The organism is Pseudescherichia sp., assembly GCF_032052675.1.
Lineage (GTDB): Bacteria > Pseudomonadota > Gammaproteobacteria > Enterobacterales > Enterobacteriaceae > Pseudescherichia.
Genome location: NZ_DAMBWA010000008.1, coordinates 1 through 51,406 on the forward strand (window position 1 = coordinate 1; position 51,406 = coordinate 51,406).

Below are 51,406 nucleotides of genomic sequence, written 5' to 3' on the forward strand. Positions count from 1 at the left end.
GCCGGGTGGCGCTGTCGCTTACCCAGCCTACAAAGGCAGTTGGGCACCCTGTAGGCCCGGCAAGCGATAGCGCCGCCGGGCAATAGCAGAACGCCGGGTGGCGCTGTCGCTTACCCGGCCTACAAAGGCAGTTGGGCACCCTGTAGGCCGGGCAGAGGATTAGCGAGCCTTGCGGCGCAGCAGTTTGAAGGCGATAAACAGGAACGCGATCCACACCGGCAGCAGAATGGCGGACATCCGCATGCCGTCGATGGTGCACATCAGGCCCAGAATCAGCACTAAAAAGGCGATGCAGATGTAGTTGCTTGCCGGATAGAGCAGCGCTTTAAACTGTGTAATCCGACCCTGGCGACGCATCGCCGCGCGGAACTTCAGGTGCGCAAGACAGATCATGATCCAGTTCAGCAGCAGCGTCGCCACCACCAGCGCCATCAGCAGGCCAAAGGCCTCTTTCGGCAGCAGGTAGTTGATAACGATCACCAGCGAGGTGATGGCCGCCGAGAGAAACAGCGAGTTAACCGGCACGCCGCGGGCATTAACGCGGGTTAAAAACGCCGGAGCATTGCCCTGCACCGAGAGGCCAAACAGCATCCGGCTATTAGAGTAGACGCCGCTGTTAAAGACCGAGAGTGAGGCCACCAGGATAATAAAGTTCAGCGCCGAGGCGACGATGTTGCTGTCCAGCTCGTGGAAAATCATCACGAACGGGCTGCTGTCGGCTTTGACATCCACCCACGGATAGAGCGCCAGCAGCACCACCAGCGAGCCGATGTAGAAGATCAGGATACGGTAGACCACCTGATTGACCGCTTTCGGGATGGTCTTCTGCGGATCGCGCGCCTCAGCGGCGGTAATGCCGATCAGCTCCAGGCCGCCGAAGGAGAACATGATCACCGCCAGGGACATGATCAGCCCATGCCAGCCGGTAGCGAGGAAGCCGCCGTGCTGCCAGAGGTTATCGAAGGTGGCGCGCTCGCCGCCGTGGCCAGAGAAGAGCAGCCACAGGCCAAAGCCGATCATCGCGATAATCGCCAGTACTTTGATCAGCGCAAACCAGAACTCCATCTCGCCGTAGAGGCGGACGTTGACCAGGTTAGCGGCATTAATGACGATAAAGAACACGGCGGCCCAGACCCACGTCGGGACATCCGGCAGCCAGTACTGCATATAGATGCCCGCTGCGGTCAGCTCCGCCATGCCCACCAGCACAAACATCACCCAGTAGTTCCAGCCGGAGAGGAAGCCTGCGAAGGGACCCCAGTATTTCCAGGCAAAGTGGGAGAACGAACCGGAGACCGGCTCCTCGACCACCATCTCACCCAGCTGACGCATAATCAGAAAAGCGATAATCCCGGCAATGCCGTAGCCCAGCAGCACCGCTGGCCCGGCCATCTGAATTGCCGGACCGATGCCCAGAAACAGCCCGGTGCCAATAGCGCCACCCAGCGCGATAAGTTGAATATGACGGTTTTGCAAACCCCGTTGCAGCGTCGGCCCACTCCCCGACGCGCCATCTGCCTGTTGCTGGCCAGATGCGATTGACGCGTTTTTCACGCCCTACCCCTGTCTATTTTAATAAAGGGGCATCTTTTAACACTTAGCGTTACCGGTAGCAAGCAGACGAAAAGGCTGGCGTTGCCGCCAGCCCTCGCGACATCAGCAGAGTAACGCCCGGTGGCGCTTCGCTTACGCGGGCCTACAAACCCACACCGTTTCCAACGTAGGCCGGGCAAGCGCAGCGCCGCCCGGCATTTAAAAAGACTAGAAGTCGTAGCTCATCGATACCTTGAGGGTACGCGGATCGCCGCGGAAGATGTAGGTTCCGAGATCCTCAACGCCAGACCAGTACTTCTCGTTGGTCACGTTATCCACGCCCACGCGCCACACCATCTCGTTAGCATCCTGGTTCAGCTGCATCCGGTAGCGGACGCCCAGATCGAGCGTGGTGTAGTCATCCAGCTTTTTGGTATTCGCAGCGTTGGCATACTGCGAGCCAGAGTGGTTCACGCGCGCCGTTGCCGTCAGGCCCTCTACCGGCTTGATGTCGTACTCCGCACCAAACACCATAAAGACGCTCGGGACACCGATAGCGTCCTTGCCGTCGTTGAGGCCGTTCTGCGTTTTGGTCATCTCAGCGTTAACCCACGTGGCGCTGCCGTTCAGGCGCAGGCCAAGCACCGGCTCGCCAAAGACGTTCAGCTCCACGCCGCGGTTACGCTGCTCACCGTCCAGCTTGTAGGGACCATTCGTACCGTACTGAATAGCAGAGGGCTTTTTGATCTCGAACAGCGCCAGGGTACCGCCGATGCGGCCGTAGTCGATCTTCACCCCGACCTCATTCTGCTTCGAGTGGGCAATACCGGTGCTCTGACCGAAGTTAGAGGCGCTTCTCGGAGCCACGGCGCCCGGCTGCAGCGCTTCGGTATGGTTGGCGTAGAGCGACAGCGCTTCCCACGGCTTATAGACCACGCCGTAGGTTGGCATCCAGCGGCTCTCTTCATAGCGCGAGCCGGCATCCTCTGCTCCGGTGGCGTTGTTGTAGTTGCGCACCACCACCTTCTGGTTACGCGCGCCCACGGTGAAGAGCAGGCTGTCATCCAGCACGCCCAGGGTATCGCTCAGCAGCCAGCCCTGGGTACGGTTCCGACTGGTGGTACGCGGATCGCCATAGTTACCGCCGAAGCTCGTATTGGCTGGCATCGCCACATCGCTCGGATGGTAGATGTTGACGAGCGGGTTGGTAGCAGCGGAGGACATCCGCCATGCGGTTCTGTCGCGCTTGATCAGCGCCGAATAGCCGACGTTGATTTTATGTGAGACAAAGCCGGTATCAACGTTGCCGCGCAGGCCCAGCATACCGCTGTTGGCATCGATATAGCGGTTGGTATCCAGACGGCTCGCCGTGGCGTCACCGTTGGCGTTGATCAGCTTCGGCGTGCTGTAGGTGCCAATTTCATGGGCCTGCTGCGCACCCGTGGCGGCGTAGGCGGTCCAGGCGTCGGTCAGATCATACTCGGCACGAGCCACGCCAAACTGGTTGTCGATGTCGTTATAGCTCCACTTCTGGCTGTAGTTGGTGCTGGGATCCGGTACGTCGGGAATGAAATCTACGCCAGTAATATTGACGCCCATGCCGCTGCCGTGGAAGGTCTTTTTCTGGTAGCCCGCATCCAGAGAGGTGCGCAGGCGATCGCCCCGGTAGTCGAGGCCGATCGAGGCCAGCGTGGTGCGGCGACGATCGTGATCCAGCGGAGCTTCGCCCTCACGATGCAGCAGGTTAATGCGCGTGCCAAACTGGTTGTTATCGCCAAAACGACGCCCCAGATCCAGCGAGCCGCCGACCATCGCCTGGCTGGTGTAGTCGACGCCCACGCGGGTCGTTGGCGTATCTTCCGCATGCTTGGGCTCAAGGTTGATCATCCCACCCACGCCGCTGCCCGCCGCGCCGTTCAGCAGACCGTTGGCGCCTTTAAAGATCTCGACACGCTCGATCATCTGGGTATCCACCACCTGACGCGGCACCACGCCCGGCAGGCCGCTCATGGTCATGTCGTCGCCGTCGAGCTTAAAGCCACGAATGCGATAGGTTTCGGCAGAGTTGCCGTAGCCCTGCACCGGCTGGACGCCTGCATCGTTGCGCACCACGTCGGCAATGGTTTTAGCCTGCAGATCCTCTACCGCTTTCGCAGTGTAGCCGATGACGTTAAAGGGAACGTCCATCGCTTTCTGCTCGCCGAGCATCCCCAGACGGCCACCGTGAGCTACCTGCCCGTCCAGATAGGCGGGAACCGGCACATCGCCGCCGGGGGTAAAATCGCTGGCCGGGGTGGCCTGCACCACAAGGGTATCTTCCTGATGGGTATTACTGGTGTCAGCGGCCGCTGCCTGCGCCGAATGGGCTACCGCGCCGATAGCCAGCGCAAGCAAAGACTTGCGCAAAGTGAGAGCGTTATTTTTTATGTTTCGCATCATTAACTCATATAAGAGCGTGGGTTAAAAAAATGGCCCGTTGCCGGGCCGATTGAATTACTGATTCAGGGCGATGCGGACAACGCTGTCCGGACCGTTGGTAGAGTGATCTTTATTGAAGGCCTGCTTGACGGTGACATAGAGGATCTGGCCGTCCGCAGAGATCAGCAGGCTGTTTGGGTTCGGCGGCAGATCCCAGACGTGCTTCACCGCGTAGGTAGTGCCGTCGAGGCTCAGCAGCTTGCCGGATTCACGCTGGCTGATGTAGATCTCGTTACGTTTCGGGTTAAATTTCACCGACAGGGAGTCACCGACGTCGAGCTGCTTGATCACCTTGCCGGTATGGATATCCAGCACCAGCGTGGTTTTTGCCTTCGAGTTATCGGTCACGAACAGGCGGCCGGTGGCGCTGTCTTCCGCGAAGTTAAGCAGCAGGGACTCTTTTTCTCCCAGCGGCTTCCAGCGCTTTTCCACCCGGTTATTGCGCGGGTTGATCACCAGGATCTCACCGCCGCCGTTGGCAGCATAGATGCGCTGGGTCTGCTCCGAGTAGTGCAGGCCGGTCATCCATTTACCGGTGTTTTTGATACGGGTTTTCAGCTTCATGGTTTTCGCATCCACCACCCAGATCAGCGCCGGATCGGCTACCGCGCCGATGTAGAGCAGGCCGTTATGCAGCAGCACCTGGCGTGCGCCGTACGGGAAGCCCTCTTTATTGCGCTCCGGGAAGATCGCCCGCGCCAGCACCTTGCCGTCGGCGGTGTTGATAGCGCTGATGCCCGCGTCCAGCGAGTTGGTGACGTAAACAGTTTTACCGTCCGGGGCGATATCCATGCCGAAGTTTTTCAGATCGGTATGGGTCGATCCGATCGTTTTTAAGGTTTTAGGATCGAGCTTATAGACCACCCCGCCCTGAACGTCTTTGAACCCTTCCGCGCTCGCTACGTACAGCGCATCGCCCGCCGGGCTTAACGCCAGCTCATAGACGCCCTCCGCCAGATCGCGCTTCACGACGTTACTCTGCTGAGCAGCCGCTGCCTGCGGTTTTTGCGCCTCGGCGGCCGGTTTTGCGCTGGCGGACGGGGTGGTATTGCAGCCGCTCAGCACTATTGCCACGCAGAGAGCCAGGGCAGAGGTTTTCATTTTCATCAGAAGCATCCTTAACCGTTCAAAGTCATTCATCAGGAAGGTAGCGCGCAGGCCAAAAGTGGCCTAACCAAACGCTAAAGAGAATGAGAACTATACTCATTATGAGTATGCGATCAAGAATAATTACCTTGAAAAGTTGATAAAAAACCACGCAGCTTCGCCTCAGAGAAGCTGCGTGGTTTTTAACAGGATTTTAATGCTGCCGTTATCGCTTACAGCCCCAGCGCCTTCAACACCACAGGCTTCGCCGGTTCCCCGGTGCGGGTGGTGACGCCAGCAAGCCAGCTATCCAGCAGTTCCGGGCGTTTTGCCAGCTCAGCACGGGCGGCTTCCTGTGCGCTCTGCTTATCATCCAGCACCCGGGTGATGACGGCGTTCTCCAGCGGGACGTCAAACTTCAACTGGCTGAAGAAGCGGTTGGCGTTCGGGCACTGGGTAGCAAAATCCTTACGCGTAACGGTATTGACCGTCGCGCTGCCGTAGTTAGCACCAAAGTAAGCGTCGCCACCGCTCAGGTAGGCCAGCTTAAAGCGGGTGTTCATGGCATGCGGCTCCCAGCCGAGAAACACGATCCACTCCTTACGCTCCACCGCGCGTGTAACCTGCGCCAGCATCCCGCTCTCGCTCGACTCCACCAGATTCCAGTTTTGCAGGGCGAAATCGTGCTTGTCGATCATCTTCTTCAGATTCTGGTTGGCCGGTGCGCCAGGGGCGATGCCGTAAATTTTATGGTTAAACTTGTCGGCGAACTTTTGCAGATCGGCAAAGTCTTTCACGCCCGCAGCCGCCACGTAGTCCGGTACGGCAAGGGTAAAGCGAGCCGCAGGCAGATTAGCGCCAAGCACCTTGACCGAGCCGTCGGCGGTAAACTTGCTGATAACCGGCTCCTGAGCGGGCATCCAGTTGCCTAAGAAAACGTCTACCTGTCCGGTTTTCAACCCCTGGTAGGCCAGCGCCACCGAGAGATTTTGCACCTTCTGCTGATAGCCCAGCGCGTTCAGCACCACGCCAGAGAGCGCGTTGGTGGCCGCGATGTCCGTCCAGCCCGGATCGGACTGGGTAATAGTGTCACAGCGCGCCTCTTCTGCGGCGATGCTGCTCAAAGGGAGCCAGCCAGCCGCAGCCAGCAGAACGCATTGCGTGAGTGTTTTCATCTTCATTATTATTTTCCTGCTGGTTGGTGAAAAGGACGCGGATAGCGGGCAAAGGCCTCTTGTTCATCCAGCGTTTGATGGTTACGAATATAGCGCTCCGATGCCGCCAGGAAGGGCTGGTAGTCCCACTTGGGAATGGCGTCGCGTCCGGCAATGCGGGTCAGAAAGAGTCGTTTCTGCTGGCTGGCCAGCACCTGCTGATGGAGCGCATCCAGATCCCAGCGGGAGCGTACCTCGCTGGCAAAAGAGTGGGCCTGATCCTGGAAGCGCGCATGGCTCGCCAGGTTGACCCGCTCATAGGGATCCTCATCGAGATTGAAAAGCTGCGGCGCTTCGCTGAAAGAGTGAATGTATTTCCAACTGCCACGGCGGATCATCAGCATCGGGCCAAGCGCGCCCTCGGCAAGGTATTCACTCACCGCGTCGTCAGGCCCCGCTTCGCCCTTCAGGTGCGGCACCACGCTGCTGCCGTCGAGAGGAGAAATCGCCTGCGATTTACGATCTTCGCCGGAAGCCAGCTCCACCAGGGTAGGCAGCACATCGACCAGCGAGACGCTCTGGCTTACCCGGCGCGGTGCGAAACGTTTAGGGTTGTGCACAATAAAGGGAATGCGCACGGCGTTTTCAAAGAAGGTCATCTTGTACCAAAGGTCGCGCTCGCCGAGCATCTCCCCGTGGTCAGCGATGACCATCACCACGGTATTTTCCGCCAGCCCGGTCTCCTCCAGGGTGCGCACCACCTCGCCAAAGCAGTCATCGACGTAGGCCATCGCGCCATAGTAGGCGTGGCGCGCACGGCGGATATGATCGTCGGTAATTAACCCCTCTTCCAGCTGATACATGGCGCGCAGTCGGGCTGAGTGGGCATCGTCCTCCACGTCCCCCCTGCGGGTCTTCGGCATGTCGATATCCGCCTCGTTAAAGCGGTCAAGATAACGCTTTGGAATAGCAAAGGGATCGTGGGGATGGGTCAGAGAGAGCAGCAGCATAAACGGCTGCTCGTCGGGCCGCCGCGCCGCATCGTAGAGCCGCTGGCGCGCCTGGAAGAGCGCATCGTCGTCAAAGTCGAGCTGGTTAGTGCGCACGCACTCCCCTGCTTCCAGCACTGAACTCATATTATGAAACCAGTCCAGGCGGCGCTCCGGATGGTGCCAGTCCGGCGTCCAACCAAAATCTGCCGGGTAGATATCGGTGGTCAGGCGCTCATCGAAACCGTGGAGCTGATCCGGGCCGCAAAAGTGCATCTTGCCGGAGAGCCAGGTGCGATAACCCTGCTCGCGCAGATAGTGGCAAAAAGTGGGCGAATCAGCATGGAATTCGGCTGCGTTATCAAATACCGAATTGCGCGAAATAAACTGCCCGGTCATCAGCGACGCACGCGACGGTGCGCAAAGCGGGCTATTACAGTAGGCAGATTCAAACACCACCCCTTCGCGCGCTAATTTATCGATATTCGGTGTCAGACTAACCTTATTACCATAGGCTCTGAGGGCGCTGGCCGTTAACTGATCGGCCATGAGAATAACGATATTCGGTTTATTCATAAGCATGAAGCGTCCAAAAATAAAATAAAAAAGAAAAACGTGTTAGGTTTATCTCACGCTTATTTATCCCTGTGAAGGGGTTATTTCATTATCGTGACATAAGGTGGGCTAATGACAGGAAAATTACAGCTTCCGCCTCTCCAGGCGCTGGTGGTATTTGAAGCAGCGGCGCGTTTAGGTAATTTTACCGCCGCCGGACATGAGCTGGGACTTTCCCAGCCGGCAGTCAGCCAGCGCATTCAGGCATTGGAAAACGTTGTTAATGCTCCGCTATTTGAGCGGCGTCACCGGGGGGTTCAGCTTACCGAGGCAGGTAACAGCCTGTATCTCATTGTGCGTAATAGCCTGAACGAGATCAGCGAGCAGCTGGAGCGTACCCGACACCAGCGTAGCGTGCTGCGTATCGATACCGATATGGGCTTCGCCAGCTACTGGCTGCTGCCGCGCATGGAGCGGCTTCAGCAGCTTATTCCCGGCGTAGAGGTGCAGATCGCTACCTCGCCCAATGACTATAGCTTTCGTGACAGCAACGCCGATCTGGCCATCTATTTTGGTCACGGAAACTGGGCGGGAACCCAGACCCAGCGGCTCTTTCCCGAAACGGTTTTTCCGGTGTGCAACCAAAAAATTAAGCAGCAGCTTCAAGAGGATAAACGGCCAGAATCCCTGCTGGCGTTTCCGCTGCTAAAGCTGCCAGAGACCCGGCCCCAGCGCTGGATGACGTGGGAGGAGTGGTTCCGCCAGCACCACGTTTACGGCCAGAGCCACACTGCCTCGCGCACCTTTAACGCTTACTCGCTGGTGATCCAGGCGGCACTGGAGGGTCAGGGGATCGCCCTCGGCTGGCAGCCGCTTATCGCGCCGTTCCTGGCAGATAATCGGCTGGTGCAGTGTGGGCCGCAGCTGCGTACCGAGCGCGGTTACTATCTTATTTCTGCCAGCGGCAAACCCACCACGGCCCAACAGGAAAAAGTAAAAGCCTGGCTATTAGATGAGGCATGGAGTTTTCATTTAACGGAAAAAGCTTTGCCAGAAATTATCTAAGCTAATGCTTATTATGTATATCCAAAAAAGCAAAATAGTTTTTCGCCCGCCAGGGGATTACGTTAATGTCATATAGCTTATAAATATTAAGATGAAACTATGTCACAGCCACTATTTCAGCTCAAAGCGGTTAATAAGAACTATTATCCCAGCGGCGGGAAGCGCTTTTTTTCCCGGCGTCCGCAAACGTCCGGCGTTAACGCGCTGAACAATATTAACTTAGAGATTTTTGCCGGTGAGATCTTTGTCATTGTCGGTCTCTCCGGCTCGGGCAAATCAACTCTGCTGCGTACCCTTAACCATCTCATTCCGGCCAGCTCCGGCGAGGTGATATTCCAGGGCCAGACGCTGGCCGCTCTGCCACCAGCAGAGCTGATTGCCCTACGCCGCCAGCATATCGGTATGGTTTTCCAGTCGTTCGCCCTGTTTGAAGAGCGCAGCGTGCTGGACAACGTGGCGTTTGGCCTCGAGGTAGCCGGCGTTGCCCGTCCGCTTCGCCATCAGCAGGCGCGCGCCATGCTGGAGAAGGTTGGCCTGGGTGATGTTGCCGACAGCTATCCCCATCAGCTCTCCGGTGGGATGCAGCAGCGCGTGGGGCTCGCCCGGGCGCTGGTGGTTAACCCCACCGTGCTGCTAATGGATGAAGCCTTCTCCGCTCTGGATCCGATCATCCGCCGGGAGATGCAGTCGCTGTTGCTAACGTTGCAGGCGGAGTCCCGACGCACCATCGTATTTGTGACTCACGATATGGAGGAGGCGCTGCGCCTGGGCACACGCATTGCGATTATGGAGAAAGGCGAGCTGGTACAGGTTGGCAAGCCGGAGGCGCTGATCAACGCCCCCGCTACCGCCTACGTACGTCATTTCTTCTCCGGCGTGGACGTTTCGCGCTGGCAGCTGGCGGAAACCTATGCCGATGTCTGGACGCAGTAAGGAGCAACATGCGCTATCCCTTAGACTTTAGCCGCCAGATTGACGATGCGGTACATACCCTACTGGCCCACGCGGGCGGTTTTTTCGATGGTTTTGCCCGGGTGGTGGATGCTTTTGCCGGTGGGCTGGAGCAGCTGATTGGCGCGCTGAATCCGTGGGGCCTGGTGATCCTGGCCGTGGGATTGAGCGCGTGGCGTATCGGCAAAGGCTTTGCCCTCTTTGCCTTGCTTGCCACCCTCTATATTATCTACAGCGGCTACAGCGATCACGCCGCCGTGACCCTGGCCCTTACCCTCTCTTCTACCTTTTTCAGCCTGCTGATCGGTATCCCGCTTGGGATCTGGAGCGCCAGGCGGGCGCGGGTGGGCAGCGTGGTGCGTACCCTGCTCGACTTTATGCAGACCATGCCAGCGTTTGTCTATCTGATCCCGGCCACTATCCTGTTTGGCCTCGGACGTCCACCGGGCATCTTTGCCACCATTCTCTTCTCCATGCCGCCGGTGGTGCGTTTGACCGACCTTGGTATTCGCCAGGTAAATAGCGCACGCATTGAAGCCGGTATCGCCTTCGGCTGTACGCCGTGGCAGCTACTGTGGAAAGTGCAGCTTCCGGCAGCACAGCCGTCCATTATGGCCGGTGTTAACCAGACCATTATGATGGCGATGTCGATGGTAATTATCGCTTCAATGGTGGGCGCAGGCGGCCTCGGTAACGACATCCTCAGCAGCATCCAGCAGCTTGAAATTGGTCTGGGACTACAGAGTGGCCTGGTGGTCGTATTGATGGCTATCCTGCTGGATCGCCTGTCAGCCAGTTTTGCCCGTCAGCGGCACCGTGAATAAGTCATAGTAACGCCCCCAATAAAGATGGGGTTGCAACTTCAGATGATAAAGATTATCTTTCTCATCACTGAGTAGTTGAGTAAATAGCTCAGGTATTCAGTACGACATTGCTCACATTGCTTCCAGTATTTACTGCCCGCCCTGCGCGGGCTTTTTTTTGCCTGCGAATGGGCGTGCGTTATGGCTAGAGTTTGCCTTTAAGCTGGATAAAATAGCGTTGTAATCTCAGGCAAGTGATTGAAATAAAAGCGTCATATTACGGATTTATTCTAGGATAAATCTTACTTGCTGGGAAAACGCCGGTTATTATGGAAATACCTCTCTCCTCGCGCCAGTTAAACGCAGGCATGTTACGCATCGCGGTACCGCACGTGACTCCCGAATCCAATAATCAGCAGGTCATGGCCCTCTTTAGCGAACATAAAACGCTAATCGGCCTGCCGGTGCTGGAAAATAGCCGTCCTCTCGGCATGATTAACCGGCACATTTTTCTCTCTCAGATGAGTCGTCCCTTCTTTCATGAGCTCTACGATCAAAAGAGCTGTATTGCCTTTATGGATAAAACACCGCTCATTGTCGAAGCCAGCGCAGGGCTGGAGTATCTCGCCGAGCGGGTAATCGAAACTGGCGATAAGGCGGTGACCGAAGGCTTTATCCTGACCGATGAGGGACACTATTTAGGTATCGGGTTGGGTATTGACCTGATCAAAACGGTCTCCGATCTGCAGGCCAAGCAGCATTTCCAGATCATGCAGAGCATTGAGTATGCGCGGGTGATCCAGGAGTCGATGCTGAGCCGCTCGCGGCAGGGCATCGAGGAGAGTCTCAACGAGTGGTGCCTCTACTGGCAGCCGCGAGACTGCGTGGGCGGCGACATCTACGCTTTTCAGCGCGACGAAAACGGCTGGCTGGTGGTGATTGCCGACTGTACCGGCCACGGCGTTCCCGGCGCGTTTATGACCTTTATCTTCGCCTCTGCGCTGGAGAAGGCGCTCACTCTGGCCCCGGCGAATGAGCCGGAACGCCTGCTGGCGATCGTCAATCGCCACATTAAGCAGACCCTGAGCCAGCTGCATCCCAGCGCCGACCTTAATCAGTCTAATGATGGCTGCGATGCCATCGCCATTTATGCCGACAGCGTTAACGCGCAGCTGATTTGGGCCAATGCACGGATGCACGCCTTTATGCTGGGCGTAGAAGATGAAGAGGTCAGCATGCTTGAGTCCGACAGAAAAGGCCTTGGCTATACCGATACGCCTGCGGACCAGCAGTGGCGTCGCTTCCAGCGCCCGTTGCGCATTGGCGATCAGATGATGGTTGTTACCGATGGCGTGACGGATCAGATTGGCGGCGAGCGCAGCATTATGTTTGGTAAGAAACGCATTCAGTCTCTGTTATTACAGAACCGATCTCTGCCAATGAGCGCCCTCTCTGGTGTGCTGCTGGAGGGGCTCCAGGCCTGGCAAGATAAGGAAGCGTCGCGTGATGACATGACGTGGTTTGGTTTTCGCTGGTGAGAGATAACATGAAATTTAATGACCTGCAGGTCAAAGAGGCGGTTCTGCTGCCGTTAATTACGCTACAGAGGCAGAGTGCGGTAGAGCTATTTTATACCGGCTATTTTTCGCAGCAGCATATCGTGGCGATGGGTGACGTCGTGCGGGCATGGCTGGATAAGCACGAATCCTCCCTGCCGCTGCGCCGCCGGCTCTTCTCTGTGTTTATTGAGATGGGGCAAAACATTGTGCGCTACTCCGGCGACGAGCGTTACATTGGCACAGATAAAGAGGAGCTGCGCTTCGGCTCGCTTTGTCTGCATACCGATCGGGCCAACTACTATCTGGAAACGGCTAACCTGGTGGGATACGAAGAGTCCTCTCTGCTGCAGAATAACCTCGACATGCTGCGCACGATGACCCAGGCGGAAATTAAGCAGGCCTGGAAACAGAACTTACGCAGTGAAGCACCCGCGACCAGCAAAGGGGCCAATATCGGTCTGTTAACTATGGCGCGAGATACCAGCGAACCGCTGGAGTACCGCATTCATCCTCTGGCGGCCAGTTCCCTGTCCGCCTTTCACCTAAAGGCCACCTTTTGCCATGACTGATACCACACTGCCCACCGCGATTGTGCTTGCAGCAACCTCTGCCACACCGGAAGTGAACTTTGACTTTGCGGCGCATCGTCTGGTGCTAAAAGGTGAAGCCTACCCGGAAAATGCCGCCGCCTTCTTCCGCCCGCTGTTGCAGGCCGTAGAGAGCTGGCTGCAGGAGATCCCTGCCGAATCGGCTCCGCTGCAGCTACACGTTGCCCTGAGCTACTTCAACAGCTCCAGCACCAAACTGCTGTTTGAGTTTTTCGAGTCACTCAACGGCTTCGCGAAACGAGGTAAAGCCTGCGAGCTGCACTGGTATTACGATGCGGATGACGATATTTCTGAAGAATTTGGCCAGGAGGTCAGCCTTGATTTTCCCGCGCTTGCTGTCTTTTTAACGCCGGACCTTAACGCATGTTAGATATTAACGAGCTATTCCAGGAGGAGTACGCCGTCCTGGAAGACGCCCGGGTAGCCGCCGCCGATGCGCGGCTACCTGCCGAAGAGTGTCGTGAAAAGCTGTGGACGGTGGCAAAACACTATCAGCGGCTCATCCGCCAGTCTTATCGCCTGATCTCCCGTAGCGATCGGGCCGAGCGCGAATTAACGCGCATGAACGAGGAGCTGCAAAAGCTGGCAGCCCGCCTTGAGTATGAAGCGACACACGATCCGCTTACGGCCGTTTATAACCGCAGCGCGATCATTAACCACATTAACCGCGCGCTCACGCAGGGCAACGTAGCGCTGATCCTGCTGGATATCGATCACTTTAAACGCATAAACGATGAATACGGCCATCCAATGGGCGATAAAGTCATCTGCTCTCTGGTCTCGCGTATACGCCATGCCCTCCCCTCGCAGGCATCTATTGGCCGGGTAGGTGGCGAAGAGTTCACGATTTTATTACCCTATGCCCGGCTGGAAGAGGCGGTAATTATTGCGCGCTATCTTCACGCGTCGCTTAATGCCTCCCCGCTGGACTGCCTTGCCCAGCAATATGTTACGGCGAGCTTTGGGGTTAGCCTTGGTACGCGCTACAGCGATTTTGAAGCCCTCTATAGCGCAGCTGATGTTGCGCTATATACAGCAAAAAAACGCGGCCGTAACCAGGTTGCTTTACATGAGTCACTATTTCACCAAGCAATTAAACCAGCCGCTATTTCGTCATTACATGAAAGCCTGCGCGCGGGATAACCCCGCAGGCAAAATATATTATATTTTAAAACAGGTAAGAGTTCTGCTCAGCAAATAATATCCCGACGATTGCGATAAACTAATTTCACAGGCCGAATAATCGAAAAACTTCGTGAAATAAACTCATTGGTCGTGAGGTATCTCTCCTCCTCATTCTCGTCAACCAGCCGCCAGAGGCCCGTAAGCGCATCATAACCGAGCATTTTCTCACCGGCAGGCGTTTCAACCCGGTATTCACCTGAGGGCAGATAACCTGAGGAGAACTGTAAATGCTTACCCGGCTCGCCTTTAATAGCATGTTCAATTTTTCTGAACCCAACAGGGACTAAATGGAAGCTATAAAAGGGTAAGCTATTAATTTTTAAGTTAGAAAAAGTTGATATAACTTCATTCTCTCTTGTTAACACTACCTATTTTAGAGTAACTGTCGAAGAGGGTAAAAGCTCCGGGAATAGGCATTCCACTTTAAAATAGATTATCTGCATACATGCCTCTGGCTATCATGCTTTGTTATGAAAACTTATATATCACTTACCTTTTATAGCGTATCCAACAGTAAACCACATTATTTTCAGAATATATCGAGTCTGAGTGGGTAATAATTACACAGATTTACATTTGTAAAGCGCTATTTATTAATTATAGAGATAATTTTTGTGAGTCTATTAGCAAAAACTGGCGATGGTATAGCAATACATTTTTCAAAGTGCAAAATATGCTATTACTAATATGTTAGCGCTGCTTAAATCTTTATCCAGTAGTCAATAAGCGGCCCTGCATTTCCATAAACGGGGTCACGGTGTGGGAATGGCGCCTTGGCAATCGCGTCCAGCATTTGCTGAGTGGGTGCCCCGCGACAGAGATCAAACTGCTGGTCCGGCGGGTAGGCTCCTACCACGGTGAAATCGTCACTGCTGCGCAGATTGCAGTGACCCGTTCCCGCAGGCAGCAGCACAATATCGCCGCCGCGTACAGCCACCTCCTGCCCCTCCGGGCCACCCAGCATAAGCAGAGCGTCACCGCGAGCAACGGCCAGCACCTCATGAGCATTGCTGTGGTAATGATGGTAAGGGTAAATGCCATCAACCCACTGCGCAGGCCAGCCGTTTTTTTCAAACAGCTGCTGCGCCGTTTGAACAGCACTCTCGTCAGGGATAAATATCTGGCGATAAATAAGCACAGGCAAATACGGGTTATTCGGCACCCAGTCATTAGCGGCTAGCAGCAGAACAGAGGTTGAGTCGGTTACGTCCGGCATGGTCTCTCCTCCAAAATAAAGGGGGTTATTTTAGCGTAGCCACTTCCGTTACCCGACGCCAGAAATGAGCCTTGCCAGCCAGTGCCAGACGCAAGTTTCTTTTTCCCGCAGCTGAAAATGGTAATCTCCTCAGTACCTTCTATATTTCGAGAAGTGCATCACATACCGGAGAAGTAAATATGAGATTTAAGGGATTAACAAAAGGCTTTTTCATCCTGATATTGCTGGTCGTCACGCTGGCATTTTTCGACATCATGACGCCCTACTACTCGGCTATTTTATGGGCGGCGATTCTGGCGGTGATATTCCAGCCGCTCAAAAACCGACTGCGGGACAGGATCGCCGGGCGCAACGGGATTGCTTCCCTGCTAACGGTGTTGATTATCTGTCTTATCGTTTTTACTCCTCTGGCGATCATTCTCTCGTCGCTGGCGTTTGAGGCCAATACGGTTTACACCAAGCTGCAGGACAACAATACTCAGTTCCCGGTGGTGGTTGCCGATCTGGTGGCTCACCTGCCCAGCTGGGCACAGCAGTTTCTGGCCGATCACGATCTGAACAACGCTACGCAGATCCAGCAGCAGCTGTCGCAGGTGGCATTAAAGAGCGGGCAGTACCTTGCCGGCAGCGCGTTCCTTATCAGCAAGAGCACCTTCAGCTTTACCATTAACTTTGGCGTTATGCTCTACCTGCTCTTTTTCCTGTTGAAGGACGGGCCCTATATTGTTAACCAGGCACTGGAGTCATTGCCCCTCTCGCGCTATGTAAAGCATCACCTGTTTGCGAAATTCGCCGCCGTCTCCCGTGCGACCGTTAAGGGTACCGTCGTCATTGGCGTACTGCAGGGCATACTGGGCGGCATCGGCTTCTGGATTGTTGGTATCGATGGTAGCGTGCTGTGGGGGGCATTGATGGCTTTCCTGTCGCTGGTGCCTGCGGTGGGCTCAGCGATTATCTGGGTGCCTGCGGCCATCTTCCTTTTTGCTACCAGTCAGATCTGGCAGGGCTTTTTTATTGTCGGCTTCTTTGTGATTATCGTCGGGCTGGTGGATAACCTGCTGCGCCCGGTACTGGTCGGTAAGGACACCAAAATGCCCGATTACCTGGTGCTTATCTCTACCCTGGGCGGTCTGGAGATCTATGGCATTAACGGCTTTGTGATTGGGCCGCTGATCGCCGCGCTGTTCCTGGCCTGCTGGAACCTGCTCTCCGGGAAAGATCATCAGGGCAACGCCGACGAGCTAGACGATGAGTTTATCGAGGAGGGACGGTTACCGCCTGAATCTTAATCCTCTCTTACGGCCAGGCAGTGCCTGGCCGTGACAAATCTGATCACTTTTCAGCATACATTGACCCCGAATAAAAAACGCCCTATCTTAGGATCCCCTGCCTTTTGATGTGGTTCCACATTTATGAAAATAGCTCTTACTTTGGTCGCCTCGGCAATGCTGAGCAGTGCGGTTTATGCTCAGGCTTCAGATACCGCTACGCTCTCTATTTCGGGTATGGTTGTTCCCCCTGCGTTTACCGTTAACACGCTTAAAACTGACGGTCAGCCAGGCGTACAGCGCGGCGTCTCCACTCAGGTCGTCTCCCTGCCGGGTGATGAAAATCGAAAAGTGATCGTAAGCGCCTGGGATTGATTATTGACGTATAAAAAAAGATTCTCTACGGGTTGTGTCAGGACAGCCCGTTCTTTTACTCTCGGTTAATTACAGTTATTTATTATATGAATGAATAACTCATCAATAATATAATCACACCAAATATAATAAGTGACATAAATTGCTTTATGTCAAAAAATTGTATCCTTTAATTTGCCGCATTTCATATTGTGTGCAATTGTTTCCTTGTCAGAAATAACTCTCTCGTGGTTTAGGACTCAATACATTAAGGAAAATAAAATGAAAAAATCACTTATTACTGCCGCTGTATTAGCTGTCTCATTTGCTGCACCTGCTGCTTTTGCTGAAACTGTACCAGATAGTGACATGGGCACATTGATTATTAATGGATTTATAAAAGGCACAACCTGCCATTTTGCAAATGGCGCCCAGTCGGCAGAGATCCCTATGAATCAAATCGGTCTCGATGCTATGGATAATCTTAATGCAGGGGATGCCTATGTAGGCTATCAGAATAAAACCAGCACATCTTTTAAAGTGAAATGCGCAGCCGGAACTGAAGTACCTACTCTTAAATTCCTTCCCGATCAGTTTGCTGTCACCGGTGATAAGAGCGTGACTAAAACTGTGGGAGGAACCGGTCAAGCTACGGGCGTTGGCTATGCCATCTTTATCAACGGCACACGTATTAACAGCGACGGAACCACTCCCATTTCCTCCGTAAAAAATGACAATGGCGAATACACTTTTGATATTTTCGCTCAATACGCCCGTGCGCCCGGCAATAATGTAACCGCAGGTGCCGTAGATTCAACGGTTACCTTTACCGTTGTAACAGACTGATTACCATCCCCGGCAGCCTCTGCCGGGTTTTTCTTGCGGAGACAGGATTATGAAAAGGATTTTTGCCGCTCTGCTGGCCGTAGCAGCATTGCCAGCATGGGGCGGCGTTTATATCTACGGAACGCGGGTTATCTACCCGGCTGCACAGAAAGAGGTCACCGTTCAGCTCATGAATCAAGGCGATCGCAGCGCGCTGGTGCAGGCATGGATTGACGATGGCGATACGCAGACACCACCGGAGAAGCTGCAGGTCCCCTTTCTCCTGACGCCCCCCGTCGTTAAGGTCAACGGCAATGCCGGGCAACAGCTAAAGATTAAATTTCTGAAAGCAAATTTACCTCAGGATCGGGAATCACTCTACTATCTTAACGTACTGGATATCCCTCCCAACTCTGACAGCGGCTCTGAAAAAAATAAGCTAAAATTTGCTCTGCAAAACAGGATCAAGCTTATTTATCGCCCAACCAGCCTACCGGGCGTGAATAAAGAGACATTTTCTAAATTGCATATCACACGCTCTAACAATGGCCTGGCCGTTGAAAATACCTCTGCAAACTGGCTAACTATTACTGAAATTAAAAGCACGGTAAAAATTAATAACGTGACGCTGTTACTGGCACCGCATGCCAGGGTAAATCTACCTGGAGCACCAGCTGCTAATCAGTATACCGTCACGCTTATTGATGATTACGGAAATTACTTGCGAGAAAATATTAAAAGCAATTAATAGTCAGGGAAGCCGCCATGTATAAATTTAACCTCATTACGATGGGGATTATCTCCTCTTTGCTTTTGCATATTGCTTCTGCCCGAGCTGAAACATTCGACACCCATTTTTTGCATGGGGGAATAAAAGGATCAAAAACATCCGATCTGGCGCTTGAAGGCGATAAACCCCTTCCCGGGGCATACGATCTGGATATCTATCTCAATGATGAATGGCGCGGGCGTTACAGTCTGGTTGTGGCTGATGATCCTGATAAAACCTGCTTACCTCTCTCTCAGCTACAGCAGATAGGTATTAAAACCGAGGCGTTTAAAAACCTGAAGCCGGAAGAGTGCATTGTACTCAGTGACGCTGTACAGGGTGGCAGCGTTAATTATGACCTCAGCCAGCTTGCGCTCAAACTCACCGTTCCTCAGGCCTGGGTTAACGCCCACGAGCGTGGCTACATGCCGCCGGAAACCTGGGATCGTGGGATTAATGCCTTCTACACATCCTACTATGCCAGCCAGTACTACAGCGACTACAAACAGAACGGCACGAGTAAGAGCAGCTATATCAATTTTAACAGCGGCCTGAATTTATTGGGTTTCCAGCTGCACTCCAGCACCAACTACACCAAAACCGACGATAGCCAGGGTAAGTGGAAGAGCAATACGCTCTATCTGGAGCGTGGCATTCCTGAAATTCTGAGCACCGTCCGCGCCGGGGATATGTATACCGACGGCGAACTGTTTGACGCAGTGCGCTTTAACGGCGTCCGGCTGTGGCGTGATATGCAGATGCTGCCTGATTCTAAGCAGAACTTCACGCCAGTGGTACGCGGGATTGCCCAGAGCAATGCGTTAGTTACCGTGGAACAGAACGGCTTTGTGGTCTATCAGAGCGAAGTTCCTCCCGGCCCGTTTGCTATTGATGACTTACAGCTGGCGGGCGGCGGAGCCGACCTGGACGTTACGGTGAAAGAGGCGGATGGTACGACGACGCACTACCTGGTGCCCTTCTCCAGCGTGCCGAAAATGCTGCAGCCAGGCGTGGTAAAATATGACGTTTCTGCTGGACGTAGCCATATTGAGGGAGCCAGTAACCAGTCAGATTTTATGCAGGGAAGCTGGCAGTACGGCGTCAATAACCTGATAACGCTCTACACCGGTACGATGCTGGCGGATGACTATAATGCTTTCCTGGTAGGTAGCGGCTGGAATACTCGCATAGGGGCTATCTCGCTGGACGTCACTCGCTCCCACAGCAGCCAGGACGATGGCAAGACCTATGATGGCCAGAGTTATCAGGTTGCATGGAGTAAATATCTGTCGCCTACCGGCACCCAGCTATCAATGGCCGCATGGCGCTACTCTTCGAAAGATTACCGCACCTTTAATGATCACGTCTGGGCCAACAATAAAAATAGCTACCATCGTGACGATGACGATGTGTATGACATTGCCGACTACTACCAAAACGACTTTGGCCGTAAAAACAGCTTCTCGCTGGCCGTTAACCAGGCGCTGCCCACGGGCTGGGGTTCGCTCTCCGGCAGCGCCCTATGGCGCGACTACTGGCAGCGGGGCGGAACCCGCAACGATGTCCAGCTAAGCTATTCGAACAGCTGGTCACGCGTTACTTATACCCTCTCCGTCAGCCAGTCCTACGATGAGGATGACCGGGAAGATAAACGGTTTAATATCTACTTCTCGATTCCTTTCTCGTGGGGTGATGATATCGCCACGCCACGGCGCGACCTGTACGTCTCTAACAGCACTACCTTTGATGATGACGGCTACCAGTCGAATAACACCAATATTAACGGTATTGCAGGCGACAGGGATCAATTTAATTATGGCGTGAACCTGAGCCACCAGCGGCAGGATCACGAAACCGCCGCAGGTGCGAACCTCGCCTGGCACGCCCCCTTCGCTACCCTTGACGGTAGCTATAGCCAGTCTAATCACTATAACCAGGCCAGCGGTAGCATTCAGGGCGGCGTGGTGGCCTGGAGCGGTGGCGTTAATTTAACTCATTCCCTCACCGAGACCTTTGCCATTATTGATGCGCCGGGGCTGGAAGGCGCTGCAATACAGGGCAACAAATTCAATACCACCAGTAAGCAAGGTAAAGCGATCTATAGCAGCTTAACCCCCTACCGTGAAAATACCCTGTTGCTGGATACCTCCAATACCGAAAGTGACGTCGCGTTAAACGGCAATCGCAAAGGTATTGTGCCCTATCGTGGCGCGGTCGTGCTGGCTAAGTTTGATACGGACAGTCGTAAGCCGCACCTTTTCACAGCCAGACGCCCGGACGGTTCTCCGCTGACCTTTGGCTATGAAGTAGAAGACGATGCGGGCCAGAATGTAGGCGTAGTCGCCCAGGGCAGCCAGCTATTTATTCGTACTGATAGCGTGCCGCAGTCTGTGCATGTCGCTACGGATAAACAGCAGAGTCTCTTCTGTACCATCACATTCGGTAAAACAATCGACGAAAGCAAAGTTTATACTTGCCGCTAAAAGGAATGACTATGCGTATTTTACTGGCACTTATTACGGTGTTTGCTGTTTTTCAGGCTCAGGCTTACTGCTATATAGAGGGAACTGAGAAGCAGCCGAGTGTTACTTCAGAAACCATCACTCTTGATCTGGACGCAGGCTCAGCCACAAAAGAAAACATTATAAATCTGTCTAGCAGCAGTCCTGATTTTAAATGCTTAGGCGGCGGCTGGACACCTAATATATTCAACCTCTCCACGGCACATAATACAGATTACTACTATAAGATCGGTAATTCAACGCATAATATTGCAATTAAAATATCATTGAAAGCGGGGGCAACCACTAAGTCGGGCGCATTTAATGGATCGACGTTTTCACACGTTACCCATAAAGCGATAGAGCTGAACACATTTAAATATGTATTAACGTATAGTGTACTAACTAACTATACTGGAAATGTTACAGGTACAATCGAGACTAACACAGCATTTGATTTAATAAACTATATGATTATAAAGCCACAATCCTGTGACACAATCTCCTGTCTTGCAGGGCATGACAATAATACACATGAGTACCGCAACCGAATTAAAGTGCTCGCTAAATTCACGCCCACCACCTGTACTTTTAAAAACCAGGAGATCGCTGCGCCGAGTATTAGCTACCAGGACATTGCCAATAATGCTTTCGCTGCACCGACAACAAAACAGCCGGAGTTGCAATGCAGCAGTACTACTGGCGTTGCGACCAGTAATATTCATTACCATTTTGAACCCATCAGCACGCTCAGCGGCAACGTTTTACAGAATGAGCTGGGAACAGAGTCGGGAAGCGCTGGGGAAGTTGGATTTGAGTTAAAAAATAATGGTCAGGATATCACTTTTCAGCCTACGCAAAAATTTACGCTCGCCAGTCGAGGCGGTGAACTGTTGAATGGCCGTACTTATCCACTTAATCTACAGCTCCGCTATGCCCGCTATGGTAATAAAGTGTTTACTGGCAAGGTCCAAAGCAAGGTTAAAGTCGTTGTGGATTATGATTAAGAGCAAGCGATAACAAACTCACCTGTGGTTCCTGAACCATAATAGGGTAAAAGACCACAGGAGAAAGAGATGTCTGAACAAACGCATACTACGCCCGACACCATGACCGCGATTGACATTACCCAGCCCGGCGGGCCGGAGGTTCTGCAGGCGACAACGCGCCCGGTGCCTTCTCCGCAGGCGAACGAAGTGCTGATCCGCATCGTTGCCGCAGGGGTTAACGGTCCGGACGTGTTGCAGCGTAAGGGGCAGTATGCGCCGCCGCCAGGGGCGTCTGATATCCCAGGCCTGGAGGTATCAGGTGTCGTGGTTGCCGTTGGCGCTGAGGTGCAAAGTTTCGCGCCGGGAGACCGGGTTGCCGCCCTGATTACCGGCGGCGGCTACGCTGAGTACTGCACTGCCCATGAGAGCAATACCCTGCCCCTGCCGCCCGGACTGAACTTTGTCGAAGCGGCGGCGCTGCCGGAAACCTTTATGACGGTCTGGCTTAACATGTTCCAGCGCGGCCAGTTTAAAGCCGGTGATATTATCCTGATCCACGGCGGCGCGTCCGGCATTGGTACCACGGCCACCATGCTGGCGAAAGCCTTTGGCGCAGCGAAGGTCATCACTACCGTGGGTTCCGATGAACACCGTCAGGCCAGCCTGAAGCTCGGCGCGGACGTTGCCGTGCTCTATAAAGAAGAGGACTTTGTCGAGGTGACCAAAAAGGTGACCGACGGGCATGGGGCAGACATTATCCTTGATATCATCGCGGGTGATTATGTTGCGCGAAACTATGAGGCAGCGGCAATGCACGGGCGTATCGTGCAGATTAGCGTGCTCGCCGGCCCAGCTAAAGAGCTCAACCTGTTCCCGATGCTCACCAAGCAGCTGATGCATATCGGCTCTACCCTGCGCTCGCGCTCGCCCGCCGCTAAAGCTGAAATCATTGAAGAGCTTAACGACCACGTCTGGCCGCTGATTGAGGCCGGGAAGCTTAAACCGCAAATCTACAAAACGTTCCCGCTCGCGGAGGCGGCCGATGCTCACCGGTTACTGGATGAGGGGACGCATATCGGCAAGGTTGTCTTAATTGCGGATGAGGATGAAGCAACGGACCGTATATAATCAGCCGTAATATGACAAACGGGGATTATAAATGGATCAGCTGGTAGCGATACGGGCTTTTGCCCGGGTAGTAGAGGCAGGTAACTTCACCCGGGCGGCAGACTCGCTGGAGATGCCCAATGCTACGGTCAGCAAGCTGATTCAGGAGCTGGAGGCGCACCTTGGCGTGCGCCTTTTGCAGCGCACTACCCGGCGCGTGACGGTCACCCCCGAAGGGCGCGACTACTATGAAAAGAGCGCCCGCATCCTGCGCGACCTGGAAGATATTGATACCTCCTTTAGCGCAGCCCGCAGCAAGCCGCGCGGGCTGCTGCGCATCGATATCGGCGGATCTACCGCCCGCGACGTGCTCATCCCTATCCTTCCCGAGTTTATGACGCGCTATCCGGATATCCGCATCGATCTGGGGGTGTCCGACCGCGCCGTCGATCTGATCAGCGATAACGTCGACTGCGTGATCCGCGGCGGCCCGCTGGAGAGCTCGTCCCTTATTGCCCGCCATATTGGCTCGGCAACGCTGATTACCTGTGCGACGCCGGAGTACCTTAAAGCCTTCGGCACGCCCGCCTACCCGGAGGAGCTAAAAAACGGCCACCGGCTGGTAAGCTATCTCTCCCCACAAAACGGCAGAGCCTTCCCTTTTCGCTTCGAGCATAACGGCGAGAAAACGGACATTAAGGTCGATCATCGTATCGGCGTTAATGAGAGTAATGCCCATCTGGCGGCAGGCCTGGCGGGACTGGGCGTTATTCAGACCTTTAGCTATTCGACGGCTGAAGCGCTGCGCAACGGCACGCTGGTGGAGATCCTCAAAGCGTGGCGGCCTGCGCCCTATCCTTTTCATGTAGTCTATCCGCAGAGCCGTCACGTCACGCACCGGCTACGCGTGTTTATCGACTGGCTGCTGGAGCGCTTTCCGCAGCGAGTGGCGGGAGCGTGATGTACCCTCCAGCGATGATTGTAAAATAGACGATTCATTGCGCACGCTGCCAGCGGCCAGGTTATAAATAGGGAGAGTCTATTGCGGATACGCGCCTATGATGCGGCTAACCCTGATCCTGCTTGGCATTGATTTTCTGCGATCGCACTGGCGCGGGCTGCGCCGTTTCGGCTGGGTAACGCTTACCGCAGGCGTAGTGCTGTTTATCGACGCGCTGGACGGCGCGCTATTCTTCCCCATTGAGCTTTTTGCCTCGCTGCTGCTGTTTGAAGGCGGCGCGACGCTGATGGTGGCCCACAGCGGCATGGGCGGCCAGCGTATTCTGCGCTACGTCAAGGGCGCAGCCTTCTCTCTTGCTGCGGTACTGATCCTCGCCGGGAACCACGATGGTAACTTTCTGCTGTCGATCATCTTCGGCCTGCTCTTCCTGTTTGATGGCGCGCTGCAGATCGCCTCTGCGGTTGTCGTCCGCTATCAACGCTGGCGGCCTGCGCTGTGGGGCGGGATCGTCGAGATCGTGCTGGCCCTGTTTTTCTTTCAGCCCTGGCCCTCTGACTATGCCGGCACCGTTCCCTACTGCCTGGGCCTGGTGCTCGCCTTTGCCGGCTGGAACCTGTTTATCCTCGCGAATCGCGTCAAACGGGCCGCGGCTAACCCTGGCCTGAAGGGTGAAGAGTTTATGGCGGAGACGGATACGCCTCCTCCCGCCGTGGTGGAGTGGGAAGGGCCGCCGGACGACGATGAAAAAGCCCTGACCGTTCATGTCTGGACCCCGGTGGGCTCCGCCGCAAGCGAGGCCGTTCCGCGCCCGGTTATCAGCCGCTATATCGCCGCCGTCGATCGCAACGGCGTCATCTCCACCGGCCATGCCGCGCTGGAGTCCCCCGGCGGCATCTATATCAGCCTCTACCCCGCCGTACAGATCGACCGCTCACCAGATGCGTTTGCCCGTACGCTACGTGCTACACCGGAAAACGACGTGCCGGGAGAGTTTCAGCCGGACTATGCCACGGAGTCGGTACAGTGGTGCCCATCGACACGCAAGGTGCGCATCCGTAACTACAGCGAGGCGCGGCTGGCAGCGTTTTGGGAGCGCTATCGTCAGGATGAGTCGTACAATCTGACGCATCGGAACTGCTCCAGCACCGTGGCTCGGGCGCTAGAAGCCGCGCTGGAGGGATCGGTCGGACGGCTGTGGCAGGCGCGCGGGTTCTGGATGGCGATGGGTAAGCTGATGTCCACGCCGGAGCTGTGGGTGGCCCTCCAGCTGCGCAAACGCGCAGAGACGATGGCCTGGACGCCGGGACTGGTGCTCGACTATGCCCGCGCCCTGAGTATGCTCGCCGACCCACGTCCGACGGGCTGGTTTAACACCGTTGGCCGTGCACTGAAAAGAATGTTCCATCGTCGGGTAGCCTGGGAGAAAGGCGAAAGCGGCGAAGGGATGGAGGGGGAGTAATCGCCCCGCATAACACTACTCCGCCCTGGACTGCGCATACTTATAGAGCCGGTCGCGGGCGAGGTTTTTCATCTTCACCTCGCACATGATGTCAAAATCCGCAAACGAGAGCGCCCAATCGTTGAGCGTCGGGTTGAAGAAGAAGTCCGAGTGCGCCCTGAGTTTGGTTTTCGGCACGCCAAGGCTGCTCTGATCCGGGAAGCCCTGCTCGGGGATAATCCCCTCCTGCGAAATGGAGTAGTGCATCACTGGCCTGACGTCCCGCCAGGAGGCCTTAACCTGCGCGATACGCGGATCGTTGGGCTGGATAAACGCCCCCTCCTTCACCCAGTGATGGTGAATATCCACCACGATTGGGCAGAGCGCTTGCGCCTGGAGGACATCATCCAGCGAGCAGGAGATCTCGTCGTTCTCGACGGTTAGCATCCGCCTGGCCTCCGGGCTGAGCCTGCCAAACGCGCTTTTAAACCCGGCAAATCCGGCTTTGCCATTCATATGGATGTTGATTTTGAAGTCCTGGAAGGTTTTGCCATAGCCCATCAGCGTCGCGCAGAGAGCATGGTACTCCACATCCTCCAGGGCGCGCTCCACTACCAGCACATTGTCTGAGGCGAGCACCGAGTACTGCCCAGGGTGAAACGAGAGGCGGATATCGTTGGCCCGGGCGAAATCACCGCATTTGGTGAACAGCGGATAGAGCTCCGGCAAGAACTCCTTATACAGCGCCGTGGCCTCGGGCACGGTATAGAGCGGCAGCAGATCGCTGCCGATGCGCATCATCCGCAGCGCGGGCGGCAACTGGGCCAGCTCCTGAAAAAGCAGATAGAGGTTGGTCAGGTTGGTCGCTGACAGCGTGTAGATCAGCTTTGATCGCTCTTCGCTCTCCAGACTCAAAAATCGCGTACGGGTAGTGGCTTTAAAGGGGAAACGCTGCTTTAAATCCGGGTCCAGAAACTTACAAGCGAAGCCTAATTTCATGTGTCCTCCACAAGATAACCTTATGCGAGTGTAGCAGGCATTACCGTAGTCCTTCTGTTTAAGCAAAGGCGCTATACTATCGGCACATTTTTTAAGGCTGTCGTTACTGATATGAAAAGAGTTAAACCCCGCACTGTTATTCTGCTTATTGCCCTTGTTGCACTGCTGGCCTGGTGGCTGGTTCCGCACTATAGCGATGAGGATAAGGCCTGGTACGCCTCGGTACTGTGCACCGTAAAAAGCAGCTCTCCTGCGGCTGGACTGACCGAAATGGAGCAGATGATCGAAGGCGGCAATTCGGATTATGCGTTGAAGAAAACACACTTCTCTCCGTCGCTAGGCAAGAAGATGCTTCACGCCTGGGAGCAGCTTAGCGATACAGAGAAGCAGCAGGCGATGGAAACGCCGAAAGGGTGCGCCGGGCCGCTGCTGGCGAAGATGGGTGACTAGTCGATGTACTGGCTGAAACGGAGAAGATAGCCGTCAGGATCCTGCACCAGAAACTCCCGCTGACACGCCTCTGTGTCGCCTGTGCTGTAAGCGTTATCGCGAAGGGTACGATATAGCGCGATGCCATTGGCCTGCAGGCGGGCGACAATCGGCGCGACATCATCTACTTCAATTTGAAAATTTACGCCCCGTCCCAGCGGCCGGACAAGTTTAGCCGTATTCCAACCGCTATCGTGGTACTGCTCAAGCATCAGCTGCGCCTCGCCTATACAAACGTAGGCAAACTCCGGATCGTGACGTCTGATCATGACAGAAAATCCAAGGATCTCGACGTAAAAGTGCAGCGAGGCGGGGAAATCCGTTACGGTCAGTTCGGGAACCATGCGGTTCCAGTAGGTTTGGTCAGACATTGTCACTCCCTGGAAAACAAGTAAGCCTATCTTGCGTCCAATCATCTGAGCGAGCATGCCCGGAAAATTGACGTGATTTTTGGTAACAATGACACAAATACGACACAGGGAGAAGATCAGGCAGGCTTGAAGCTTCAGTAACTCATTGAATACTAATGGCACGCCCTACAGGATTCGAACCTGTGACCTACGGCTTAGAAGGCCGTTGCTCTATCCAGCTGAGCTAAGGGCGCATTGCGCGAGATGCTCCACCTAAACGGTGGAAACGCCTGGGATTATACGGTCAACGCCCGGTGAGTCAATGGCTTTGCGGTCAGATGCTGTTGAAATGAGCATCGAGCCGCACTTTAGGCCCCTCTCACGCATGAATAATGCAAACGTTAACTGACAGCACGGCGCGCTTCTGACACACTATACACCATCCCCTCTACTTCAATTTACAGATGGAATCTTCTCTCTGATGGTAGCAAAGATTATTGATGGTAAAACGATTGCGCAGCAGGTGCGCTCTGAGGTTGCGGAAAAAGTGAAAGCCCGCGTTGCGGCAGGATTACGCGCCCCCGGGCTGGCCGTTGTGCTGGTCGGCAGCAACCCTGCATCGCAGATTTACGTTGGCAGCAAACGCAAAGCGTGTGAAGAGGTGGGCTTTATCTCCCGCTCGTACGATCTGCCGGAAACCACCAGCGAAGCTGAACTGCTGACCCTGATCGACACACTCAACGCCGACCGTGAGATTGACGGCATTCTGGTACAGCTGCCGCTGCCGGCAGGTATCGATAACGTGAAGGTGCTGGAACGTATCGCGCCGGACAAAGACGTCGATGGCTTCCACCCCTACAACGTGGGCCGCCTGTGCCAGCGCGCGCCGCGCCTGCGCCCCTGCACCCCGCGCGGGATCGTTACCCTGCTGGATCGCTACAACATCGACACCTACGGGCTGAATGCCGTAGTGATCGGCGCATCTAACATCGTGGGCCGCCCGATGAGCATGGAGCTGCTGCTGGCCGGCTGCACCACCACCGTCACCCATCGCTTTACCAAAAACCTGCGCCAGCACGTAGAGAACGCCGATCTGCTGATCGTCGCCGTGGGCAAGCCGGGCTTTATTCCTGGAGAGTGGATCAAAGAGGGGGCGATCGTTATTGACGTCGGCATCAACCGCCTCGAAAGCGGCAAAGTGGTCGGTGACGTGGTGTACGAAGACGCCGCCTCACGTGCCGCCTATATCACCCCCGTTCCGGGCGGCGTAGGCCCGATGACCGTCGCAACGCTGATTCAGAATACGTTGCAGGCGTGCGAAGAGTATCACGACGTAGAGGAAGCATAAGATGGCAACGTTCTCATTAGGTAAACATCCGCACGTTGAGCTGTGCGATCTGCTGAAGCTGGAAGGCTGGAGCGAAAGCGGCGCGCAGGCGAAAAATTTCATTGCCGATGGCCTGGTCAGCGTCGATGGCGTAGTGGAAACCCGCAAACGCTGTAAAATCGTGGCAGGACAAACGGTCACCTTTGATGGTCAAAGTATCACTGTAACTGATTAATCCCGCCTAAATGGCCCTTAATTCATAAGGGCCATTGCTCGATCCACGTCAAAGAATAACAAATTCGTCTGGCTTCCCAGCAGATTTCTGTTGCGGCCCGCAATGGCTTAAATCACGATAAGTAAAACGTTCTACTAAAACGTTCTACTTAACGAAGTCATTACAATAATAACGCCATCACCAGGGTTTCTATAATCGGGGGAAAACCGCATGAGTCTGCTGTCGGGGTTCGTAAAATCGCTATCGAAGTTATCTATGATTGGCCGTGCGTTGATGCTGCCAATCTCACTGTTGCCTGCCGCCGGCCTGCTGCTGGCGTTTGGTGATAAGTTTCACCTGCCGCTGATGATGAACGCCGGTGGGGTTATCTTTGATAACCTGCCGCTGCTGTTTGCCATCGGCTCTGCGGTGGGGCTGGCCTCGGAATCCGGCATCGCCGCGCTCTCGGCGGCGGTCTCGGTATTTATTACCAATATGACCATCGGCACGGTGCTGTCGATTACCCCAGAGATGGCCTCCCAGGGCGGTAAATACGCTATGGTGGTCGGCATCCCGACGCTGCAGATGGGCGTCTTTGGCGGCCTAATCTGTGGCATCCTGGCCGCGTGGTGCTATAACCGCTTCCATACCATGCAGCTGCCGGAGTTCCTCGGCTTCTTCTCCGGCAAACGCTTTGTCGCCATCGCTACCGCATTTCTGTCGTTCCTGCTCGGCCTGCTGCTGCCCTACGTCTGGCAGCATATCCAGGCGGGTATCGATGCGCTCTCGGTGGTGGTGAACGGTGATAACCAGGCCGCGTCGACCTTTATCTTTGGGCTGGTAGAACGTGCGCTGATCCCGCTCGGCCTGCACCATATCTGGTATCCGTCGTTCTGGTACTCGTTTGGCGACTACACCACTCAGGCGGGCCAGGTTATTCACGGCGACCAGACTATCTGGTTCAAAATGCTGGAAGATGGCGTCAAGTCGTTCAGCAGCGACACCTACCAGAATGCCGGTAAGTTCATGCAGGGCGAGTTCCCACTGATGCTGTTTGCGCTGCCTGCCGCCTGTCTGGCGATGTATCATGAAGCGCATACCCGTAATAAAAAGATCGCCTCCGGTATTCTCTTCTCCGCCGCGCTGACCTGCTTCCTGACCGGGATCACCGAGCCGGTTGAGTTTACCTTTATCTTCGTTGCGCCGGTGCTCTACGTCTTCAACGCCATCATGGCCGGGCTGTCGTATATGTGCATGTACCTGCTCCATGCGCACATCGCGAAATCCTTCTCAGCGGGCCTGATCGACTACATCTCGTTCGGTATTCTGCCGTCGTTTAACGGCTACCAGACCAACTTCCTGAACGCGATTATCGTCGGCATCCCGATGGGTCTGATCTACTACTTCACCTTCCGCTTTGTGATCCGCCGCTTCGACGTTAAGACGCCGGGCCGCACCGAAGTGACCGCTAACGTTAACGATAAAACCGATGACGAGCTGGCGACCGAAATCGTTGCCCTGCTGGGCGGTGCAAACAATATCAGCTCGGTAGGCTCATGCATCACCCGCCTGCGTCTTGAGGTGGCGAAGAGCGAGCTGGTGGACAAAGACGGCCTGAACGGTGTCGGCGCGCGTGGCGTGGTGTTCGTTGGCGATAACGGCATCCAGGTGATTTTCGGCGCACGCGCGCAGTTTATTGCCCAGACCATGTCGGGCATGATCGGCAAGTAACCTGAGGCTGTTAAGGTGATTAGGTCTCCTGTATCGTACAGGAGACTTTTCATCGTTGACTGCATAGCCGTTAAGTTCAGGGAGTGGATTTGAAGAAGGTCAGCATTATTGATGTCGCGAAGCTGGCGGGGGTCTCTGTCTCGACCGTTTCGCTGGTGCTTCGCCAGAAAGGGAAAATATCAACCGCCACGATTGAAAAGGTGCAGCAGGCGATCGACACGCTCGGCTACGTTCACAACGTGGCGGCAGCGAACCTCCGCGCCAACACTTCTAACCTGATTGGCCTGATCCTGCGCGACTTTAGCGACAGTTTTTCTGTGAAGGTGATGGCCAGCACCGTGCTGGAGCTGGAGAAGCAGGGCTACATGGTTTTTCTCAGCCAGCCTCTGAACGATAGCGACAGCCTTGAGCGCTGCCTGCTCTCGTTTAAACAGCAGGGCGTAGCAGGCGTGATCTATCTTGCCTCCGATGCCACCACCTCGCGTCTGCCGAAGCTTATCCGCACCTGTCCCCTGCCGCTGGTTGTGGTATCGCAATCGCTGCTGGAGGAGGAGTGCAACCTGGTGATGCGCGATAACCGCCAGGCCGCCAGCCTTGCCACCCGCTACCTGATCGAGCGCGGCCACCGCAGCATCGCCTACATCGGCGGTACGGAGAGTAGCCTGATCCGCCAGCAGCGGCTGGCCGGGTTTCGCAGCGCGCTGACCCAGTACGGACTGGTGACCCGGGAGGAGTCTACCCCGGCCTGCATGGAGGGGACCCACGCGGCGAGCCACGCGACCCGGCAGCTGCTGGAGAAGAACAACACCATCACCGCCCTGCTCTGCCACTCGCCTGATGCAATGATCGGCTCGCTCTCCGGCATTCATCAGGTAGGTCGTACGGTAGGAAAAGATGTGTTCCTGACACAGCAGGTGGCGCTGGTCGGTTTCGAGGATATGCTGCACGTGAACTTAACGTCGCCCTCGTTTACCTACGTATCGTCGGCAAGCGAAGAGACTGGACGCCAGGCAGCGTCGCTGATGATCCGCAAAATCAAAGAGCCGGATCTGCTGACCCAGCGCATCACCCTTTCCGGACAGCTGGTGACGCGCGAGTCAGCTTAAGATAGAGGGATTGCAGACCCTGTAGGCCCGGTAAGCGCAGCGCCACCGGGCATTGATCTGTTGGCTCTGTCATGCCGGGTGGCGCTTCGCTTACCCGGCCTACAAAACCCGTCGTCTTACTTACGACGCCAGGTGGTCCCCTGCGGGCCATCTTCCAGCACGATCCCCATCTCGTTCAGACGGTCACGCGCCGCATCCGCCGCAGCCCAATCTTTCGCTTTACGCGCATCCAGACGCTGCTGGATCAGGGCTTCAATCTCCGCTACTTCACCGTCATCCGCCTGAGCTCCGCTCTGCAGGAAGGCTTCCGGATCCTGCTCCAGCAGACCAAGCACGGCAGCCAGCTTGCGCAGATGAGATGCCAGCGCGTTCGCCGCCTGCATGTCTTCGCTCTTCAGACGGTTAACGTCGCGGGCCATATCAAACAGCACCGAGTAGGCTTCCGGGGTGTTGAAGTCGTCGTCCATCGCCTCGATAAAGCGCGTTTCGAAGGCCTCGCCGCCCGCTGCCGCAACAGATGTGTCGGTGCCGCGTAATGCGGTGTAGAGACGCTCCAGCGCCGAGCGCGCCTGCTTGAGGTTCTCTTCGCTATAGTTAAGCTGGCTGCGGTAGTGACCGGACATCAGGAAGTAACGGATGGTCTCCGCATCGTAATACTTCAGCACGTCGCGCACGGTAAAGAAGTTGCCCAGCGATTTCGACATCTTCTCGCGGTCAACCATCACCATGCCGGAGTGCATCCAGTAGTTCACGTACTCGCCGTCATGGGCGCAGGTAGACTGGGCGATTTCGTTTTCATGGTGCGGGAACATCAGGTCCGATCCGCCGCCGTGAATGTCGAAATGGTGGCCCAGCTGCTTGCAGTTCATCGCCGAGCACTCAATGTGCCAGCCCGGACGCCCTTCGCCCCACGGTGACGGCCAGCTCGGCTCGCCCGGCTTGGACATCTTCCACAGCACAAAATCCATCGGGTTGCGTTTGATCTCAGCGACTTCGACGCGCGCCCCGGCCTGCAGCTGCTCCAGATCCTGGCGCGACAGCTTGCCGTAGTTGGGATCGGTCGGCACGGAGAACATCACGTCACCGTTGTCAGCTACGTAGGCATGACCGCGCGCGATCAGGCGCTCGGTGATCTCGATGATTTCGTGAATATGGTGGGTGGCGCGCGGCTCGCTGTCCGGACGCAGGATGTTCAGGGCGTCAAAGTCAGCGTGCATCTCGCCAATCATGCGATCTACCAGCGCGACAAAACTCTCGCCGTTTTCATTAGCACGTTTGATGATCTTGTCGTCGATATCGGTGATGTTACGCACGTACTTCAGATCATAGCCGAGGAAACGCAGGTAGCGCGACACCACGTCAAAAGAGACGAAGGTGCGGCCGTGGCCGATATGGCAGAGATCGTAAACGGTGATACCACACACGTACATGCCCACTTTCCCGGCATGAATAGGTTTGAATTCCTCTTTTTGGCGCGTCAGCGTATTAAAAATTTTTAGCATCAAAGATTCCGTTAAGACGTGTGTGGAGAATGAACTCAGTATGATACCCATAATTGATAACCGAAGCAGCACCCTTTGCAAGGTGATCGAACCTTGCGGTTATGCTATAACAGGCGACTATACGTGACCCACAGCTGGGTCGATGCTCTACACTACCGGAACAGGATGCAAAAATGGTTACTTTCCACACTAATCACGGCGATATCGTAATCAAAACTTTCGATGACAAAGCGCCTGAAACTGTTAAGAACTTCCTGGACTACTGCCGCGAAGGTTTCTACAACAACACCATTTTCCACCGTGTTATCAATGGCTTTATGATCCAGGGCGGCGGTTTTGAGCCGGGCATGAATCAGAAAGCGACCAAAGACGCGATCAAAAACGAAGCGAACAACGGCCTGAAAAACACCCGTGGCACGCTGGCGATGGCCCGTACTCAGGCCCCGCACTCTGCAACCGCCCAGTTCTTTATTAACGTAGCAGACAACGACTTCCTGAACTTCAGCGGTGAAAACATGCAGGGCTGGGGCTACTGCGTATTCGCCGAAGTGGTTGAAGGCATGGACGTAGTCGACAAAATCAAAGCGGTCTCTACCGGTCGCAGCGGCATGCACCAGGACGTTCCTAAAGAAGACGTGATCATCGAAAACGTAACCGTCAGCGAGTAATCGTGGCGACGCTTTTCATCGCAGATCTGCATCTCTCTACAGAAGAACCGGCGATCACCGCCGGTTTTCTGCGTTTTCTGGCCGGTACGGCGCGTGACGCCGACGCCCTCTATATTCTTGGCGATCTCTTTGAAGCCTGGATTGGCGACGACGATCCCAATCCCCTGCATCAGCAGATCGCGGCCGCCCTGAAGGCGCTGAGCGACAGCGGCGTGCCCTGCTACTTTATCCACGGCAATCGTGACTTCCTGCTGGGCCAGCGCTTCGCTCGTGAGAGCGGCATGACGCTGCTGCCGGAAGAGGTAGTGCTCGACCTCTACGGTCGCCGGGTGCTGATTATGCATGGCGATACCCTCTGCACCGACGACGCGGGCTATCAGGCATTTCGCGCTAAGGTTCACCAGCCCTGGCTGCAAAAACTGTTTCTTGCCCTACCGCTGTTTATTCGTCATAGGGTGGCGGCGAAGATGCGCGCCGACAGCAAAGCGGCCAACAGCAGTAAGTCTCTCACCATTATGGATGTGAACCCGCAGGCTGTAAGCCATGCGCTGGAACGCCATAAGGTACAGTGGCTTATCCACGGCCATACCCACCGCCCGGCCGTGCACGAGATGACCGCCAACGGCGAACCGGCGTTTCGCTGCGTGCTGGGCGCCTGGCATAGCGAAGGTTCAATGGTAAAAGTCACCTCACAGCAGGTCGAACTTATCGCTTTTCCGTTTTAATAACTTAACAATTTGCCCGCAAGGTTAGCCGCGCAACCGTTTTCCTTGCGGGATTTCCATGCTATTCTCTGTGCCCTGTTACGCGTTATGCCGCACACCCACAGGAGTTTTTAGACGCATGTCTTCGAGCAATAATCCGGTACGTATCGCCATCGTGATGGGGTCCAAAAGCGACTGGGCAACCATGCAGTTCGCCGCTGAAGTCCTCGATATCCTGAACGTTCCCCACCATGTTGAAGTCGTTTCTGCCCACCGCACGCCGGATAAACTGTTTAGCTTCGCCGAAGGCGCAGAGCAGAATGGCTATCAGGTGATTATTGCGGGTGCAGGCGGCGCGGCGCATCTGCCGGGCATGATCGCCGCCAAAACGCTGGTGCCGGTGCTGGGCGTGCCGGTACAGAGCGCAGCGCTGAGCGGCGTTGACAGCCTCTACTCCATCGTTCAGATGCCGCGCGGTATTCCAGTGGGCACGCTGGCGATTGGTAAAGCCGGCGCCGCCAACGCGGCGTTACTGGCAGCGCAGATCCTTGCCACCCACGACCGTGACCTGCATCAGCGTCTGGTGGAGTGGCGCAATGCCCAGACCGACGAGGTGCTGGATAACCCGGACCCGCGAGGTGCGGCATGAAGCAGGTATGCGTCCTCGGCAACGGCCAGCTGGGCCGGATGCTGCGCCAGGCCGGTGAGCCGCTGGGTATCGCCGTCTGGCCGGTGGGGCTGGATGCCGAGCCGGAAGCTGTGCCTTTTGCGCAGAGCGTGATCACCGCCGAGATCGAGCGCTGGCCGGAAACGGCGTTGACCCGCGAGCTGGCACGCCATCCGGCGTTTGTTAACCGCGACGTTTTTCCCATTATTGCCGACCGTCTGACCCAGAAGCAGCTCTTTGACCGTCTCTCTCTGGCGACTGCGCCGTGGCAGCTGCTGTCGAGCGCCGAAGAGTGGCCCGAGGTGTTTAATGCCCTTGGCGAGCTGGCGATCGTTAAGCGCCGGGTGGGTGGCTACGACGGCCGCGGCCAGTGGCGTCTGCGCGCCAGTGAGATCGATACGCTGCCTGAAGAGTGTTACGGGGAGTGTATCGTCGAGCAGGGCATTAACTTCTCCGGTGAAGTGTCGCTGGTGGGCGCGCGCGGGCATGACGGCAGCACCGTGTTCTATCCCCTGACCCATAACCTGCATCAGGACGGCATTCTGCGCACCAGCGTGGCTTTTCCGCTGGCTGACGCTGAGCAGCAGGCGCAGGCCGAAGCGATGCTGGGGGCAATCATGAGCGAGCTGGGCTACGTCGGCGTGATGGCGATGGAGTGTTTTGTAACCCCTGGCGGGCTGCTGATTAACGAGCTGGCTCCACGGGTGCACAACAGCGGCCACTGGACGCAAAACGGCGCGTCGATCAGCCAGTTTGAGCTGCACCTGCGCGCCATCACCGGCCTGCCACTGCCGAATCCGGTGGTCAACGCCCCGTCGGTGATGATCAACCTGATCGGCAGCGACCTGAACTACGACTGGCTGAAGCTGCCGCTGGTGCATCTGCACTGGTACGATAAAGAGGTGCGCGCCGGCCGCAAGGTGGGACATCTAAACCTCAACGACAGCGATACCGACCGCCTGAGCGCAACCCTGGAAGCGATCGTGCCGCTATTACCACCTGAGTATGCCAGCGGTATCGCATGGGCGTGCGCTAAGCTCGGTTAAGCGTTTCCGCCTTGTTTGTCATGTAAACCGGGTATGCGCAAGTGCAACCCGGTAGTCCCTCTCCCCCTATCATTTTTTTGCCCCATCGCACCAATGGACGCGTAAAATAGCGCGATCTAATGTACAACGTCGCCCTTTGATATGCAGAAGGAAGTCCTATGAGCGAAGGCATGGATTATTACGCGATCCTCACCGCTGATACCCCCCTGCTGGATGTACGCGCCCCGGTTGAATTTGCCCAGGGTGCAATGCCGTCGGCAATCAATCTCCCGTTGATGAACGACGAAGAGCGTGCGGCGGTCGGCACCTGTTATAAACGCCAGGGCCCTGAGGCCGCGTTAACGCTTGGACATCAGCTGGTGTCAGGCATCACGCGCGAACAACGCATTCAATCATGGCGTAATGCCTGCCTGCGCCATCCCGACGGCTATCTGTGTTGCGCCCGTGGTGGCCAGCGCTCGCATATCACACAACAGTGGCTGCATGAGGCAGGCATTGACTATCCGTTAATTCACGGCGGCTATAAGGCCCTGCGTCAGGCGGCAATAATAGCGACGGAGCAGCGCGTCCAGCGTCCGCTGATCCTGATCGGCGGCTGCACCGGCAGCGGTAAAACCGATCTGGTGCGCCAGCATCCTGACGGCATCGATCTGGAAGATCTGGCTCGCCACCGTGGATCGTCATTTGGCCGCACGCTGCAGGCACAGCGTTCGCAGGCAAGCTTTGAAAATGCGCTGGCGGTAGAACTGCTTAAGCGCGACGCGGCGCGCCTGGTGCTGGAAGATGAAGGCCGGACGATCGGCGGCAACCATCTGCCGGGATGCCTGTACGATCGCATGGTAGCGTCGCCTATCGCGGTGGTGGACGATCCTTTTGACCTGCGCGTGGCGCGTCTGCATAACGACTATTTTGTGCGTATGCAGCGCGAGTTTATTGCGGCACACGGCGAGGAGGCAGGCTGGCTGGCCTATGCGGAGTATCTGCATCACGGGCTGTTCGCCATCCGCCGTCGTCTGGGATTGCAGCGCTTTGCCGAACTCAGGGCGCACCTTGATACCGCTCTGGCGATCCAGCAGCAGCGCGGCGACACCCGCGGCCACAATGGCTGGCTGGTGCCGTTGCTAAAGGAGTATTACGATCCGATGTACCGCTATCAGTTAGAGAAGAAAGCCGCGAAGATTGTCTTTCGCGGCTCGTGGCAGGAGGTCAACGACTGGCTGCAAAACGGGTAGTCAGCGGTGGCCTCGCTTGTCGGCCCGTGCGGCCAGCCAGTCCCCCAGCATCTGCACGACCTGTACCAGAATAATCAGCGCCACCACGGTGACCACCATGACCTGCGTCTCATAGCGGTAGTAGCCGTAGCGGATCGCCAGATCCCCCACCCCGCCGCCGCCGACGATCCCTGCCATCGCCGAGTAGCCGATCAGGCTGACCAGGGTGATAGTCAGACCGCGCAGCAGACCCGCGCTGGCCTCCGGCAGCAGCACGGTGCAGATGATACGCAGCGGACTGGCACCAAAAGCTTCAGCGGCCTCGATGATCCCCTTATCCACCTCGCGCAACGCGCTGTCTACCAGCCGGGCATAGAAGGCGATGGCGGCAACCGAGAGCGGCACCGAGGCCGCAATCGGCCCGATGGTGTTGCCGAGCAGGAACTGGGTGAGCGGCAGAAGCAGCACCAGCAGGATCACAAAAGGTACGGAGCGGATAATGTTCACCAGCACGGAGCTGATGAGATACACCGCACGGTTCTGCCAGAAGAGATGCCGGTCGGTCACAAAAATCAAAAAGCCGAGCGGCAGGCCGCCAACGATAGCCAGCACCGTAGAGATGCTCAGCATCTGGAAGGTTTCGCCAAAGGCCAGGCTCAGATCGGCCAGTAAATCATCCACGAAGCACCTCCACCTGGGCTGTACGTTGACGGATATGGTCGACGGCGGCCTCGACCGCGGCCGGATTATCGGCGGCGGTTAAGCGCACCACCAGGATCCCCAGCGCCCGCTCGCCGAGATACTCAATTTTGCCGTGCAGAATATTGACCGCCACGCCAAACATCACCGCCACCTCAGAGAGCACCGGCTGCTCGGCTGAATCACCGATAAACAGAATTTTCACCAGCTGCCCCGGCAGATCCTGCTGCAGCCGTTCTGGCAGAGTGAGATTCAAGGTGTGCGAAACCAGCTGCTGGGTAAACGGATGCTGCGGGTGGGCGAAGATATCAAACACCTCGCCCAGCTCAACCACCTTACCCGCGGACATGACCGCCACCCGGTCGCAGATCGATTTGATCACGTTCATCTCATGGGTGATCAGCACGATGGTGATCCCCAGACGGACGTTGATCTCTTTCAGCAGAGCGAGGATCGTCGCGGAGGTCTCCAGATCCAGCGCCGAGGTTGGCTCGTCGCAGAGCAGCACGTCAGGATGATTGGCAATCGCACGCGCGATCCCCACCCGCTGCTTCTGCCCGCCGCTCAGCTGCGCCGGAAAGCGGCCTGCTTTATCGGCGAGGCCCACCAGATCCAGGATCTCTTTAACCCGAGGGGCAATCTCACCGCTGGCCCAGCCCGCTGCCTTCAGGCTGAACGCGACGTTCTGCGCCACGGTGCGGGTATGCATCAGGTTAAAGTGCTGGAAGATCATGCCGATGCGCTGGCGTGCCTTGCGTAGGGTGACGCCCTCCAGCGTGGAGATCGCCACGCCGTTGATCTTAACCTCACCCTGGCTCGGACGCTGGAGGGCGTTGAGGGTGCGCAGTAGCGTACTTTTCCCCGCGCCGCTGGTGCCGACGATGCCAAAAATCTCGCCTGCCGTAATGTGCAGGCTGACATCGTCCACCGCCCGGGTCGTAGGCCCCTTGCCTGCGGGAAAATCGACGCAGACGTTATTTAGCTCAATCATGCATCCACTCTGGTTTCTGGAACGCGTTGAAGATGTTCTTTGGATCGTCAATCACCGCCCGGTAGGCCGGGGACTGTACTGCGGCCACGATATCTTTGGCGAACGGTTTGTCAGCATCTTCGGTACGTACCGCGATGACGTTTTTCAGGTTCTCGTCCAGCTGCTCCTGCTTAAGCGCGGAGGAGAGCTTCAGGCCAGCGGCAATGGCAAAATTCCCGTTCACCAGCGCGGCGCTGGCGCTATCCAGCGTACGCGGCAGCTGCGCCGCTTCCAGGGGTTTGAACACCAGACCTTTCGGGTTGCTGGCGATGTCACGCTCAGAGGCCTTAGTCGGATCGATATTCTCTTTAATGGTGATCAGCTGCATCGCCTGGAGAAAACGCAGGCCGCGCGCCAGGTTCGTGGGATCGTTGGACAGGGTAACGATATCGCCCTTCTTCAGCTGATCGACGCTGGTGACCTTATGGGAGTAGAGACCCATGCCCGCCGTCGGGACGACAATAAGCTTAGTCAGCTTCAGCCCCTTATCGGCGGCGAACTTTTCCAGGTAGAGCGAGTGCTGGAACAGGTTAGCATCGATGCTGCCGTTAGAGAGCGCCATATTCGGCTGCACGTAGTCGCTAAACTCGCGCACTACAACCTTATAGCCCTTCTCTTTCAGCGAAGGGGCAATGGCCTGTTTTACCATATCGCCGTAGGGGCCCGGCGCAACGCCGAAGGTGATGGTTTGCGGATCGCTGGCGTGGGCAAACGGCAGGCCCCAGGCCAGAAGCAGTGCAGCAACGCTGGCACGAAAGCTGAGACGACGTCCCATAGATTCTCCCAAAGTGTATTGTGTTTGCTGTATGACGCGCCGGACTAAGCAGCGCGCTTTTTTGACAATTTATGCATAACGCAGAGCGTTAAGATGGCATAAACCCGACCCGGCGGTAATTGAAAATATTTCATATAGATAGTGATGCCCCGGCAAACGCATGCGCCGCCGGGGACAATGGGGAGAGAACTAGCCAACAAACTGGCGGAACAGCGCTTTGCCCTTCAGTAACCGGGTACCCAGCCAGCCGCCACAGATCGAGAGCAGCAGCGCCCCGCAGAGCGGTAGTATGATCCACAGCCGCCAGTCGGGCTGCCACGGGAAATCAAACACCCGCGTCTGCAATACCGCCAGCGCCGTCTCCGCGCCGATGGCAGCCACCAGCCCGGCGACAAAGCCCAGCAGCGCGAACTCGCACCACAGGGTCGTGCGCAGCAGGCGCTTGCCGGCTCCCAGCGTGCGGTAAACCACCAGCTCCTGATGTCGCTGACGCATGCCAACCTGCACCTGGGCCAGCAGCAGCAGAGTGCCGCAGAGCGTCACCAGCACCACCATCACCTCCAGCGCCCGGCTCACCTGCCCCAGCACCTGGCCGACCTGCTTGAGGATCGCCCCGATATCCAGCAGGCTAACGGTAGGAAACGCCCGGTTAAGCTGGGTCAGCATGCCGTTGCCGTTCTCCCAGCGGAAGCTGGTCAGCCAGCTCTGGGGCTGGTTATCCAGCGCACCGGTTGGGAAGATGAAGAAGAAGTTCGGGCGCAGGCTCTCCCAGTCCACCTTACGCAGGCTGGTCACTTTTGCAGTGAAGTCCTGGGTATCGCCCATAAAGGTGACGCTATCGCCAAGACGAATATTGAGCCGCTCCGCCAGCCCCTCCTCCATTGACACCTCCCCCGCTTTCGGCGGCCAGCTGCCCGCGGTGAGCGGATTGTGATCCGGCTGGTTGGCCTGCCAGGTGAGGTTTAGCTCTCGATTTAGCGCCTCATCCGTATTCCCCTCGGTGGTCTGGCCGTTAATCTGGGTCAGACGCGCCCGCACGATGGGATAGAACGCCTCCGGAACGATCTGGTGCTCGGCAAGAAACGTCTTCAGGGGCGTCACCTGCTCGGGAGCGATGTTGATCAGGAAATAGTTGGGGCTCTCCGCCGGGAGCTGCTGCTGCCAGCGATCGAGCAGATCGCCACGCAGCACCAGCAGCATCGCCAGCAGCATGAACGAAAGCGAGAACGCCGAGAGCTGGCTCAGGGTCGACCAGGGCTGACGCAGCAGCCGGTTTACCGCCAGCCGCAGCGCCAGCGACGTCAGGGTCAACCGCTTGAGGACGTTAAGCAGCATCCAGCCGAGCAGCCCGCAGAGCAGAGCCAGCACTACCGCCCCCGCCAACACCGCCCACAGCAGCATGCTGCCGCCCATCAGCCAGGCCAGCAGCGCTACGGCAACGGCGGCAACAATCGGCAGATAGAGCTTCAGCGGCCAGACGTTCGCTACCGCATCACGACGCAGAACGCGGATCGGCGCAGTCGCCAGCAGCAGACGATAGGGCCGCAGCCCCACCAGCAGGGAGATCACTAACATCGCTCCCGTCGCCCACAGCCACGGCCAGAGGCTGGCAGGCGGCAGCGCAGCGGGCAGCACCGGCTTGAGGAGGATCATCAGCACCTGCTCAAACAGCAGGCCGATAGCGCCCCCGGTCACCGTCGCCAGCGCCAGCACCAGCAGCCACTGGCCGACGATCAGCCTTTGCAGCTGGGCGCGCCCTGCCCCCAGCGTTTTCAGGATCGCCACCAGATCGTAGCGGCTACGGCAGTAGTGGTTCATTGCCACCGCCACGGCGGCGATCGCCAGCAGCAGGGTCAGCAGAGCCGACAGCAGCAAGAACTGCTGCGAACGCTCGAGGGATTTCCCCAGCGCCCCCTCGTCCTGCTCCAGGCCATACCAGCGCTGCTCCGGCTTAAGCTGCGGCAGAAGCCATTTTTCATACGCTTCGAGCTGCTGCGGCGTGCCGCCAAACTTAATACGCCACATCACGCGGCTGCCGGGCTGGACCGCGTCAGTCGCCGCCACGTCGGCAAGGTTCATCATCAGGCGTGGGGCCATCTGGAAGGGGTTAAACCCGGCGTCCGGCTCCTGCACCACCTCCCCAGCAATGCGCAGCCGGGCGTCGCCGACGTCGATATAGTCTCCGGTTTTTAGCTCCAGCAGCGCCATCAGCCGCGGGGCGAGCAGCACCGTCCCTGCCTGCGGCTTGAGGCCCGGCGGATTGGTTTGCAGCTCACCATACATAGGGTAGATAGCGTCCACGGCCTTGACGTTAGCCAGCTGCGGCGTATCACCGGCAAAGGTCATGGTAGAGAAGGTAAGCTGCTCGCCCACCTTCAGGCCTCTTTTGCGCGCCTCCTCCAGCCACGCCGGCGGGATCTCACGAGAGCTGCGCAGCGCCCGATCCCCCGCCATAAAGTCGCGGCTCTGCTGACTCAGCCCCTTCTCCATGCGATCGCTGATGTTGCCCAGCGCCAGCACGCAGGCCACGGCCAGGCTGAGGGCCAGCCAGACAATCAGCAGCGACGGCGAACGCCATTCGCGCCAGAACCAGCGGGCAATCATGCTTCCTCCCGCAGTTCGCCGTTGACCAGACGCAGGCGACGGTCGCAGCGGGCCGCCAGCTGCGGATCGTGCGTGACCAGGATCAGCGTGGTGCCATACTGTTGGTTCATGGAGAAGAGCAGATCGGCGATCTTATCCCCGGTCTGCCGGTCGAGGTTGCCGGTCGGCTCATCAGCAAACAGCACGCCGGGACGCCCGTTGAAGGCGCGGGCCAGCGCCACCCGCTGCTGCTCGCCGCCGGAGAGCTGGGCAGGAAGATGATCCAGCCGTTTGCCCAAGCCGAGATCGGTCAGCAGCGTTTTGGCATTCTCCCGGCTCTGGCGACCGTTCTCGCCGCGCAGCAGCGCCGGGAGCTCGACGTTCTCCAGCGCGTTGAGGGTGGGGATCAGCATAAAGGACTGGAAGACAAAGCCGACGTTTTTCGCCCGCAGCGCCGCCCGCGCCTCCTCATCCATACTGTGCAGAGGCTGGCCCAGCAGGTTAACCTCGCCGCTGCTGCCGTCGTCTAATCCGGCGAGGATCGCCAGCAGGGTAGACTTGCCGGAACCCGACTCACCGATGAGGGCAATTGTCTGCGCCGGTTTGACAACCAGCTCAACTCCGGTAAGGATGGAAAGCTCATGTTCCCCCTGACCGACGGACTTCTTAAGATGATGAACTTCAACAATGTTTTCCGCTGGCATTTGCCCTTCCTGTTTATGCTTCTGTTTACCTTCCGTGCCGCAGCCGCTGACACGCTGTTGGTTCTCGGAGACAGCCTGAGCGCCGGGTACCGCATGGCAGCTAACTCGGCCTGGCCTGCGCTACTTAACGCTAAGTGGCAGCAGACGCCGTCGGTGGTTAATGCCAGTATAAGCGGCGATACCTCGCAGCAGGGGCTTTCTCGTCTGCCGGCGCTGCTGAAGCAGCACCAGCCGCGCTGGGTGCTGGTGGAGCTTGGGGGCAACGACGGCCTGCGGGGCTTTGCGCCACAACAGACCGAGCAGACCCTGCGTAAAATTTTGCAGACCATCAAGGACGCTAACGCGCAGCCGCTGCTGATGCAGATCCGTCTACCAGCCAACTATGGTCGTCGCTATACAGAGACCTTCAGCGCCATCTATCCTGCGCTGGCCAAAGAGTTTGATGTGCCGCTGCTCCCCTTCTTTATGGAGGAGGTCTACCTCAAGCCGCAGTGGATGCAGGAGGATGGCATTCACCCCAATCTGGATGCACAGCCGTTTATCGCCGACTGGATGGCCACGCGCCTTGCACCCTTAGTTAACCATGATAGTTAACCACGACTCATAAATAATCGGGGACGCCTACGGGTAAAGTTATGCAAAAATCGGTCTTAATAACAGGGTGTTCCAGCGGAATCGGTCTGGAAGCAGCGGTAGAGCTAAAGCGCCAGGGTTTTCATATCCTCGCCGCCTGCCGCAAGCCCGATGACGTCTCACGCATGAACGGGATGGGTTTTACCGGCATCCTGCTGGATTTGGACTCACCGGAGAGCGTCGATCGCGCCGCCGATGAGATTATCGCGCGGACCGGCAATCGCCTGTACGGCATCTTTAACAACGCGGGCTACGGGGTCTACGGCCCGCTGGCCACCATCAGCCGCGAACAGATGGAGCAGCAGTTCTCCGCCAACTTCTTTGGCGCGCACCAGCTGACCATACGCCTGCTGCCCGCGATGATCCCTTACGGCGAGGGGCGGATTGTGATGACCTCCTCGGTGATGGGGCTGATCTCCACGGCGGGGCGCGGAGCCTACGCGGCGAGTAAATATGCCCTTGAGGCGTGGTCGGACGCCCTGCGCATGGAGCTGCGCCACAGCGGCATTCAGGTGAGCCTGATCGAGCCAGGCCCTATCCGCACGCGCTTTACTAAAAACGTCAACCAGACCCAGCAGGATAACCCGGTGGAAAATCCTGGCATTGCCGCACGGTTTACCCTCGGCCCGGAGGCGGTAGTGGCAAAAGTGCGCCATGCTTTTGAGAGCAAGCGCCCGAAACTGCGCTATCCGGTGACGCTGGTCACCCACGCCGTCTGCTGGTTAAAACGCCTGCTGCCGGGGCGTGCGATGGATAAAATTTTGCGCGGATGAGTTGAAGGCCACGCCGCTCAACCCCATGTAAAGATAAACGTGAAAACAGAGAATTAGCCATGTCCGTACAGAATATTGTCACCATTACCGAAGCGAACCTTCAACAGACGCTAGAGCAGTCGGTCAACCTGCCGGTGCTCTTCTACTTCTGGTCCGAACGCAGCCAGCACTGTCAGCAGCTGACCCCGGTGCTGGAGTCGCTGGCCGCCCAGTATAGCGGGCAGTTTATTCTGGCGAAGGTGGACTGCGACGCCGAGCAGATGGTGGCCTCGCAGTTTGGCCTGCGGGCGATCCCTACCGTCTATCTGTTCCAGAACGGCCAGCCGGTGGACGGCTTCCAGGGGCCGCAGCCGGAAGAGGCGATCCGCGCTCTGCTGGAGAAAGTGCTGCCCCGCCCCGAGGAGCTGAAAGCGCAGCAGGCGATGGCCCTGATTCAGGAGGGCAACTATGCCGAGGCGCTGCCGCTGGCGAAAGAGGCCTGGCAGCTGTCGAATCAGAACGGTGAGTTTGGTCTGCTGCTGGCGGAGACCTTTATTGTCCTTAACCGCGCCGACGAAGCCGAAGCAGTGCTGAAAACTATTCCGCTGCAGGATCAGGATACCCGCTATCAGGGCCTGGTGGCGCAGATCGAGCTGCTGAAAAAAGCCGCTGACACCCCGGAGATCCAGCTCCTGCAGCAGCAGGTTGAGCAGTCGCCGGAGAATGCCGAGCTGGCGACGCAGCTGGCGCTGCAGCTGCATCAGGTTGGGCGCAATGAAGAGGCGCTGGAGCTGCTGTTTAGCCATCTACGCAAGGATCTCTCCGCCGCTAACGGCGAAGCGCGTAAAATGTTGCAGGAGATCCTCGCCGCGCTGGGTACCGGCGACGCGCTGGCCTCATCCTATCGCCGCAAGCTCTATTCACTGCTTTATTGATTAACCGCGATCGCGGCAGGGAGAGTGTGTAATGCTTATCGTCATCCCGGTACTTATCTTCGTCGCGCTGGTGATCGTTGGCGCAGGCGTGAAGATTGTGCCGCAGGGCTACCAGTGGACCGTCGAGCGCTTCGGGCGTTACACCAAAACGTTACAGCCGGGCCTGAGCCTGGTTGTGCCGTTTATGGACAGGATTGGCCGCAAAATCAACATGATGGAGCAGGTTCTGGATATTCCCTCCCAGGAGGTGATCTCCAAGGATAACGCCAACGTTACCATCGATGCCGTCTGCTTTATTCAGGTGATCGATGCCCCGAAGGCGGCCTACGAGGTGAGCAACCTCGAGCTGGCTATCATCAACCTGACGATGACCAACATCCGTACCGTGCTCGGCTCAATGGAGCTGGACGAGATGCTCTCCCAGCGCGATAACATCAATACGCGCCTGCTGCATATCGTAGATGAAGCCACCAATCCCTGGGGCATCAAGGTGACGCGCATTGAGATCCGCGACGTGCGGCCGCCTGCCGAACTTATCGCCTCCATGAACGCCCAGATGAAGGCCGAACGAACCAAACGCGCCTACATTCTGGAAGCGGAAGGGATCCGCCAGGCGCAGATCGTCAAAGCCGAAGGGGAGAAGCAGTCGAAGATCCTCAAGGCCGAGGGCGAGCGGCAGTCGGCGTTTTTACAGGCCGAAGCCCGTGAACGTTCAGCCGAGGCGGAGGCCCGCGCCACCCAGATGGTCTCCGAGGCGATTGCCGCCGGGGATATTCAGGCCGTGAACTACTTCGTCGCGCAAAAATACACCGAGGCGCTGCAGCATATCGGCTCATCAACGAACAGTAAGGTGGTGCTGATGCCGCTGGAGGCCAGCAGCCTGATGGGCTCTATCGCCGGGATCGCCGAGCTGGTGAAAGAGAGCGCCAGCGAACGGAAAGGCCTATGATCGACAGCCTGCTTCAGCACCCGCACCTCTTCTGGATTAGCCTCGGCGGCCTGCTGCTGGCAGCCGAGATGCTCGGCGGTAACGGCTATCTGCTGTGGAGCGGCGTGGCAGCAGTGGTGACCGGTCTGCTGGTGTGGCTACTGCCGTTCGGCTGGGAGTGGCAGGGCGCGCTGTTTGCCCTGCTCACCCTGCTGGCGGCGTGGCTATGGTGGCGCTGGCTGGCCCGTCGCGTGCGCGAGCAGAAGCCTGCCGACGCCGCGCTTAACCAGCGTGGCATGCAGCTGGTGGGCAAACACTTTACCCTCGACACCCCTCTGGTCAACGGCCGCGGCCATATGCGCGTCGGCGACAGCACCTGGCCGGTGAGCGCCGATGACGATCTCCCCGCAGGGACGCCAGTGGAAGTGGTGGCGGTTGAGGGGATCACCCTGCGCATTAAAGCGCGCTAGCTCTCTTTTGCCGAATGGCGATGGCAGCAGCCAGAGAGATTATCGATAATCGGGCAGTCGGCACCGTCATCGCCTGGACAGGCGTTCGCCAGATTCAGCAGCTGATCGCGCATCGCCTGTAGCTCAACGATATGGCGCTCGATCTCCGCTACCTTTTGTAGGGTATAGGCCTTTACGTCGGCGCTGTGCCGGGCCGGATCGTTAAACAGGGTGACCAGCTCGCCGCACTCCTCCAGATTAAATCCCACCTGTCGCGCCTGGCGCAGCAGGGTCAACTCATCAAGATGCTGCTGCGTGTAGCTGCGATAGCCGTTCTCGCTGCGAAGCGGCGGCGTCACCAGCCCCTTCTCCTCATAGAAGCGGATCGCCTTGCTGGTTAAGCCTGTCTTTTTTGCTACGTCGCTAATATTCATGGTCCCCCCTTGACCTTCCCCTTAATGGAAGGTTTAAGCTTATGTACAGTTAGCCAAAACACCGGCTCAGTCAATCCTAAAATCACAGGAGTATGATGATGTCCCACACAATTGAACTGGCGCTGGAGGGTCTCTCCTGCGGCCACTGCGTCAAACGGGTGAAAGAGAGCCTTGAGCAGCGTCCCGACGTTGAGCGCGCCGAGGTGACTATCGACCGGGCGGAAGTCACAGGCAGCGCCGATGCGAATGCGTTAATCGATACCGTTAAACAGGCCGGGTACGGGGCGACGCTTAGCCACCCAAAGGCTGATCCGCTGGCAGAGTCATCACCTCCGTCGGAAGCACTGACAGCGGCCGAAACTGAGCTTCCGACAGCGGATGACACCGACGACAGCCAGCAGCTGTTGTTGAGTGGCATGAGCTGCGCCAGCTGCGTTACCCGGGTGCAGAACGCCTTGCAGGCGGTACCCGGCGTAACCCAGGCACGGGTCAATCTGGCGGAGCGCTCTGCGCTGGTAATGGGCAGTGCCTCCGCCGTTGAGTTAGTGAGCGCGGTGGAGAAAGCGGGCTACGGTGCGGAGGCGATTGATGATGACGCCGCTCGCCGCGAACGCCAGCAGGAGACCGCCGTTGCTACCATGAAACGCTTCCGCTGGCAGGCGATTGTCGCCCTGCTGGTGGGCATTCCGGTGATGGTCTGGGGTATGGCGGGTGACAATATGATGGTCACCGACGCCAACCGCAGCCTCTGGCTGGTTATCGGTCTGATCACCCTTGGGGTGATGATCTTTGCCGGGGGCCACTTCTACCGCAGCGCGTGGAAGAGCTTGCTGAACCGTACCGCGACGATGGATACCCTGGTGGCGCTGGGGACCGGGGCCGCCTGGCTCTACTCAATGAGCGTTAACCTCTGGCCAGCGTGGTTCCCGATGGAAGCGCGCCATCTCTACTATGAGGCCAGCGCGATGATTATTGGCCTGATCAACCTCGGCCATATGCTGGAAGCCCGCGCTCGCCAGCGCTCTTCGAAAGCGCTGGAGCGCCTGCTCGATCTCACCCCGCCCACCGCCAGGGTGGTGACCGATGCCGGGGAGGAGACCGTGCCCCTTGCCGATGTTCATCCGGGCATGACGCTGCGCCTGACGACTGGCGATCGCGTTCCGGTGGACGGAGAGATTATCCAGGGCGAAGCCTGGCTTGATGAGGCGATGCTGACCGGTGAACCCGTCCCGCAACAGAAACAGCGTGACGATACGATCCATGCGGGAACGGTGGTCTCTGACGGCAGCGTGCTGTTTCGTGCCAGCCGCACCGGCAGCCACACCACCCTCTCGCGGATCGTTCGCCTGGTACGCCAGGCCCAGAGCAGCAAGCCGGAGATCGGCCAGCTGGCGGACAGGATCTCCGCGGTCTTCGTGCCGGTTGTGGTCGCCATCGCACTGATTAGCGGCGCGATCTGGTACGTTTTCGGTCCTGCGCCGCAGATTGTTTATACCCTGGTGATCGCCACCACGGTGCTGATTATCGCTTGTCCCTGCGCACTGGGCCTGGCGACGCCGATGTCGATCATCTCCGGCGTAGGCCGTGCCGCCGAGTTCGGCGTGCTGGTGCGTGATGCCGATGCGCTGCAGCGGGCCAGCCAGCTCGATACGCTGGTATTTGATAAGACCGGCACCCTCACCGAGGGGCGTCCCCAGGTAACCTTAGTCACGACCTACAGCGATCTCACTAGCGAGCAGGCGCTGCGCCTGGCCGCTGCGCTGGAGCAGGGTTCGAGCCATCCGCTGGCCCGGGCGATTATCGACAAGGCTGGAGCGGAAACGCTGGCAGAGGTGATTAACTTTCGCACCCTGCGCGGGCTAGGCCTGAGCGGTGAAAGCGAAGGCCGACGCCTGCTGCTGGGCAACCAGGCCCTGCTGAATGAACAGGGTATTGATACCGCCGCGCTGGAGAGCGACATCGTCGCTCAGGCGGCAACGGGCGCGACGCCGGTGCTGCTGGCGGTAGATGGCAAGGCGGCCGCGCTGTTTGCCATTCGCGATCCGCTGCGTGAGGATAGCGTGGCGGCGCTGCAACGCCTGCATCAGGCTGGCTACCGGCTGGTGATGCTCACCGGCGATAACGCCGTGACCGCCAACGCCATCGCCAAAGAGGCAGGAATCGACGAGGTGATTGCCGGGGTGCTGCCCGATGGCAAAGCCGCTGCGATTCAGGATCTGCAGCGCCAGGGCCGCCAGGTGGCGATGGTGGGCGATGGTATCAACGACGCCCCGGCGCTGGCCCAGGCCGAAGTGGGTATCGCCATGGGCGGCGGCAGTGACGTGGCGATTGAGACCGCGGCCATCACCCTGATGCGCCACAGCCTGATGGGCGTCGCCGATGCGCTGGCCCTCTCCCGCGCCACGCTGCGCAACATGAAGCAGAACCTGGTGGGGGCGTTTATCTATAACTCGCTGGGCATTCCGATTGCCGCCGGGATCCTCTGGCCGCTGACCGGAACGCTGCTAAACCCGGTGGTAGCGGGTGCGGCGATGGCGCTCTCGTCCATTACGGTGGTGAGCAACGCCAACCGTCTGCTGCGTTTTACGCCTAAAGAGTAGCTATTTACACCTTCTCCCGGCTCGCGCTAGCATGGGCCTTTCAGCCGGGAGGGCCTATGGGTCTGTTTAGCCGTTTAAAAATGCTGTTGGGCGCGCTGTACAGCCGCACCTATTCGTGGCCCGCGCTGGACGTCACCTTGCCAGGCGGGCGCTATCTGCACCTGGTCGGCAGTATTCATATGGGGACTCGCGACATGTCTCCCCTGCCGGAGGGGCTGCTGCGCAAGCTCAAGCAGGCCGATGCCCTGATTGTTGAGGCCGACGTCTCCGTGAGTGGTTCACCCTTCTCTGAACTTCCTCCCCGCCCGCCGCTGGCCGAGCGGCTGGATCCTGCCCAGCTTGCCGAGTTATCCCGGGTGCTAAACGAGCTCTCTCTGCCGCTGGAGACCTTTGACCCGCAGCCGGCGTGGAAAATCGCCCTGGTATTGCAGGCAACGCAGGCCCAGCGACTGGGCCTGCGCCCCGACTACGGTATTGACTACCAGATGCTCCAGGCCGCTCACGACAGGCAGATGCGGGTGATTGAGCTGGAGGGCACGGCGGATCAGGTTAACCTGCTCTGTCAGCTGCCGGAGGATGGGAAAGCGCTGCTGCTGGATACCCTCACCCACTGGCACACCAACGCCCGCCTGCTGCAGGTGATGCTGAGCTGGTGGCTTAATAGCCCGCCTGCCGAGGCGTCACAGTCCCTCCCCTCTACCTTTAGCCAGCCGCTCTACGATGTGCTAATGCATCAGCGCAACCAGGCCTGGTGCAAGCGACTGATGGCGCTGCCGCCGGGCCACTATGTCGTCGCAGCCGGGGCGCTGCATCTCTACGGCGAAGGAAATTTACCGACGCTGCTGCGGCAGAAAATTAACGCCTAAACGGCAAGATGGTACTATTTTTGCGAACGTCGTCAGGCGTATGCTGATAGCTCGATCATCCGTGGTAAGAAGGATTTTTATGACCCCCGCCGTAAAGTTACTCGAAAAGAATAAGATCCCTTTTCAGCTGCACAGCTACGATCACGATCCCAATGAAACGAACTTTGGTGACGAGGTGGTTCGTAAGCTTGGCCTGAACGCCGACCAGGTTTATAAAACGCTGCTGGTGGCGGTAAACGGTGATATGAAGCAGCTGGCGGTTGCGGTGACGCCGGTGGCGGGCCAGCTGGATCTGAAAAAGGTGGCGAAGGCGCTGGGGGCGAAGAAGGTTGATATGGCCGACCCGGCTGTTGCCCAGCGCACCACTGGCTATCTGGTGGGCGGTATCAGCCCGCTGGGGCAAAAAAAGCGCCTGCCAACGCTGATCGACGCTCCCGCTCAGGCATTCGCGACGATCTACATCTCCGGCGGCAGACGCGGGCTGGATATTGAACTGGCAGCAGGCGACCTGGCGAAGATGCTGGACGCAAAATTCGCCGATATCGCCCGCCGGGATTAAATAGCCTGCCCGACCCCGTAGGCCGGATAAGACGCGTTAGCGTCGCCATCC

The 51,406-nt window shown here is 57.3% G+C and carries 50 protein-coding genes, 1 tRNA gene and 1 pseudogene; 35 read left to right on the top strand and 17 right to left on the bottom strand.

Annotation, left to right across the window (positions count from 1 at the left end):
* Nucleotides 1–159 precede the first annotated feature (159 nt).
* The 5 genes from pheP to betC form a co-directional block, all read right to left on the bottom strand.
* Nucleotides 160–1,554, bottom strand: a complete 1,395-nt coding sequence (pheP, locus tag RTX96_RS12015; RefSeq protein WP_103821448.1) for a phenylalanine transporter — start codon at nucleotides 1,552–1,554, stop codon at nucleotides 160–162.
* A 207-nt stretch (nucleotides 1,555–1,761) separates the two neighbouring features.
* Nucleotides 1,762–3,969 (bottom strand): TonB-dependent receptor, encoded by a 2,208-nt coding sequence (locus RTX96_RS12020; protein ID WP_409418564.1) that lies wholly within the window; start codon nucleotides 3,967–3,969, stop codon nucleotides 1,762–1,764.
* A gap of 57 nt (nucleotides 3,970–4,026) precedes the next feature.
* Complete coding sequence (locus tag RTX96_RS12025) at nucleotides 4,027–5,118, bottom strand: YncE family protein (RefSeq protein ID WP_312671084.1); 1,092 nt, start codon at nucleotides 5,116–5,118, stop codon at nucleotides 4,027–4,029.
* 212 nt (nucleotides 5,119–5,330) lie between these two features.
* Complete coding sequence (gene choX / locus RTX96_RS12030) at nucleotides 5,331–6,278, bottom strand: choline ABC transporter substrate-binding protein (protein WP_312671085.1); 948 nt, start codon at nucleotides 6,276–6,278, stop codon at nucleotides 5,331–5,333.
* A gap of 2 nt (nucleotides 6,279–6,280) precedes the next feature.
* Nucleotides 6,281–7,822, bottom strand: a complete 1,542-nt coding sequence (betC, locus tag RTX96_RS12035) for a choline-sulfatase (RefSeq protein WP_312671086.1) — start codon at nucleotides 7,820–7,822, stop codon at nucleotides 6,281–6,283.
* Between the two features lie 105 nt (nucleotides 7,823–7,927).
* Between betC and RTX96_RS12040 the strand changes: the two genes are divergently transcribed.
* From RTX96_RS12040 to RTX96_RS12070, 7 genes are all read left to right on the top strand, one after another.
* A complete protein-coding gene (locus RTX96_RS12040; RefSeq protein WP_312671087.1) occupies nucleotides 7,928–8,860 on the top strand; it encodes a LysR substrate-binding domain-containing protein in 933 nt (310 codons plus the stop codon).
* Nucleotides 8,861–8,959: 99 nt separating this feature from the next.
* Nucleotides 8,960–9,793: an ATP-binding cassette domain-containing protein gene (locus RTX96_RS12045; protein ID WP_312671089.1), complete on the top strand. Its 834-nt coding sequence runs from the start codon at nucleotides 8,960–8,962 to the stop codon at nucleotides 9,791–9,793.
* Nucleotides 9,794–9,801: 8 nt separating this feature from the next.
* Nucleotides 9,802–10,635, top strand: a complete 834-nt coding sequence (locus RTX96_RS12050) for an ABC transporter permease (RefSeq protein WP_103821455.1) — start codon at nucleotides 9,802–9,804, stop codon at nucleotides 10,633–10,635.
* A gap of 308 nt (nucleotides 10,636–10,943) precedes the next feature.
* Nucleotides 10,944–12,152 (top strand): SpoIIE family protein phosphatase, encoded by a 1,209-nt coding sequence (locus RTX96_RS12055; protein ID WP_312671091.1) that lies wholly within the window; start codon nucleotides 10,944–10,946, stop codon nucleotides 12,150–12,152.
* 8 nt (nucleotides 12,153–12,160) lie between these two features.
* Nucleotides 12,161–12,742 carry a SiaB family protein kinase gene (locus RTX96_RS12060; protein WP_312671093.1) on the top strand — a complete coding sequence of 194 codons (582 nt, stop codon included), beginning with the start codon at nucleotides 12,161–12,163 and terminating at the stop codon, nucleotides 12,740–12,742.
* Entirely contained in the window at nucleotides 12,735–13,151 is a 417-nt protein-coding gene (locus RTX96_RS12065) for a DUF1987 domain-containing protein (protein WP_103821458.1), read from the top strand. Before RTX96_RS12060 ends, RTX96_RS12065 begins: the two co-directional genes overlap by 8 nt.
* The gene (locus RTX96_RS12070; RefSeq protein ID WP_312671095.1) at nucleotides 13,145–13,924 is read left to right on the top strand and encodes a GGDEF domain-containing protein; all 780 of its coding nucleotides are present in this window, start codon (nucleotides 13,145–13,147) and stop codon (nucleotides 13,922–13,924) included. The genes RTX96_RS12065 and RTX96_RS12070 overlap by 7 nt, the downstream gene beginning before the upstream one ends.
* Nucleotides 13,925–13,971: 47 nt before the next feature.
* Here RTX96_RS12070 and RTX96_RS12075 read toward each other — a convergent pair whose 3' ends face one another.
* Nucleotides 13,972–14,331, bottom strand: a complete 360-nt coding sequence (locus tag RTX96_RS12075; protein WP_312671097.1) for a hypothetical protein — start codon at nucleotides 14,329–14,331, stop codon at nucleotides 13,972–13,974.
* A gap of 335 nt (nucleotides 14,332–14,666) precedes the next feature.
* Nucleotides 14,667–15,182 (bottom strand): cupin, encoded by a 516-nt coding sequence (locus RTX96_RS12080; protein ID WP_312671099.1) that lies wholly within the window; start codon nucleotides 15,180–15,182, stop codon nucleotides 14,667–14,669.
* A 179-nt stretch (nucleotides 15,183–15,361) separates the two neighbouring features.
* Here RTX96_RS12080 and RTX96_RS12085 point away from each other — a divergent pair, with 179 nt between their 5' ends.
* The 9 genes from RTX96_RS12085 (at nucleotide 15,362) to RTX96_RS12125 (ending at nucleotide 25,415) form a co-directional block, all read left to right on the top strand.
* Complete coding sequence (locus tag RTX96_RS12085) at nucleotides 15,362–16,471, top strand: AI-2E family transporter (protein WP_103821461.1); 1,110 nt, start codon at nucleotides 15,362–15,364, stop codon at nucleotides 16,469–16,471.
* Nucleotides 16,472–16,594: 123 nt separating this feature from the next.
* Nucleotides 16,595–16,825, top strand: a complete 231-nt coding sequence (locus tag RTX96_RS12090) for a hypothetical protein (protein ID WP_312671101.1) — start codon at nucleotides 16,595–16,597, stop codon at nucleotides 16,823–16,825.
* 261 nt (nucleotides 16,826–17,086) lie between these two features.
* Nucleotides 17,087–17,650, top strand: a complete 564-nt coding sequence (gene yehD, locus RTX96_RS12095) for a fimbrial protein YehD (protein WP_312671103.1) — start codon at nucleotides 17,087–17,089, stop codon at nucleotides 17,648–17,650.
* Nucleotides 17,651–17,699: 49 nt separating this feature from the next.
* The gene (locus RTX96_RS12100; RefSeq protein ID WP_312671105.1) at nucleotides 17,700–18,377 is read left to right on the top strand and encodes a fimbria/pilus periplasmic chaperone; all 678 of its coding nucleotides are present in this window, start codon (nucleotides 17,700–17,702) and stop codon (nucleotides 18,375–18,377) included.
* Between the two features lie 17 nt (nucleotides 18,378–18,394).
* Entirely contained in the window at nucleotides 18,395–20,881 is a 2,487-nt protein-coding gene (locus RTX96_RS12105) for a fimbrial biogenesis outer membrane usher protein (RefSeq protein ID WP_312671107.1), read from the top strand.
* Between the two features lie 11 nt (nucleotides 20,882–20,892).
* On the top strand, nucleotides 20,893–21,906 hold the full coding sequence (locus RTX96_RS12110) for a hypothetical protein (RefSeq protein WP_312671109.1): 1,014 nt from the start codon (nucleotides 20,893–20,895) through the stop codon (nucleotides 21,904–21,906).
* Between the two features lie 69 nt (nucleotides 21,907–21,975).
* Nucleotides 21,976–23,016: an NAD(P)H-quinone oxidoreductase gene (locus RTX96_RS12115; RefSeq protein WP_312671111.1), complete on the top strand. Its 1,041-nt coding sequence runs from the start codon at nucleotides 21,976–21,978 to the stop codon at nucleotides 23,014–23,016.
* A gap of 31 nt (nucleotides 23,017–23,047) precedes the next feature.
* Nucleotides 23,048–23,956 (top strand): LysR family transcriptional regulator, encoded by a 909-nt coding sequence (locus tag RTX96_RS12120; RefSeq protein ID WP_103821468.1) that lies wholly within the window; start codon nucleotides 23,048–23,050, stop codon nucleotides 23,954–23,956.
* 97 nt (nucleotides 23,957–24,053) lie between these two features.
* Nucleotides 24,054–25,415 carry a DUF308 domain-containing protein gene (locus tag RTX96_RS12125; RefSeq protein WP_312671113.1) on the top strand — a complete coding sequence of 454 codons (1,362 nt, stop codon included), beginning with the start codon at nucleotides 24,054–24,056 and terminating at the stop codon, nucleotides 25,413–25,415.
* A 15-nt stretch (nucleotides 25,416–25,430) separates the two neighbouring features.
* On the opposite strand, the gene RTX96_RS12130 is transcribed toward RTX96_RS12125, so the two are convergent.
* On the bottom strand, nucleotides 25,431–26,393 hold the full coding sequence (locus RTX96_RS12130) for a UV damage endonuclease UvsE (protein WP_312671115.1): 963 nt from the start codon (nucleotides 26,391–26,393) through the stop codon (nucleotides 25,431–25,433).
* A 111-nt stretch (nucleotides 26,394–26,504) separates the two neighbouring features.
* Between RTX96_RS12130 and RTX96_RS12135 the strand changes: the two genes are divergently transcribed.
* A complete protein-coding gene (locus tag RTX96_RS12135; RefSeq protein WP_312671117.1) occupies nucleotides 26,505–26,843 on the top strand; it encodes a hypothetical protein in 339 nt (112 codons plus the stop codon).
* On the opposite strand, the gene RTX96_RS12140 is transcribed toward RTX96_RS12135, so the two are convergent.
* The gene (locus RTX96_RS12140) at nucleotides 26,840–27,253 is read right to left on the bottom strand and encodes a bleomycin resistance protein (RefSeq protein ID WP_103821472.1); all 414 of its coding nucleotides are present in this window, start codon (nucleotides 27,251–27,253) and stop codon (nucleotides 26,840–26,842) included. The genes RTX96_RS12135 and RTX96_RS12140 overlap by 4 nt on opposite strands.
* 24 nt (nucleotides 27,254–27,277) lie before the next feature.
* On the opposite strand from RTX96_RS12140, the pseudogene RTX96_RS12145 reads away from it, so the two are divergent.
* Nucleotides 27,278–27,394, top strand: a pseudogene (locus tag RTX96_RS12145) (hypothetical protein); the annotation flags it as partial.
* A 15-nt stretch (nucleotides 27,395–27,409) separates the two neighbouring features.
* Here the strand turns inward: RTX96_RS12145 and RTX96_RS12150 are convergent.
* A tRNA-Arg gene (locus tag RTX96_RS12150) sits at nucleotides 27,410–27,486 on the bottom strand.
* Nucleotides 27,487–27,713: 227 nt separating this feature from the next.
* Between RTX96_RS12150 and folD the strand changes: the two genes are divergently transcribed.
* The 4 genes from folD to malI all read left to right on the top strand — a co-directional run bounded on the left by folD (nucleotide 27,714) and on the right by malI (nucleotide 31,610).
* A complete protein-coding gene (gene folD, locus RTX96_RS12155) occupies nucleotides 27,714–28,580 on the top strand; it encodes a bifunctional methylenetetrahydrofolate dehydrogenase/methenyltetrahydrofolate cyclohydrolase FolD (protein WP_312671121.1) in 867 nt (288 codons plus the stop codon).
* A 1-nt stretch (nucleotide 28,581) separates the two neighbouring features.
* Nucleotides 28,582–28,794 carry a ribosome-associated protein YbcJ gene (gene ybcJ / locus RTX96_RS12160; RefSeq protein ID WP_103821474.1) on the top strand — a complete coding sequence of 71 codons (213 nt, stop codon included), beginning with the start codon at nucleotides 28,582–28,584 and terminating at the stop codon, nucleotides 28,792–28,794.
* Between the two features lie 210 nt (nucleotides 28,795–29,004).
* A complete protein-coding gene (locus RTX96_RS12165; RefSeq protein ID WP_103821475.1) occupies nucleotides 29,005–30,504 on the top strand; it encodes a PTS transporter subunit EIIC in 1,500 nt (499 codons plus the stop codon).
* Between the two features lie 89 nt (nucleotides 30,505–30,593).
* A complete protein-coding gene (malI, locus tag RTX96_RS12170; protein WP_103821476.1) occupies nucleotides 30,594–31,610 on the top strand; it encodes a Mal regulon transcriptional regulator MalI in 1,017 nt (338 codons plus the stop codon).
* A gap of 116 nt (nucleotides 31,611–31,726) precedes the next feature.
* On the opposite strand, the gene cysS is transcribed toward malI, so the two are convergent.
* Nucleotides 31,727–33,112, bottom strand: coding sequence for a cysteine--tRNA ligase (gene cysS, locus RTX96_RS12175; protein WP_312671125.1), 1,386 nt, complete (start codon nucleotides 33,110–33,112; stop codon nucleotides 31,727–31,729).
* 173 nt (nucleotides 33,113–33,285) lie between these two features.
* On the opposite strand from cysS, the gene ppiB reads away from it, so the two are divergent.
* The 5 genes from ppiB to mnmH all read left to right on the top strand — a co-directional run bounded on the left by ppiB (nucleotide 33,286) and on the right by mnmH (nucleotide 37,429).
* Nucleotides 33,286–33,780 carry a peptidylprolyl isomerase B gene (gene ppiB, locus RTX96_RS12180; protein ID WP_042391734.1) on the top strand — a complete coding sequence of 165 codons (495 nt, stop codon included), beginning with the start codon at nucleotides 33,286–33,288 and terminating at the stop codon, nucleotides 33,778–33,780.
* Between the two features lie 2 nt (nucleotides 33,781–33,782).
* Nucleotides 33,783–34,505, top strand: coding sequence for a UDP-2,3-diacylglucosamine diphosphatase (gene lpxH / locus RTX96_RS12185; protein WP_312671127.1), 723 nt, complete (start codon nucleotides 33,783–33,785; stop codon nucleotides 34,503–34,505).
* Between the two features lie 118 nt (nucleotides 34,506–34,623).
* The gene (gene purE / locus RTX96_RS12190; protein WP_312268782.1) at nucleotides 34,624–35,133 is read left to right on the top strand and encodes a 5-(carboxyamino)imidazole ribonucleotide mutase; all 510 of its coding nucleotides are present in this window, start codon (nucleotides 34,624–34,626) and stop codon (nucleotides 35,131–35,133) included.
* Nucleotides 35,130–36,197 carry a 5-(carboxyamino)imidazole ribonucleotide synthase gene (gene purK / locus RTX96_RS12195; RefSeq protein ID WP_312671129.1) on the top strand — a complete coding sequence of 356 codons (1,068 nt, stop codon included), beginning with the start codon at nucleotides 35,130–35,132 and terminating at the stop codon, nucleotides 36,195–36,197. Before purE ends, purK begins: the two co-directional genes overlap by 4 nt.
* Before the next feature lie 158 nt (nucleotides 36,198–36,355).
* Entirely contained in the window at nucleotides 36,356–37,429 is a 1,074-nt protein-coding gene (gene mnmH, locus RTX96_RS12200) for a tRNA 2-selenouridine(34) synthase MnmH (RefSeq protein WP_312671131.1), read from the top strand.
* Here mnmH and RTX96_RS12205 read toward each other — a convergent pair whose 3' ends face one another.
* The 5 genes from RTX96_RS12205 to ybbA form a co-directional block, all read right to left on the bottom strand.
* Complete coding sequence (locus RTX96_RS12205) at nucleotides 37,430–38,089, bottom strand: methionine ABC transporter permease (protein WP_103821482.1); 660 nt, start codon at nucleotides 38,087–38,089, stop codon at nucleotides 37,430–37,432. It abuts the gene before it with no gap.
* On the bottom strand, nucleotides 38,082–39,098 hold the full coding sequence (gene sfbB / locus RTX96_RS12210) for a virulence-associated ABC transporter ATP-binding protein SfbB (protein WP_312671134.1): 1,017 nt from the start codon (nucleotides 39,096–39,098) through the stop codon (nucleotides 38,082–38,084). Before sfbB ends, RTX96_RS12205 begins: the two co-directional genes overlap by 8 nt.
* Nucleotides 39,091–39,912: a MetQ/NlpA family ABC transporter substrate-binding protein gene (locus tag RTX96_RS12215; RefSeq protein ID WP_312671136.1), complete on the bottom strand. Its 822-nt coding sequence runs from the start codon at nucleotides 39,910–39,912 to the stop codon at nucleotides 39,091–39,093. The genes sfbB and RTX96_RS12215 overlap by 8 nt, the downstream gene beginning before the upstream one ends.
* Before the next feature lie 189 nt (nucleotides 39,913–40,101).
* Nucleotides 40,102–42,516, bottom strand: a complete 2,415-nt coding sequence (gene ybbP / locus RTX96_RS12220; RefSeq protein ID WP_312671138.1) for a putative ABC transporter permease subunit YbbP — start codon at nucleotides 42,514–42,516, stop codon at nucleotides 40,102–40,104.
* The gene (ybbA, locus tag RTX96_RS12225; protein ID WP_312671140.1) at nucleotides 42,513–43,199 is read right to left on the bottom strand and encodes a putative ABC transporter ATP-binding protein YbbA; all 687 of its coding nucleotides are present in this window, start codon (nucleotides 43,197–43,199) and stop codon (nucleotides 42,513–42,515) included. Before ybbA ends, ybbP begins: the two co-directional genes overlap by 4 nt.
* On the opposite strand from ybbA, the gene tesA reads away from it, so the two are divergent.
* The 5 genes from tesA to RTX96_RS12250 are packed head-to-tail and all read left to right on the top strand — an operon-like array spanning nucleotide 43,170 to nucleotide 46,917.
* Nucleotides 43,170–43,793 (top strand): multifunctional acyl-CoA thioesterase I/protease I/lysophospholipase L1, encoded by a 624-nt coding sequence (gene tesA / locus RTX96_RS12230; protein WP_103821555.1) that lies wholly within the window; start codon nucleotides 43,170–43,172, stop codon nucleotides 43,791–43,793. The two genes, ybbA and tesA, sit on opposite strands and share 30 nt — an antisense overlap.
* Before the next feature lie 41 nt (nucleotides 43,794–43,834).
* Nucleotides 43,835–44,605, top strand: a complete 771-nt coding sequence (locus RTX96_RS12235) for an SDR family oxidoreductase (RefSeq protein WP_103821486.1) — start codon at nucleotides 43,835–43,837, stop codon at nucleotides 44,603–44,605.
* Nucleotides 44,606–44,664: 59 nt separating this feature from the next.
* The gene (locus RTX96_RS12240) at nucleotides 44,665–45,519 is read left to right on the top strand and encodes a thioredoxin family protein (RefSeq protein ID WP_103821487.1); all 855 of its coding nucleotides are present in this window, start codon (nucleotides 44,665–44,667) and stop codon (nucleotides 45,517–45,519) included.
* A 31-nt stretch (nucleotides 45,520–45,550) separates the two neighbouring features.
* Nucleotides 45,551–46,468, top strand: a complete 918-nt coding sequence (locus tag RTX96_RS12245) for an SPFH domain-containing protein (RefSeq protein WP_103821488.1) — start codon at nucleotides 45,551–45,553, stop codon at nucleotides 46,466–46,468.
* Nucleotides 46,465–46,917 carry an NfeD family protein gene (locus tag RTX96_RS12250; RefSeq protein WP_312268775.1) on the top strand — a complete coding sequence of 151 codons (453 nt, stop codon included), beginning with the start codon at nucleotides 46,465–46,467 and terminating at the stop codon, nucleotides 46,915–46,917. Before RTX96_RS12245 ends, RTX96_RS12250 begins: the two co-directional genes overlap by 4 nt.
* Here the strand turns inward: RTX96_RS12250 and cueR are convergent.
* Entirely contained in the window at nucleotides 46,914–47,330 is a 417-nt protein-coding gene (cueR, locus tag RTX96_RS12255; protein WP_312268774.1) for a Cu(I)-responsive transcriptional regulator, read from the bottom strand. The genes RTX96_RS12250 and cueR overlap by 4 nt on opposite strands.
* 98 nt (nucleotides 47,331–47,428) lie before the next feature.
* Here cueR and copA point away from each other — a divergent pair, with 98 nt between their 5' ends.
* From copA to ybaK, 3 genes are all read left to right on the top strand, one after another.
* Nucleotides 47,429–49,930 carry a copper-exporting P-type ATPase CopA gene (copA, locus tag RTX96_RS12260; RefSeq protein WP_312671143.1) on the top strand — a complete coding sequence of 834 codons (2,502 nt, stop codon included), beginning with the start codon at nucleotides 47,429–47,431 and terminating at the stop codon, nucleotides 49,928–49,930.
* Nucleotides 49,931–49,986: 56 nt separating this feature from the next.
* Complete coding sequence (locus RTX96_RS12265) at nucleotides 49,987–50,796, top strand: TraB/GumN family protein (protein WP_312671145.1); 810 nt, start codon at nucleotides 49,987–49,989, stop codon at nucleotides 50,794–50,796.
* Nucleotides 50,797–50,875: 79 nt separating this feature from the next.
* Nucleotides 50,876–51,355, top strand: coding sequence for a Cys-tRNA(Pro)/Cys-tRNA(Cys) deacylase YbaK (gene ybaK / locus RTX96_RS12270; protein ID WP_103821493.1), 480 nt, complete (start codon nucleotides 50,876–50,878; stop codon nucleotides 51,353–51,355).
* Nucleotides 51,356–51,406: the final 51 nt, after the last annotated feature.

What these genes read in the sequence shown, in the direction of transcription:
- purE (WP_312268782.1), top strand. Translation starts at nt 34,624, where the DNA reads ATGTCTTCGAGCAATAATCCGGTACGTATCGCCATCGTGATGGGGTCC.
- RTX96_RS12045 (WP_312671089.1), top strand. Translation starts at nt 8,960, where the DNA reads ATGTCACAGCCACTATTTCAGCTCAAAGCGGTTAATAAGAACTATTAT.
- RTX96_RS12215 (WP_312671136.1), bottom strand. Translation starts at nt 39,912, where the DNA reads ATGGGACGTCGTCTCAGCTTTCGTGCCAGCGTTGCTGCACTGCTTCTG.
- betC (WP_312671086.1), bottom strand. Translation starts at nt 7,822, where the DNA reads ATGCTTATGAATAAACCGAATATCGTTATTCTCATGGCCGATCAGTTA.
- cysS (WP_312671125.1), bottom strand. Translation starts at nt 33,112, where the DNA reads ATGCTAAAAATTTTTAATACGCTGACGCGCCAAAAAGAGGAATTCAAA.
- ybbA (WP_312671140.1), bottom strand. Translation starts at nt 43,199, where the DNA reads ATGCCAGCGGAAAACATTGTTGAAGTTCATCATCTTAAGAAGTCCGTC.
- RTX96_RS12055 (WP_312671091.1), top strand. Translation starts at nt 10,944, where the DNA reads ATGGAAATACCTCTCTCCTCGCGCCAGTTAAACGCAGGCATGTTACGC.
- RTX96_RS12025 (WP_312671084.1), bottom strand. Translation starts at nt 5,118, where the DNA reads ATGAAAATGAAAACCTCTGCCCTGGCTCTCTGCGTGGCAATAGTGCTG.
- yehD (WP_312671103.1), top strand. Translation starts at nt 17,087, where the DNA reads ATGAAAAAATCACTTATTACTGCCGCTGTATTAGCTGTCTCATTTGCT.
- RTX96_RS12065 (WP_103821458.1), top strand. Translation starts at nt 12,735, where the DNA reads ATGACTGATACCACACTGCCCACCGCGATTGTGCTTGCAGCAACCTCT.
- RTX96_RS12115 (WP_312671111.1), top strand. Translation starts at nt 21,976, where the DNA reads ATGTCTGAACAAACGCATACTACGCCCGACACCATGACCGCGATTGAC.
- cueR (WP_312268774.1), bottom strand. Translation starts at nt 47,330, where the DNA reads ATGAATATTAGCGACGTAGCAAAAAAGACAGGCTTAACCAGCAAGGCG.
- RTX96_RS12235 (WP_103821486.1), top strand. Translation starts at nt 43,835, where the DNA reads ATGCAAAAATCGGTCTTAATAACAGGGTGTTCCAGCGGAATCGGTCTG.
- ppiB (WP_042391734.1), top strand. Translation starts at nt 33,286, where the DNA reads ATGGTTACTTTCCACACTAATCACGGCGATATCGTAATCAAAACTTTC.
- RTX96_RS12240 (WP_103821487.1), top strand. Translation starts at nt 44,665, where the DNA reads ATGTCCGTACAGAATATTGTCACCATTACCGAAGCGAACCTTCAACAG.
- ybcJ (WP_103821474.1), top strand. Translation starts at nt 28,582, where the DNA reads ATGGCAACGTTCTCATTAGGTAAACATCCGCACGTTGAGCTGTGCGAT.
- RTX96_RS12105 (WP_312671107.1), top strand. Translation starts at nt 18,395, where the DNA reads ATGTATAAATTTAACCTCATTACGATGGGGATTATCTCCTCTTTGCTT.
- RTX96_RS12085 (WP_103821461.1), top strand. Translation starts at nt 15,362, where the DNA reads ATGAGATTTAAGGGATTAACAAAAGGCTTTTTCATCCTGATATTGCTG.
- copA (WP_312671143.1), top strand. Translation starts at nt 47,429, where the DNA reads ATGTCCCACACAATTGAACTGGCGCTGGAGGGTCTCTCCTGCGGCCAC.
- RTX96_RS12135 (WP_312671117.1), top strand. Translation starts at nt 26,505, where the DNA reads ATGAAAAGAGTTAAACCCCGCACTGTTATTCTGCTTATTGCCCTTGTT.
- RTX96_RS12040 (WP_312671087.1), top strand. Translation starts at nt 7,928, where the DNA reads ATGACAGGAAAATTACAGCTTCCGCCTCTCCAGGCGCTGGTGGTATTT.
- sfbB (WP_312671134.1), bottom strand. Translation starts at nt 39,098, where the DNA reads ATGATTGAGCTAAATAACGTCTGCGTCGATTTTCCCGCAGGCAAGGGG.
- RTX96_RS12110 (WP_312671109.1), top strand. Translation starts at nt 20,893, where the DNA reads ATGCGTATTTTACTGGCACTTATTACGGTGTTTGCTGTTTTTCAGGCT.
- ybbP (WP_312671138.1), bottom strand. Translation starts at nt 42,516, where the DNA reads ATGATTGCCCGCTGGTTCTGGCGCGAATGGCGTTCGCCGTCGCTGCTG.
- purK (WP_312671129.1), top strand. Translation starts at nt 35,130, where the DNA reads ATGAAGCAGGTATGCGTCCTCGGCAACGGCCAGCTGGGCCGGATGCTG.
- RTX96_RS12140 (WP_103821472.1), bottom strand. Translation starts at nt 27,253, where the DNA reads ATGTCTGACCAAACCTACTGGAACCGCATGGTTCCCGAACTGACCGTA.
- RTX96_RS12060 (WP_312671093.1), top strand. Translation starts at nt 12,161, where the DNA reads ATGAAATTTAATGACCTGCAGGTCAAAGAGGCGGTTCTGCTGCCGTTA.
- RTX96_RS12265 (WP_312671145.1), top strand. Translation starts at nt 49,987, where the DNA reads ATGGGTCTGTTTAGCCGTTTAAAAATGCTGTTGGGCGCGCTGTACAGC.
- RTX96_RS12120 (WP_103821468.1), top strand. Translation starts at nt 23,048, where the DNA reads ATGGATCAGCTGGTAGCGATACGGGCTTTTGCCCGGGTAGTAGAGGCA.
- folD (WP_312671121.1), top strand. Translation starts at nt 27,714, where the DNA reads ATGGTAGCAAAGATTATTGATGGTAAAACGATTGCGCAGCAGGTGCGC.
- ybaK (WP_103821493.1), top strand. Translation starts at nt 50,876, where the DNA reads ATGACCCCCGCCGTAAAGTTACTCGAAAAGAATAAGATCCCTTTTCAG.
- choX (WP_312671085.1), bottom strand. Translation starts at nt 6,278, where the DNA reads ATGAAGATGAAAACACTCACGCAATGCGTTCTGCTGGCTGCGGCTGGC.
- RTX96_RS12100 (WP_312671105.1), top strand. Translation starts at nt 17,700, where the DNA reads ATGAAAAGGATTTTTGCCGCTCTGCTGGCCGTAGCAGCATTGCCAGCA.
- mnmH (WP_312671131.1), top strand. Translation starts at nt 36,356, where the DNA reads ATGAGCGAAGGCATGGATTATTACGCGATCCTCACCGCTGATACCCCC.
- tesA (WP_103821555.1), top strand. Translation starts at nt 43,170, where the DNA reads ATGAACTTCAACAATGTTTTCCGCTGGCATTTGCCCTTCCTGTTTATG.
- RTX96_RS12165 (WP_103821475.1), top strand. Translation starts at nt 29,005, where the DNA reads ATGAGTCTGCTGTCGGGGTTCGTAAAATCGCTATCGAAGTTATCTATG.
- RTX96_RS12090 (WP_312671101.1), top strand. Translation starts at nt 16,595, where the DNA reads ATGAAAATAGCTCTTACTTTGGTCGCCTCGGCAATGCTGAGCAGTGCG.
- RTX96_RS12050 (WP_103821455.1), top strand. Translation starts at nt 9,802, where the DNA reads ATGCGCTATCCCTTAGACTTTAGCCGCCAGATTGACGATGCGGTACAT.
- RTX96_RS12080 (WP_312671099.1), bottom strand. Translation starts at nt 15,182, where the DNA reads ATGCCGGACGTAACCGACTCAACCTCTGTTCTGCTGCTAGCCGCTAAT.
- RTX96_RS12020 (WP_409418564.1), bottom strand. Translation starts at nt 3,969, where the DNA reads ATGCGAAACATAAAAAATAACGCTCTCACTTTGCGCAAGTCTTTGCTT.
- RTX96_RS12245 (WP_103821488.1), top strand. Translation starts at nt 45,551, where the DNA reads ATGCTTATCGTCATCCCGGTACTTATCTTCGTCGCGCTGGTGATCGTT.
- RTX96_RS12250 (WP_312268775.1), top strand. Translation starts at nt 46,465, where the DNA reads ATGATCGACAGCCTGCTTCAGCACCCGCACCTCTTCTGGATTAGCCTC.
- RTX96_RS12130 (WP_312671115.1), bottom strand. Translation starts at nt 26,393, where the DNA reads ATGAAATTAGGCTTCGCTTGTAAGTTTCTGGACCCGGATTTAAAGCAG.
- RTX96_RS12125 (WP_312671113.1), top strand. Translation starts at nt 24,054, where the DNA reads ATGATGCGGCTAACCCTGATCCTGCTTGGCATTGATTTTCTGCGATCG.
- RTX96_RS12070 (WP_312671095.1), top strand. Translation starts at nt 13,145, where the DNA reads ATGTTAGATATTAACGAGCTATTCCAGGAGGAGTACGCCGTCCTGGAA.